The organism is Halomonas sp. ALS9 (assembly GCF_001651035.1).
GTDB lineage: Bacteria > Pseudomonadota > Gammaproteobacteria > Pseudomonadales > Halomonadaceae > Vreelandella.
On the sequence record NZ_LXRG01000110.1, the window covers coordinates 1 to 51071 of the forward strand.

Sequence of the window (51071 nt, forward strand, 5' to 3'; positions counted from 1 at the left end):
TCATCGTCAGGCACTTATTATGAAAAATCCCCCAGGGCTGATGCCTTGGGGGATTTTTTTTGCGTGAGCGGTAGGTGGTGAGGGGAAAATAGTGAGGAGTGAGGAGTAAACTTCAACACCTCACACCTCACACCTCACACCTCACACCTCACCCTTTACTAAAGAAGCGTCTCTAGCGCTTCAATCAAACTATCCATCTCATCATCGGTTCCGATGGTAATACGTAGGAAGTTGTTGAGGTCTGAGGTATTAAAATGACGCACCAGAATGCCCCGCTCGCGTAGGCCAGCAAAAAGCTGCGCGCCAGGGTAGTCAGGGTGTTGAGCAAGCACAAAGTTCGCCTTTGAAGGCAAAACTTCAAATCCTAGTGCTTCAAGGCGCTGACGGGTGCGCTCACGCGTGGTAATCACATGCTCGCGGCAAGCTTCAAAATGCTCGACATCTTTCAATGCGGCGATACCGACCAGACTTGCCAAGCTATCGACTGGATAAGAGTTAAACGAGTCTTTTACCCGCAGCAGGCCATCAATCAACTCCTGTGAGCCCACCGCATAGCCCAGCCGCAAACCTGCCAAGCTACGTGACTTAGAAAACGTACCGGTGACTAGCAGGTTAGGATAGCGATCAATTAGCGCTACAGCACTCTCTGCGCCGAAATCGACATAAGCCTCATCCACCAGTACCACGCGATCCGTGACGCGCTTAAGCAGCGCCTCAATAGCCTCCAGTGGGTGTGCATGGCCGGTCGGCGCATTCGGGTTGGCGAAGATAACGCCACTACGCTCAGTCTGGCTAGCAAGCGCCTCAATATCGACCTCCCACTGCTTATTGAGCGGATGCTTACGCAGCTCCACGCCATAAAGATTGGCGTAAACGGGATAGAAGCTATAGGTGATCGTGGGTACGTCGAGTGGCGCGTTATGGCGGAAAAATGCTTGGAAAGCAAACGCCAGCACCTCATCGGAACCATTACCCACAAATACTTGGCTACTTGCTACCTTAAATGACTCCGCTAACGCTTCACGCAGCGCTGCAGAGGTTGGGTCAGGATAGAGGCGCAGATGGTCTGTTGCGTAACCGCGAAGCGCCTCACCGACGCCTGGCGCAGGTGGGTAAGGGTTTTCATTGGTATTGAGCTTAACAAGCTGCTCGCGGGGTTGTTCGCCTGGCACGTAGGGCGTAAGTTCGCGAACGGCCGGACTCCAGTATTGGCTCATGTGGGTAACCTGATTATCCTAGCAAGGTACACCATGGTCGCTTGAAGGCTACCTAAGCGCAAGCATTCGCATCGCAGGGGGTGTGCGTCGCACCTTGTAGCGGTTATGCTGTCATAAGTGCGCGTAAATAAATGTGATGTCCAACACGAGATTAAGGAGACACTCTATGCAACTTAAGAGTTTGCTGGCCGGTTCGGCTATGTTGGCACTGCTGGCTGGTTGTGCAAGCAGCCCCATGGAACAGCAGCAAGAAGAGGCGGCTGCCGCACAGCAAAATTACCAAGGTTCACTGCCTTGCCGTAATTGCGATGGTATCGATCTGGATGTCACGATGGTGGGTGAAGAGATGAGCGCGGCTGAAGAACGCACCTTCACGCTGAACGCTTCTTACCGGAACCATCCTCAAACACCCCCGGATGAAAACTACGCGGGTAATTGGGAAGTGCTGACCGGTACGCCTTCTGATCCAGATGCTACGGTTTATGAGCTGACGCCGAATGGTGATGGTCAAATCTACTACTTTATGCGTATTGATGAGAGCACGCTGGAGTTGATTGACCCAGAGCGTCGCCGCTTTGAAAATGGTGAAATGCTGCAGCTAAAGCGTCAATAACGCGTTAGCCAGTAGTACAAAAGGCGGCCACTGGCCGCCTTTTGTGTTTGCTGGCTCTAACGATTGTAAAGTACGCGTTTGACGCAAACGATTAGTGACAGCAACCCTAGGAGTGTCATGGCAGTGGCCAAAGCCAAAAGCGCCTTTGTATGCACCGAGTGTGGCGCCGAATATCGAAAATGGCAGGGGCAGTGCAGCAGTTGCCAAGAGTGGAATACGCTCAGTGAAGTGCATTTGGCGAGCGCCCGCCCCGGTGGCGGAGCAGCTCCTGGTCGATCAGGCTATGCGGGGGATCTATCCCGGGAAGTGATCGACCTGGGTAATGTGGATCTCAGCGAAGTGCCGCGTATGAGTTCTACGTTCGCTGAGTTTGACCGTGTGCTGGGCGGCGGGCTTGTGCCTGGCTCGGCAGTGCTACTGGGGGGCAATCCTGGCGCAGGTAAATCGACGCTGTTGCTGCAAACAGCCTGCAAGCTGGCCCAGCAGCGGCGCATTCTCTATGTGACCGGAGAGGAGTCGCTCTCCCAGGTTGCCATGCGCGCTCATCGCCTACAATTGCCTACCAACGGTTTGAAGATGCTGGCCGAGACCAGCGTGGAAACTATTCTGGCGGTGGCTGAGCGGGAGAAACCAGAGATTCTGGTGATCGACTCTATTCAAACCATGCACCTGGAAGATATCGCCTCGGCGCCGGGTGGCGTTGCCCAGGTGCGCGAGTCGGCCGCCGCGCTGACGCGCTTCGCCAAGAAGACCAATACTGTCCTATTACTGGTGGGACACGTCACCAAAGACGGTTCACTGGCTGGCCCTAAAGTGCTTGAGCATATGATTGATGCCTCACTGTTACTGGAAGGCGGCGCAGACTCACGCTTTCGCACCCTACGTGGTCAGAAAAACCGCTTTGGCGCCGTTAACGAGCTAGGCGTTTTCGCTATGCTTGAACAGGGGCTTAAAGAGGTTAAAAATCCTAGCGCAATCTTTCTTTCCCGCCAAGAGGTGCAAGCGCCCGGCAGTCTTGTGATGGTGGTCTGGGAAGGCACGCGGCCGATTTTGGTCGAGGTGCAAGCGCTGGTGGATGAGTCTGCGCTGGGCAATCCACGTCGAGTCGCCGTCGGCGTGGATCAAAACCGTTTGGCCATGCTGCTGGCGGTACTTAATCGCCACGGCGGCCTATTTACCGGCGATCAGGATGTGTTTTTAAATGTCGTCGGCGGTGTCAAAGTGTTGGAAACCAGCGCCGATTTGGCAGTACTGTTGGCGGTGGTCTCTAGCCTGCAAAACCGGGCACTACCCAAAGAGCTAGTGGTATTTGGTGAGGTTGGGCTTTCCGGCGAAATACGTCCGGTACCCAGCGGCCAGGAGCGTATTGCCGAAGCCGCCAAACACGGTTTTCTACGTGCCATTGTACCGCGCGCTAATGCCCCGAAGCAGGCGCCCAAAGGCATGGAGGTGATTGCCGTGGATAAACTCAGTGACGCGTTGGACGCCCTTTAGTCTGCGCCATGCTGGGCTAAACTGATGATATTCCCCAAGTGCCAAGGAGAGACACGATGAGTTCGATTCGCTTGACTCAATATAGCCACGGTGCGGGCTGCGGCTGCAAAATCGCCCCGGATGTGCTGGATGGCATTCTTGCCAAGGCGGGGCCCGCGGCGGGCCATAAGCAGCTTATCGTCGGCAATCAAGGGCGCGAAGATGCCGCCGTTTACGATCTGGGCGATGGCCGCGGCATGATTGCCACCACGGACTTCTTTATGCCCATTGTAGATGACCCCTTCGATTTTGGGCGTATCGCGGCAACCAATGCCATCAGTGATGTTTTCGCCATGGGGGGGACGCCGGTGATGGCGTTAGGCATTCTGGGTTGGCCACTGGACAAGCTTAGCGCTGAAGTGGCGGGTGATGTCATGGCCGGTGCCCAGGCGGTATGTCGCGAATTAGGCGTTGCCCTAGCGGGCGGTCACTCTATCGATGCGCCTGAGCCAATTTTCGGGCTCGCTGTAAACGGCTTGATCGACCTGGACAAGCTGAAGCTAAACAGCACCGCCAAGCCCGGTGATCTACTGTTCTTAACCAAACCGTTAGGCGTCGGCATGCTCACCACGGCAGAGAAACGCGGTTTGCTGGAAATGGGTCACCATGGGCTTGCCCGTGAAACCATGCTTAAGCCCAATAGCATTGGTGTGAAGCTTGCCGATGTGAAAGGGGTGAACGCCATGACCGATGTCACCGGTTTTGGTTTGGCAGGCCACCTTGCGGAAATGTGCCAAGCCAGCAATGTGATGGCACAGATTGATTTTCGTAAGCTGCCACGTCTCGCTGAGGCGGAGTCCTATCGTCGCCAGGGCGCTGTGCCTGGCGGTACGCTGCGTAATCGCGATGCGCTAGGTGACAGCCTACCCATTATGGACGAAGCCCACTGGCAGTGGTTATGCGACCCACAAACTTCCGGCGGCCTGCTGCTCAGCGTCGACCCCGCCTGGGAAGACGACGTTGAGCGCATCGGCCGCGAATTCGGCCTGTCGTTACACGCATTTGGAGTAATGAAAGCGCGTCAAGGCAACGCCTCCATTGAGGTGGTCGGGTGACACTAGCCGCGATGTCAGCAACGACGCCAGTGGTTCTGAGTTTAATCAGAGAAGAGCGTCCGCTAATAGATGTGCGCGCCCCGGTGGAGTTTGCCCAGGGCGCGCTGCCCGGTGCCGTCAATCTGCCTTTAATGGTCGATGATGAGCGCCATCAGGTGGGCATTGCTTATAAAAAGCACGGCCAAGCCGCGGCGATTGAGTTAGGCGAACGCTTGGTCAGCGGCGAGGTCAAGCAGGCGCGGATCGCGGCGTGGCAGTCGTATTTAGCCGATTATCCCGACGCACTGATTTACTGCTTTCGCGGCGGGCTACGTTCAAAAATTGCTCAGCAGTGGCTAGAAGAAGCCGGTATCTCAAGGCCGCGCCTGGAGGGTGGTTGGAAAGCCATGCGTCAAGCGCTGTGTGAGCGCATCGAGACCGCCGCTCTTCAACCCATGCTGGTTGTCGCGGGGCTGACCGGATGTGCAAAAACAACGCTGATTAACCAGCTTGATAACGGCGTCGACCTGGAGGCTTACGCGCATCATAAAGGCTCCGCCTTTGGGCGCAGGCCCGAACAGCCTGCCACGCAAATCAACTTTGAGCATGCGCTGGCCAAGCGGCTAATTGGGCTGACGGAAGGGCTGGTTATTGAAGATGAGTCCCGCCAGATTGGTAATGCCAATATTCCGCTGAGCTTTTGGCGGGCACTGCAGCAAGCTCCACGGGTGCGTATCGAAATGCCATTGGACTGGCGCCTAGCTCAGATCCAGCAGGACTATATTATCGATCTGGAGCAGGCCTATGCCGCTCGCCATGGCGACTATCAAGGCTGGCAATTAATGCAGGCACAGTTAAGCAACGCGCTTATTCGTTTAGGCAAACGCTTAGGCAACGCGCGCCTGCAGCGCTTACAGCGGCTGCAGGCGCTGGCCTTTAAGGAGCATGCCCAAGGCAACCCCCAAGCCCACGAAGCCTGGCTTGCGCCGCTACTTACCGAATACTACGACCCACTCTACCGTTACCACTTAGAGAAGCAGCGCGACGCCGTTCCGCCAGAAATTCATGTGGGTGATTGGGATAGTTGCCTAGCGGCCGCCAGGCAGTGGAACCGCTGACGGCCATATTCTTGCTACGGTTACGCCGCTTTAAGCCACTGAGTCATGACGCGATCCAGTAGTGGCGCTAAATTAATAAAGCGGTTGGGGGCTTCAAGGATCTGCGTGTCATCCTGAACGTAGCGGGCGGCGGTGAGCGGTGCGCTGGGCCACTCGGCGCTGCCTAACAGCTGTTTTACGCTAGCCGCGGTGGCTTCTAGATGGCATAGCAAACCGACGACACGGCCTTTGTCCCAGGCAAACCCTTGCAGCGGTGCGGCTTCGCTACCGCCTAAGGGAAACGCATAGTCGGGGAGGCTGAAAACGTAGCGGTGCCACATGAAAGCGGTGAAGGTTTCGGGTAAATCCAGTGAGCTTTCCGGCGCAAGGGTGACCGTATGCCAGCCTGTTTCAGTATAAGTACCAGGCGCCACCACAGAGCCCAGCGCCTGGGCAATCCAGTGTGCGCCCAGGCCTATGCCCAACAGCGGTTTTTGGCCGTCCAGGTAGCGGTTGATCAGTTTGTCTTCTGCTTTAAACCACGCCGGGGGTTGGCTGAGTAGTGCCTCTGGGCCATCGAGGACAATCAGCGCATCAGATTCGTTTGGGCGGGGTGTCAGCTCGCCTGCGTAGAGATGAAAAACGGTGTAACTATGGCCCATACTGGTTAGCCAGTCGGTTAAACGGGCGGGGCCATGGTCAGGGCCGTGCTGTAGCAGATGAATATGCATGGTAATCTCCTCGCCGGCCGTACAATCATCGAAGCGCTGGGGGATCGCCCCAAGCGTATAGAGACGATAACGTACCCACTACTTTTCACCAATATCCCACGTCAAGCGATCCAGGAAATCAGTATGGTGTCGAAACCCCAGGGCTTTTACCAACGGCTGCAAGAACTCCCTCTCCCCGCCCAGCAAGCCTTTATGGCGGCGCTATGTGAGCGTTTGCTGCCTAACTATGTGCTCTATGAGCAAACTACTGGCCACGGCGATAGCCATACACTGCGTACCGTGCTGAGTTTGGTCTGGGAACGGCTTAATGTGCCTAACGCCAGTATCGACTTTGCTCGCCAGGCGGAAAAGCTCGCTGAGTGTGAGCCGCCGGAAGAGGATGACAGCTTTGGTGCTCGGCGAGCCCTGGATGCCGTGGTGTCGGTCTCGGCGCTTCTGGACACCCTACAAGGCGACTCTCCAGAAGCCGTGCTGGATGTGAGCCGCACATCGCGTGCGGGCGTGCGCGCCTTTATAGAGCTCACCGAAGGTGAAGTTGACGCGCAAGCGTTGGCACTGATGATTCGCGACCATCCGCTGATGGCCGATGAAAACGACTTTCAAGACGCTGTGCTCGACACCGTCAGCGAGCCGTTGGATAAAGCGGGGCTAAAAGACGTGCGCGAATTAGGCCGCAATGGGGGGATTAGTAACCTGGGTTTGTCGCTGGACGAAGTTGAGGAGTAGCGGCTAAAAACGCACCCCCGCGGTTACCATCATGCCAGCAGCGCCAAATACAATCAGGTCAGATTCAAATCGGCCCCACTGCACACCGATACTGGGGAGTGCTGCCGGGGCGATTTCCAAGTGATTGAGCGGAATTTTGTCGCGATACTCACCCTGGTAGCCGCGCAGGAGACCGGCGGTTAGTTTGGCGCGCACGTTTAAACCCTGATCGGTTTGCCACAGAGGAAATTCCCGCCCTGCATAGAAGTACCAAGAAGGTTGATCAAAGGAATTTTTGAACCAAGCCGCGCCCGCTAACCAGCGATTCGGATTATGCAGTTCGATGCTAATCAGGTCTTGCTGGTTGGTATGGTCTGGATCGGGGCTGAAGTGGCGGGTATAAAGGCTGGTTTGCACCAGAGTGTGATCCCACTCCAACGCCGGTGTCCAATCAGGTAGCGAGAATGCAGTAGCAGGCATGCTAATCAGCAGACCTGCTAGCCATCCCATCCATGGATGTAAGCGATACATTCGATGTTCCTGGTTGATAAAGGGCATTTTAAAGCCGCATTTCGATACCGCGTTCGGCCATATAACGTTTAGCTTCAGGAATGGTGTACTCGCCAAAGTGGAAGATACTCGCGGCCAACACCGCATCGGCGCCGCCCTTGAGCACGCCATCCACCAGGTGATCCAGGTTACCCACACCGCCTGAGGCAATGACTGGCACGCTCACTGCTTCGGAAATTGCATGGGTCACGCCCAGGTCAAAACCAATCTTGGTACCGTCGCGATCCATGCTGGTCAGCAGTAGTTCTCCCGCGCCGAATTCCACCATCTTCTTCGCCCACTCAACGGCATCCAGACCCGTTGGGCGACGGCCGCCATGGGTAAAAATTTCCCAGCGGGGTGTCTCACCCTCTTCAGAGACCCTTTTGGCGTCGATCGCCACCACAATGCACTGGCTGCCAAAGCGTTCGGCGGCTTCGCGCACAAACTCAGGATTGGTGACCGCCGCGGTGTTGATCGAGACTTTGTCTGCCCCGGCGTTCAACATGGTGCGAATGTCGTCACAGCTACGAATGCCGCCACCGACAGTCAACGGGATAAATACTTCCCCGGCGATGCGTTCGACCATTTCCACCGTAGTGTCGCGGTCTTCGTGGCTGGCGGTAATATCGAGAAAGGTGATCTCGTCGGCGCCTTGCTGGTTATAGCGCTGGGCAATCTCCACCGGATCACCGGCATCGCGAATGCCAACAAAATTGACACCTTTGACCACCCGTCCGGCGTCTACATCCAAGCAGGGGATAATGCGTTTGGTAAGGCTCATGAGCCGCCTCCCGTTAGTTGGTCGCTCAATCGCTGGGCCTCGGCGACGTCCAAGCTGCCTTCATAAATCGCCCGGCCAGTAATAGCGCCCAGGATGCCGCTATCAGCCACCTTGCAGAGGGCTTTGATGTCGTCCAGATTGGTCACACCACCCGAGGCAATCACCGGTAAACCGCCTTCTCGGGCCAGTTGCGCGGTGGCTTCCACGTTGACGCCCTGCATCATGCCGTCGCGGGCAATGTCGGTGTAGACGATGCTGGAAACGCCATCGTTGGCGAAACGCTTGGCCAATTCAGTAGCCTTAACCGTAGAGACTTCGGCCCAGCCGTCGGTGGCGACATAGCCATCTTTGGCATCGAGACCAACGATCACATGGCCGGGAAAGGCGCGGCACATCTCGCCCACAAATGCAGGCTCTTTTACCGCTTTGGTGCCGATAATGACGTAAGAGACACCGGCACTTAAATAATGCTCAATGGTTTCCGCACTGCGGATACCACCACCAATTTGAATCGGCAGGTTGGGGTAGGCGCGGGCAATCGCCGTGACAGCATCGCCATTCACCGGTTTGCCTTCAAAGGCGCCGTTCAAATCGACTAAGTGAAGGCGCCGGGCCCCTGCCTCTACCCAGCGGGCTGCCATCGCGACTGGATCATCGCCGTAAGAGGTCGCGTCTTCCATGCGGCCCTGCTTTAACCGGACACACTGGCCGTCTTTGAGATCAATAGCGGGAATTACCAACATACAAAATCCTCTCAGGGCGTCCAGGTAACAAAATTTTCAAGCAGGCGGAGGCCCGCGCGTGAGCTCTTTTCCGGATGAAACTGCACCGCGAAGGTCGAATCACGGGCAATGGCCACGTGGGCGCTTACCTTACCGTATTGGGTAGTGCCAAACACTTGGGCATCTTCCGCGGCATTAACGTAGTAGCTATGCACAAAGTAGAAGTGTTCGCGGTTATCAATACCGGCCCAGAGCGGGTGTTCATGGTGCTGTTCGACCACGTTCCAGCCCATATGCGGTACTTTCAAACGCTGCTCGTGGGCGTCGCGCATATCGCCAGGAAAGCGATCCACGCTGCCTTTAAAGAAGCCTAGGCACTCCACGCCGCCGTTCTCTTCGCTGCGCTCCAGCAGCATCTGCTGTCCCACGCAGATTCCCAATAGCGGCTTGGCTTGACGGGTTAAAATATCGTCCACCAGCCCACGTAACTCGGTGCGTTCAAGTTCGCCAACGCAGTCGCGAATGGCCCCTTGGCCGGGCAGAACCAAGCGCGTTGCGCCCAGAATGCGGCGCGGGTCTCGGGTAATGACGACATTCTCATGGGTCACATGCTCCAGCGCTTTGGCCACGGAATGTAGATTACCCATCCCATAGTCGATTACAGCAATGGTCATGAAGCGCTCCTTGGAGAAGTGGACAAAATAGGGCTAACGGCATAGCCCATGGCATCGCACAGGATACAGCGCAGCATCACAGACTTCCTTTGGTGGAGGGCATTTGGCCTGCCATGCGCGGGTCTTCTGCCACGGCCATGCGTAGCGCCCGACCGAAGGCCTTAAAAATCGTTTCCGCCTGATGGTGGGCGTTAAAACCTTTTATATTGTCGATATGCAGCGTGACGTGGGCATGGTTGACGAAGCCTTGGAAAAACTCCCAGAACAGCTGAGTGTCCATACTGCCGATGGTATCGCGAGTAAACTCAACGTTCATATGTAGCCCTGCCCGACCGGAAAAGTCGATCACCACGCGAGAAAGCGCTTCATCCAGGGGCACATAGGCGTGACCATAGCGGTAGATACCGCGTTTATCGCCAATCGCTGCAAAAAACGCTTGGCCTAGCGTAATACCCAGGTCTTCTACGGTATGGTGGTCGTCAATATGCAGGTCGCCAGTGGCGTTGATGTCGAGATCGATCATCCCGTGGCGGGCAACTTGATCAAGCATATGATCCAGAAACGGAACGCCGGTTTGGCAATTGAGACGGCCTTCACCGTCGAGATTGACGCTGACCTTGATCTGCGTTTCGTTGGTGTCACGGCTAACCGTGGCAATACGCGCTGACATGTTGCATCTCCTGCGCTAAGGCGCACTCTGAGGGATGGCCGATGGCTCTGCATCAACTTACCATTATTTGATCAGCCTAGGGCGAAGCGACCATTATAGTGAATCGGCGCCTTCATCCGCTACAATGCGCGAAATGTAGCCGCAATCAATTGCGGCAGAAATAGCAGCCAGGCTGCTTTGGCGAAGAGGATTTCACCATGCCGGTGACACTGCACCATGTCGACCAGGCCCGTTGGGAGACCGATGAGCAGATCCGCCTTGATCTGATGCGCATCTATCAGGATGCGCCCCAAGAGCGCATGCCCACTCCAACGGTTGAGCCATTTATTGAACAACATTTTGCAGGCCAGCACTTTTTTGCCTGCGCGCTTTTCAATGATCGGCTGCTGGGAGCCGTTGCCGTTCAAGAGGGCGAAGACCGAGCGTGGTGGCTTTCTGAGCTCTGCGTACGCAAAACCACTCGCCGCCGTGGCGTCGGTTCGCGCTTAATGGCCCTGCTCGGCGAGCAAGCCAAGCAGGAAGGCCGCGTGCTGCGCATTGAAACGTCTACCTTACCACTGGCTGACCGTGTGCTGCTCTCTAAGCTAGGCTATCGGCCAATGGCCAATCCAGAAACTCCGGCGGCGGGAGTGCCCGCCACCAGCGATTTTGTTGAGCTAGACCCACAAGGGAAAGGGTAATGAAACAGCTATTACGTATTGTACTGGCAGCCGTCGGTATTCTTGCCATCGTCGCGGTCGCCGCCGTGGTCTATGTGACCACCTTTCTGGATCCAGAAGACTTTAAGCCCCGTTTAACCGCCGTTGTTGAGGAACAAACCGGGCTCAACTTGGCGCTGGAAGGCCCCATTACCTGGTCATTCTACCCGCGAATCGGCGTTAGCGTAGAGAAAGCCCGCGCCTGGTTACCCGAGCAGGCTGAAGATAGCGCGGCTTTTGCGGCGATTGACCGCGCGGAAGTGAGCGTGGCATTCGGCCCGTTGCTGCGCGGGGAAATTGCCGTTGACGGCCTTACGCTAGACGGTATGCGCCTTAATCTGGAGCGCGATGAGCAAGGCGAAGGTAACTGGGAGCCCTTGTTGGAGCGCTTATCCGAACATAATGAGGGCGCGGCTGAAACGGTGCTGGCACCCGCCAGTGCAGGCCCCAATGCAGACGCCGGTAGCCTGGCGGTGGTATTAAGCATCGCCAGTGTCGAAGTGAAAAACGCCGATATTCGCTTCCGCGATGCGCAAACCCAAGCGCTGTGGCGCATGCAGCAACTGAATATCTCGGGTAGCAACGTTAACCCACTGCGCGCCTTCCCATTGAAGGCCATGTTTACCCTGACCAAACATAATCGGCTTGATGCCGAAGTGCTGGAACGCACCCCTGACCTTACCAGCGAGATTAATCTCGAAACGCGCGTGCGGCTTGGCTTGGCGGATAAGCTTTTTGCCCTGGAAAATATGGCGCTGACCACCCGCACGACTAAAGGCGCACAGGGTGAACCTCAGCAGCTTAGTTTGAAAGCCGCCGAACTCGTCGCCCGTATGGGCGAGCAGCAACTGACTATTAAAGAGGGGCTGCTTGAAACGGGCCTGCGTAATGCGGAAAACTGGCAGGGCAGCCTGGCGCTGGCTCTCGCCTTTGGCCTGGAGAGCGATTGGCAAGCACAAACGGCCCAGTTGAAAGAGCTGCAGCTCACCGGGCCTGATGGACTAAGGGTCAGTGGGCACCTTAACATTGAGCAGTTGCGCGATGCGCCGCGCTACCGTGGCCAGCTAACCGCTGCCCCGTTTACACTGCGACCCTGGCTTGCCCGTGCAGGCGTGACGCTCACTACCGCGGGCGAGTTGGCGCTCAGCGATGTGGCCATGACCAGCCCTATTGAAGGCGATGGCGAACAGTTCTCCCTGCCTAGCCTTTCATTGGTGGTCGACGACAGTACCTTTACCGGTGAGCTATCAGCTGCGCTGGATGGCTCAAGTTTGGCGTTCGATTTAGCCGGTGACCAATTAGATCTTGATCACTACCTTCCCGGTGAGGCGACAGCCAAACAGGCTAGCCGGGGCTTTTTGCGTAATGCCTTCGCCCAGGAAAGCAACACAATCGTGCCACAATCGTTTCTCAGCGGGCTGGCGCTAGAGGGCGATTTGAGTGTTGATACGCTTATGTTTGCGGGGCTTACCTTCAATAACACAAGCTTGCAGCTGCGTGGCGACGATGGCATTCACCGGCTAACGGCGTTTGAATCACGCTTCTACGAAGGTGAACTCAGCGCTACCGGCCAGCTTGATGCCACGGACTCGATTCTTGAGTGGGCGCTCTCGCCGACCATTAACAATGTTCAGGTTGCGCCACTGATTGAAGCCATTAGTAAAAAGGAAGAGGCGTCACCGCTGCGCGGCCGCTTTAATTTAGCTGGGGATGTCACCAGTCAGGGTAATACCCGCGGAGCACTCATTGGCAACCTCAATGGGGAGCTTAATGCGCGCTTAAACGATGGCGCTATTTTAAATACCAACATTTCCAAGCAAATGTGCGAGCTGGTGGCTCAGCTAGAGGGGCAGGGCACCTTGCGGGATTGGCACACCGATACACGCTTTGAGCGTTTTGATGCGACCTTCCAAATTAGCAACGGGTTAGTGGAAAGTGACGATCTGCTGATCACCCTGCCTGGCATCGATGTGCGTGGGGAAGGCGAGCTCAATCTCGCCAACTTGAATTTCGATACCCGTGCTAATGCCCGCTTGGTAGACACCGCCGACGCGGCCTGTGAGGTTAATCCGCGTTTGGAGCAACTGCCGTTACCCGTGCGCTGTGAAGGTAATTTCGGCGATGAGCGTACCGAGTGGTGCCGCTTTGACCGTGAGATGTTCCAAACCGCCGTGGTTGACCTGCTGCGTAACGAAGCCGGGGATCGGGTGGATGAAGAGCTGGAAGAGCGCTTGGGTGACTCGTTAGACAAACTAGATGAACGCCTTGGTGAAGGTGCTGCTCAAGAACTCCGCGACGGCCTGCGTAGTCTGTTTAACTGAGTATCTCGACATTCTGATCTAAACCAGTCAGTGCAGCGCCGGCCTAAACGCCGGCGCTTTTGTATAGCGACTATTTAACAACCTTACATTAGAAAGCTTGCTGTTTAAGGAACGCACATGACAGATATGCCCACGCCGCGGTTGGCGGCAAGCGAATTCCAGCAGCGTCTACTGGCCTGGTTTGATTGCTATGGTCGCCACGATTTGCCGTGGCAGTCGCCGCGCAGCGCCTACCGGGTGTGGGTGTCGGAAATCATGCTGCAGCAAACCCAAGTGACTACTGTGATTGCCTACTTTGAGCGTTTTATGGTGCGCTTTCCTACCCTGGAAAGCCTCGCCAAGGCGCCGCAGGATGAGGTGCTGCACCTCTGGACAGGCCTTGGTTACTACGCCCGCGCGCGCAACTTACATAAAGCTGCTCAGGTTGCGTTGGCGGAGCACGATGGTGAACTGCCAACGGAGAGTATCGACGCTTTAGTGGCGCTGCCCGGCATTGGCCGCTCCACCGCTGGCGCTATTATTGCGCAAAGCACTGGGCAGCGGGCAGCTATTCTAGACGGCAATGTGAAGCGTACGCTCACTCGCCTGCATGCGCTGTCAGGTTGGCCGGGCAAGCCTGGGGTGGAACGAAAGCTGTGGGCGCTGGCGGAGTACTACACTCCCACAGAGCGGCTGGCTGATTACACCCAGGCGATGATGGATTTTGGTGCCACGCTATGTAAACGCAGCACGCCCGACTGCTTGAGCTGCCCGTTTGACGATGTCTGCTTGGCCTACGCCGAAGGTGCCCCAAAGCGCTACCCAGAATCCAAACCGAAAAAGGCGCTGCCTACGCGGCAAACGATTATGCTGATGCTGCGTGACCCAGAAGGCCGGGTATGGCTGGAACAGCGCCCGCCTAGCGGCCTATGGGGCGGGTTATGGAGCTTGCCGCAGTTTGAGACGCACAGTGAACTCAACGACTGGCTTGAAACCAACGCCGTCAACCCAAAGCGGGAGACTACATCGCCCAGTTTCTACCATACCTTTAGCCATTTTCGCTTACAGATTACCCCGCAGCCGGTCAGCTGCGATAGGCTGGGCGGTGTTCGCGAAAGCGGCGTATGGTACGACGTTAATCATCCGCCCGCGCTGGGCCTTGCAGCCCCGGTTAAAGCGCTGCTCAGCCAGCTAACACCCTTTAGCCTCAATCCAACACCGGGCCACGCGTAAGCGTTTTAAGCTGGTTGGATGAGATCACGGAATTAAATTGCAGAACCAGGAGCACGTTATGAGCAATACCGTTTTTTGCCGCAAGTACCAAAAAGAGCTAGAGGCGCTGCCTTTCCCGCCCTTGCCGGGAAAGCAGGGCCAGGAAATCCAGTCCACCGTTTCAAAGCCCGCCTGGGAGGCCTGGCAGGCGCTACAGACCCGCCTGATCAATGAGAAGCACCTTAATATGCTCGACCCTGAAGCCCGTGCCTACCTTATGGAGCAGATGCAGCGTTTCCTGGATAACCAGGAGACCGATCAAGCCGAAGGCTATGTACCGCCCTCGCAGGCATGAATAGCAGGGCATGAAGAGCGCGGTTGCTCGTTCTATGGGTAGGGTAGTTTGTTCGAGCCACTGACTTGCAATCAGTGGCTCTAGGTATAGGTTTTAGGTACAGGTGTATAGAAGCCCGAGTCATAGCTGGCGCAGGTAAAAAGCCCCTAAGCATCGGTATCGCAAGAAAGTTTCACAAAGGTGTTGACGAAAAGCGGAGATTTTAGTTTAATACGCACCGTTGGCAGCGGCCAGATAGCTCAGTTGGTAGAGCAGGGGATTGAAAATCCCCGTGTCGGCGGTTCGATTCCGTCTCTGGCCACCAAACGTTGGGGTATCGCCAAGTGGTAAGGCACCGCTTTTTGGTAGCGGCATTCCCAGGTTCGAATCCTGGTACCCCAGCCATTGCCAACAAGATTTCTTGTTGATTGTGAAGCCTAACAGCAAAGCAATCATTTTCTCAAGAAAACGTGAAGCGCCGACATAGCTCAGTTGGTAGAGCAACTGACTTGTAATCAGTAGGTCCCGGGTTCGACTCCTGGTGTCGGCACCACTGAAAAGTGGTTAAAATCAGAGCGTTAGAGAATTAGATTAAGCCGTCCTTAGGGGCGGCTTTTTCGTTTCCGTAGTTCTCTACATAGATCTAACAATTTTCCTGCTTGTTTTTTTAGCCATGCCCCCCATCTTTCTGTTTCAGCCCAGCGATGAAGCTGGGGCTATGGGGTGACTTATTTAATTGGGAGAGAAGAAATGATGTTAGGTCTTGAAGGAAGCATGACTCTTAAGCTGGGCGGAGAGCAACTTACCTGTGAAGGTAAGTATTTCTCTTGGGAATCAGGCGGTCAAAACGACGAAGCCTACCTCTTTGTTTACGATGAGGAAGGTGAACGAGTTGAAATGACCCTAGATATTAAAAATGAAATAATAACTGAAATTATTAGAGTCACATGGAACTGGGAGGTGCCTACGATAGAGGATGTAGACCTTGAGGTAACGTATAACTGATGAATCACGTCTTCTAAGGCTCTTGATTTTAATTAAATCATGGGATTAGCTTCCAGATCACCGGTTAGTCGAATCATTCATCACTCCCGGGCCACCGTACAATAGGAACGCTTAAATCATAAGTGTCCATCATTGATGCCGAGCGGTGGCCGCTGGCTTCCTGTTTTTCATGGCGATTGCCTTTTGTGTCGGTGATGCCGCGACGTTTTAGGTCATGCAGTCCGAAACGCTCTTCTTTTGTGATTATCCCTTCCTCAATGGCCAATTTCATTAGCCGCTGCCAAGCCGTGTCTAGGCCTGACTTGCGAAGCAAACCGCCATCCGTTGCGACTATCAACGGGCGGCTTTCGGGGTGCATGGGTATTGGTGTTCCTCTTGCTTTCCATATCGCCGCGCGCCGTTCAACGGCGGCATTCCAGGCGGCCGTTAGGCGTGGGTACCAGCGAACGACATTATCCCGGGAGCCCTTTCTGCGGTTTGTCATCACACCATCGGCTGTGCTGTTGGCATCGCTGAGGGTTACCACTTCAATACCTCGTAAACGGCAGATATAGGCCAGCTCCATGACTATCCAAAGGTGAGTCGCGCAAGCTCCTTTCTGGCTGCGGGTCATTTGGCCGCGCTCGCGGGCAAACTCGGTTAAGCGTGCAATCGTGGTTAGTTCGGGTAGGCGTCGCTGTTTGCGCTCTTTTGCGGATTCTACGCCCTGGGCTGGATTGCTATCGCAGTAACCGCGGTTAATTCCCCAACGAAAAAGCCGACCTAAGTATCTCAATAGGTGATTGGCTTTTGAGGGTGTGCCTTCGGCTGCGATCTTGTCGACTAATCGCTGAACCAGTGCCGGGGAGAATTGCGCGGTGGGCAGATCTCCCAGCGGCTTACCCAACTTGGTAGGTATTTCCAGCACGATAGAACGGCAGTATTCATAGTCTTTCTGTGTTTTGCTGGCCAGCTCTTTGAGTTGTGCTGATTCATGGAACTGCTTGGCCAAGTAACGCAGTGTGCGTCGGTCGATGCCGCTACGTTGCTCCATGATTCGATGCAACTCTGACAGAGTCGCATCTGCCCCGGCGATTCTCTCGCTTTTCAGTTTGCCCGCTTCATCGCGATACTGAACATACCACCGGCCACGGCCGCGCTTGTCGTAATACACCCCGTTGGGGAGCTTTGACTGGTTGATGTGCGCGGGTATGTCGGGGCTGTATTTTCGCGGGCGTGTCTTCATAGTATGTCGCTAGGGCTTAGCTCTTTTCCTGGGGCGGTTTCAATGCCGCCCGCCTTGTTGATTAAGTCGATGGTAGTCCATGGGCCACGTCGACCATTAAACACGGTTACCCCTTGCTCACGCAGGCAGCGAGCCGCGTCGGCGGGCCGCTGGTAACCCGTGATGGCTTTCAGCTCATCGGAGTTTATTACGTTTTGTAGGCTCATGGCTTGTTCCTTGCCCGCCAGCGGTTGAAGCGGTTGCGGATCATGCGAAACGTTTGGCTCGCGGCTGGGTTGCTATCCAGCTCGGCGCGGCTGTTGATTTTGCAGACAGCACACAGCCATTCGCGGGCATCATCGGCATTGTGGGTGCCGTCGGGTAATTGGCTTTCTGTTAGCTGGTGTTTGTACCGGCGGCGGCGATCTAGGTAGAGCTGGAACGCTTTATCTTGGCAAAGCATCGCTGCTTGACGGGCGTAGGCGCCGCCTTTTGGGGTGTTTTTCATCACTCTGCGCCCTCTGCTTTGCTTTCTCTTTTTTTATCATCTGCAACTCTAGCCGCCTGCTTTGCGCAGCTATCGCAGATGGCCACGTTACCCCTGTCACCCGGTCGCTCTGCTGCAATCATGGCTTCCGCTTGATGCGCACTTTTGCCACAAAAATCACAGCAAATCATCACGCACTCCCTTCGGCTTGGCGGCGGAACTTATCGCCTTCGTTCCAGCACTGGTTAGCAGCGATTGGCTGATCGTAGGCTTCGAGCTTTTCTGACATGTCGAAGAGTGCTTCGGCCTTAATGAGAGCAGCTCGCTTGATAATATCGATGGTTTCTATATCGGCTTCCATGTTCACAAAAAACGCGCAACCTGCAGTGCGCTTTCTAAATTCTGGCTTCAATTTGCGCACCAACTCTTGGTCTATATCGCCGCGGATCTTCACAATCACATAGCGGTTTTCCAGGTCAGCGGGCAGCGCTTCTAGTTTCGCGCTCATGAGAGCACCTAATAACCCTTTCTGGTCGGCGTTCTGCTTATTCAGAAATTCAACGCGCTCCTGATTTTTCTGCTGCTGCGCTCTTCTTTCTTCGCTGGCCTTTTTCCTTAAAACCATTTGCGTCAGTTCGCCGTGGCGGTACTGGTCGCGCTCCTGGATGAGTAGGTCGATTTGCCTTGCTGCCTCTTCGGGGTTTTCGCGAACCCAATTTGGATCAATGGCCATGCTTCCCCCTAGAATTCGAAACGTTGTGCAATGCCCTTGGCGCTGGGCTTTACTTCAGTGCGGATCTCGATGACCTCTACCCGCGGCTTAATGTGGCTCGCGGCGCTTATGCCTAGCTGGAAAGCGCTGCCCACGCAAAAGGCCAGAACCGTAAACTTGATGACGTAGCGCCAATCTTGGGGTGTTGGGTTATGCATCGTCGCCACGATCCTCTTCAACGTGCTCGATGGCTTTATCGGTATCGGCTTTCAGCCAATCGGGCCAACTGCGCTTAATATTCTTTTCAATCTTTTGATGAACAGCGCCCGCCACTTGATAAGGGTTATTGCCTGCTCGCCACGCACCATCCAGCGCCAGTAACACAACATCGACCCACTCTTCTAGCTCGCCGCCGGATTGCTCTACCTCGATCAGCTCTTTGCGTATGTGGTCAATAATCCCTTTGAGACGAGTACCAGGACCAAATCTCTCACTAGAAAACTCCATTTGACGTTTAACTAAATTCGCTAGGTTCACGTTTTTACCGCCAAACTCTTCACCGGCATTCATCCACTCGAAGCACTTTTCGGCTTTCCAGTTATCGGGAAAAACTGCGTACTTACCGTTTGGTGCACGACTTCTATCCATACCGCCTATTTGCTCTTGCTCGTGCTCTGAAACCTGTAGGCAGATAGGTTCTAAGCTGCTTTCGTGCCATTGGTCGCCAATTTTTACGCGCATGATTTACTCCTTTATCAACAAAGCTCGGGCGGGAAGAACTCTTCTTCCTCGCTCAACGTGGATGGGGCCGGGGCGAAGAGTTCTCGGGCGGCTTTTCGGGCTGCGATAGCGTCTTGGTACTCCGCTTCGCGGTCGGCCTTATAAAAATCGGAGCTCTGCCACGCTTTGAAGCGTTCGAGCTGGGCTTTTAGCTCCGCTGGTGAAGGCTCGCGGGGCTGGATATCTGGCCCTTGCGTACAGTTAGTGACACGAGTCCAAGGGGACGCGGCTTCGCCGCCTCCCGAACACCCCTGCTCTTGATAACGTGCGGAGCTTGCGCGGCTGCGTACTTCCCACTTGTAAAAGCGGGTCAGGTATTCGTGTTCGTTGCCCCGGCCGTCGGAAACGACGATGCCGAAGGTGCCTAGCTTGCTTTCGCCGTGGCGGCCTTTGGCCTCTATGCCTTCGCGCACCTCGCCGGTGGCGTGGCTGAACTCGGGGCGTTCTAAATCCACGCGGGGCATCGTCCAGGGTTTAACCGGGCGCTGTTTGCGGGGCAGGTTGGGGCCGCCCATCAAGCGCAAGAACTGATCCCACTGGCCCGCGTTGGCCACTTTGCGAATTGCCGCCAGGCGGCCGGCGATGCGCTGGTCTGGCCGGGTGGCTTGCTCCCAGCTTTCCAGCTCATCGATGTGCTTTTCGTTCAGGCGGCGCACTTCGCGCCAAACGGTGACGCTGGGCAGGCCGACGAACTGAAACTGACGAATGCCCCACACCGCCGCCCAGGATTCAATGCGCGGGGCCACGCTGTTGAGGTCGTGGCCATAGCGGTCTTTGTGGTCATCCTTCACGGCATCGCGGGTGAACTGCTCGCCGTTGATGTTTTTCGAGATGTACTTGGCCACGTAGCCCGCTGCAGTACCGCGCTGGTAGTCGATCTTTTTCACCTTGAAGCGGGCAGTGGTTTTGCGGCCGTATCGGTCGAACAGCTCTTCGGGGGTGTCCGCTTCGGCGTGGCTGCGTAGGATTTCGTTAATGCGCTTGGCGTCTTCGCGCTTCATCCAAATCAACAGGTGCCAGTGGGGCGTGCCGTCGTGGTGGGGCTCGACCACGCGGATACCGTAAATGCCCAGGTTCTCGCGGGCTAATGCAGCGCGGGCACGTGCCCACACTTGCTGCAGGTGGGCCTGGGCTTCACGGGGCGTGGTGCCGTTGTACTTCGGGTTGCGCACGCTGTTTTCAGAGATCACCGGGTGGAAACGGCTGGGCGCGGTGATGGTGTAGAACATGCCCACGTGGCCCAGTCGGCGGGACTCCGCTTCGGTGTCGCTAATGCGCAGCATCAATTCAGCGCGGCGGTGGTCGGGGTTCGATAGGCCCAACTCGGCCAGCTCGGCCAGGGTGTAAACCTGACCTTCCTGGTTGATAGCTTCCAACGCTTCCAGCAGCGCTCGGTTGCGGTTCTTCTGGGAGCGGCGGCGTTCCAGTGTGACGTTGCTGCAGTAGATACCCGCGCGCTTGTGTACGCGGTGGGCTTCACGCTGCACCTGTTCCAACCGGCGGCCGCCCAGGCGGCGCAGCTGCCGACGCCACCAAACGGGGTCGGTGAGCTTGGCCAGCTGCACACCGCTTTTCAGCTTGAGGCTGGGCGGGTTGATGCCGTGCAGACGCGCCCGGTGGCGGGCGACTTCGAGCGCCATTTCATTGACGACGGATAGGCTCATGACCGGCGCGCGGTGCCAGTTGAACACTGCCATCAATGGAATGACGCCCAGGGGCGGGCTTAACGGATTGCGGGAGTCGGCAATTTGCAGGGCGACTTCCCGCGCCTGGCCGGAAAGGGTGCGGGCCTTGGGCGTTTTCAGGTTGAGCGGGGGCGGCAACAGCCCCAGGCGTAGGCGGCGGTTATGCTGGGCGATGCCGCCGATCAGCTTGCTGCGTTCGCGCTCAATGGCCGTGGCCTGGGCGTCGGCGTGGTTGATGACTGCTTCATCGTCGTGGGTGACGTTCAGACCATGCAGCACCAGGTTCTTTTCCACGCTGGCCAACCACTGGCAGCCCTGCTGCAAGCCTTCGATGGTAGTGGGGGCGCGTTTAACCAGCCCGTTAAAGCCGCGCTCCAGATCCTGGGCGATGGCAGGAAATCGGCGGTAAACGCTGGCCGGGTCGATCAGCTCGCGGGTGTTGCGGGCTAGCCAGCGGTTACCCGCCGCGTTGCCGTGGCGCGTAGCGACGTGAACGAAGCCCGCTGCTAACTGTTCGGCCAAGCTGGGGAGCTTATCGAAGAAGCCCTGGCGCCACTCTGCGCAGCCCGGTTTGGTGCGTGTGCCCGGTGCGCCAAATGCCCGCGACTGTTCAACCGCCGACATCACAGGGCCACCGCTGGCGTTTTGCGGAGTGTGGAAATAGCCACCTGGTGGTTTTTCAGCACGCGCTCCAGATCCATAAACTGCTGGCTCATTTTCTCCAGCTGGTGGCGTAGCTCTGCCGCGCCCAACTCGTGGCCAGCGGCTTCCAGGTCATTGGCCAGTTGTTCAAAGCGCAGCTTGGTGAGGAAGAGGCTGTCCACGGTGTTGGTGATTTTCATGCCACCCCCTTTTCGATCAGGCTTAGCCAGTGCAGTGCGGCCTTGGTGTTGCCTTCCGCCAGGGCTTGGCGGGCGTGGCTGGCCAGTTCACGGCTGGGGTGCTGGGCGCGGTTGCGCAGCTGGTCTTTCAGGCCGCTGGCGTAGTCGCTCATGCGGTGGATGGCGGCGCGGATCGCCTCGCGCTCCGGCTTGGCGAAGTGGTTAATCTGCTGGGTGGCATCGGCGGTTAGCCCGGCGCTTTTCAGCACTAGGCGGCGCTCCGGAAAGGGGAGATCTGCCCAGACGCTGATTAAGTCTTGATCCGCCGCACGGCTGTGCAGCTCGGCGCGGAGTTCGCCAAAGCCCGCCCGGTCGGTATGAACGCGGGGCGGTGCTTTGCGTGTGGGCAGTGGGGTCACGTTAGCCATGGTGGGCTCTCTCAGTAGTTCAGCTCAGTAATTCAGTTCAGTGCTCGAGGACGACGGGGCGGCGGGTATCGGCATCAACCACCTGGGCCAAGCCTGCGTCGCGGGCCTGCTGGATCATGCGGTCGAGGTCGCGGGCGGTGAACACCACCGGGCAGCCGTTGCGGGTGCGCAGTACCACTACATGGGCGGTGCTGGCGGTGAGGTCGATGGTTGCATCCAGGTTGACGCTATCCAGATCCGCAAAGGCTTGGATGGCGGCCACTTCGGCGGTGGTTTCACTGATGCCGTAGTCGTTCACCAGGGTGCCGATGGTGATGCGCAGCGCTTCGGCGCGGTTATCCCAGCGGTTTTGCCACAGCACTTCGGTGGCGATATCGAAGGGGGTTTTTGCGGTGTTAATGGGTGCGACGTTCATGGCGATTTCCTTTTGGTTTGGTGATCTCTTCTATGCCCAGACGCATCTGGCCTTCGGCTTCCAGGCGTATCTGCCGCTTCAACCAAGCCCCAAACTTGATGTTCACGTTGGGGTTCGGCTGGTAGCTGGGCACAAGCGTTTCGATAATTCCCAGGCTGGCCTTACAGCGAAACCCGCAGGCAAACTCATTGGTGCAGTGCAGATAGAGCTCGCGGTAGTCAGGTAGATGCGTCTTCGAAGTCCGCACCTTCATGTGGCTACCGCAGTGAGGGCAGTCGACGCGGAGTCGGCTAACCTCATGCATGGCTATCTCTGTGTTCTCAGTCACTGCGTCCTCCGTTGACGGCGTAGAGCGCACGCCCTCGCCCGATCATTTTCTGGCCCCCGCCGCGAATGCCTCGGGAGACCAGATATTCCATTGCCGCTTCGTGTGAGTTGAGCCCTTCCTGTTCACACACGCGTTCGAGTACCTCCTCTAGCGCTGGATCTATGTCGATGTCTGTCTTGCGGTCACGTCGCATCACTCACCTTTTGCAGGGGTGGAAGAAGGGGTGAAAGAGGGGGCAGTTTTACCCCGCACGTTGCCCCACACTTGGCATATCGCCGATGCCGACCAGTTCGCGGGCCTGGGTCATCATCATTTCGCGCATTAACGCGGCTTTGCTGATGCCGTACAGGTTGGCTAGGGCGGTTATCACCGCGTCTTCGTACTCATCCAGGTAAACGCTTTTCTTGGAGCGGAGGCGCTTAGTGTCCTGATACATGAGGGGTTTCCTTATGCAGTGTGAGAAGCAACGGTTAATCGGCGGAAAGGGTTTCCTGGTCGTATTGGGCGATGCCGCGCAGCATGAGCATGCGAGCGGTGGCCGACATCGAACGCATTTCCAGCTGGGTGATGCGTTCCAGGTGGGTACGCTCGGCTTCGGTGAGGTAGGTCATGATTGGCGAGTTACACCCTTTGGGCGCATAAATCGGCTTTGGGGCAATGGTGTTAGCGGTGGCCATGGGTTAGGCTTCCTTAATGGAGTAAAAGACTTTCAAAGGGTCGGGTTTAGCGCAGCGGCAAGCCGCTGTTGACCTGGGCGGTAATAGCTTTGTGAGTAGCAGGTGTGGCCATGGCAGTGGCTCCCTTGCGGTGTGTTGTGAAGTAAAAGACATGACTAGAATGGTTCATAAAAATGAACCTGTCAATAAGGATGGTTCATTAAAATGTTCATTGGCGAGCGCTTAAAAGAAGAACGCGAACGACTTGGACTGAGTCAAACGGCTCTGGCCCTGATTGGTGGTGTCGGAAAAACGACTCAGATCAAATATGAGAAAGGCGCTAGTAGCCCTGATTCTTCTTACCTGTCGGCGGTTTCTGATGAAGGCGTTGATATCTTTTATGTGCTCAAAGGCCAACGTTCAGGAACAGCAACTGCCCAACCACTTGGGGTTCCGTTAAATGAACCAGGCCCAGATCTCTCTCCGGTGAAGATGTACGACATTGAAGCGGCTGCGGGCGCTGGCCGCAGCTTTGAAGGCGAGCCGATTAAAACCACGCTGTACTTTTCGACTGCTGAGCTTTCCGAGCAGGGACTAGATCCTGCGCAAGTGGTGGGCATTAAAGTGCGCGGCGATTCGATGGACGGCACTCTGGCCGATGGGGACTGGGTGCTGGTGGATCGCAGCAACCGCGACCCGAAACAGGAAGGGGTGTTTTTGCTGCTGGTGAGTGGCGAGCGCAGGATTAAACGGGTGCAGCGACTGGCGGGCGGGGCGTTGTACTTGATTAGCGATAACGACCATTACCAGCCGGAGATGATCAAGCCGCAGGATATGCATGATGTGGAGATTCTTGGTCGCTGTGAAATTCGTATTGGGCGGGTCGTTTAACTGCAAAACCATGAATACATAAAAGCAGCTTTAAGACTGCCAAAATTAAAACAGGGAGTTAGGGAATGAAAAAAATTAGCATTATTGCAATGGCAGCCACCTTTGCCAGTGTGTTTTCGCTAACCGCCTTGGCGGAAGAAACACCCGAAGAGCTTATGGATGAAGCCCGAGGGCTCGTTTCTATTGGCTTTGATATGTCGGAATACAGCTCTTCTTCCAGTAACAGCGATGTGGCTCAATGCATGGATATGATGCAAGAGCATCAACCTCAGGCTGAAGAGTTACGCTCACGCATTGCTTCACTGCCTTACAGTGTTTCTAAATCAAACTTGGATATGGCTGCAATTGATTTACACCGCTGCTTATCCTGTGTGCCTGATGCTGTTTCCAGCTGCGAAGATGCTGAAACTTTGGTTGATACTGCTGGGCAATATTTGAATTAATTCTGTTGGGGTAGCGATAACGACCACACCAGCCGGAAATTTTTAAGCCGAAGGATATTCATGATGTGGAGGATTTTGGCGGTGTGAGATAGGGGCTGGGCGGGGTGTTTGATTTAAAGATCAATTTGACGCGTTTAATTTATAAATAAATTTTCTAACTTTTGGTGGATATTGTTATGGCAAGAAAAATTGATGATGAGCCTATTTCGCCAGAAAAATTGGCTGCCGCTGAAAGCCAAATAGAGGAATTCTATAGGAGATATGATTATGATATTAGAGAGTTTCCTATAGAAGTTATTTTTAATAAGTGTACCGACTTTATTGAAGAAGACGTCACTGAATGGTTTGTGCCAAGTTATCAGAGAAAGCATGTATGGCCTGATAAATTGCAGAGCCAGTTTATTGAGTCTTTGCTTTTGAATCTTCCTATACCATATCTATATGTAAGCGATACGGGCGAAGAAAGCCTTATTGAGATTGTTGATGGCAGTCAGCGTGTTAGAACAATAATTCGATTTATAAAAAATGATTTGAAATTGTCTGATATGAAAACTCTTACTAATTTAGAGGGTTTTACTTTTGGTGATTTTTCAAAACCTTCTCAGCGACGTTTTTTGAGAAAAACATTGCGCACTATCGAGCTTTTGTCGATGGACGAAGATTCTAGACGTGATTTGTTTAACCGTTTAAATACCGGTGGGGTAAAACTGTCAGATTCAGAGAAACGTTATGGTATACGTGACGGACGTTTCTTTGAGCTTGTAAAGAGGCTAGCTAATGATCCACTATTTCATCAACTGTGTCCGCTTAGTAAAAGTAAGTCTGTACGGCGTGAGTATGATGAATTAGTGCTTAGATTTTTTGCTTACGCTAATGATAGGGAAAAGTTCGTTCACAATGTTGAGAAATTTTTAGATGAATATCTCGATGAAATGAATAGTTCTGAATTTAATTATGCAGAATATGAAGAGCAGTTCATGAAGGTTATGAGATTTGTTGATGAGAATTTTGATCATGGGTTTAGAAAAAATGAACGTAATACCTCAGTTCCGCGGATTAGGTTTGAAGCTTTAGCTGTGGGTGTTTTAGATGCGCTTAATGAAAAGCCTGATCTAAAGCTTTCATCAGCTGAGTGGGTATATGATTCTAAAGACCATTTTGTTGAATTAACTACTTCTGATGCTAGTAACTCGCGCCCTAAGCTTTATGCGCGGATTGAGTATGTCAAAAATAATTTGCTACGAGCTTGATTTTATGACACCAGATATTGATGCTATTATTTCAAGCTTATATAAAGATTTTAGGGATCGTTCGCAAGAAGTTAAACGCTATACACAGTTTATACAAGTTATTGCTGATAAAAAAGCTATTGGATTGTCTCACTTGAGTGAGGGTGAATTGGCCCCTGTTGATGGTTTTACATTAGATAGGGACTTGGTTAAAACTATAAGGGCAAGTGGATATCTGCTTTTATACAACCTTGTAGAGTCTACGTTATCAAATGCAATTGATTCTATACATCAAGCAATTGATGTGCATGGTGTTGAATTTAATCAATTAAATAAAAATATGAAAGAAGTGACTTTAAGTCATTTTAAGAAAGCTATTTCTGGTAAAAAAAGTGACTTTTCCTCTCCCCACCCTATACAGGTTGCAATGTTGAAAATGGGCTATGCAAAAGAGAGCCTTTTCTCAGGTAATATTGATTGTAAGGAAATTAGAGAAATAGCTAAAAAATATGGATTTTTAGTACCAGATCCGAAATTGAATGGTAGGAATGTTGGTGATTATGTTTTGGAAGTTAAGTCTAAACGTAATGATCTTGCTCACGGTTCTATTTCATTTGAAAGGTGCGGCAGAGAGACGGCTCCAGAGCACCTTATTTTAGTAGCAGATCAAACTATATTATATCTAAGAGCTGTTTTAAGATCAGTTTCTTACTTTATTCGTTATAAGCAATTCTCAGAAATTGAATGATTAATTATAAATTAGTGATGTGTTTTTTGAAGCTCTCACCAATGATTTTGGCTAGTCTTACGGGCACGGCGTTGCCAATCATTATACCAACAGGCTTTAACAAAATTTGCTCTCCATCAGAGGCAAATTTATAATCCTTAGGGAATGATTGGAGTAAGGCGGCTTCCCTTAAAGTTATCGCTCGATCTTGCTCTGGGTGACCGAAACGTCCGTTGCCATAACCAAAACACAACGTTGTCATTGTTGGGCTTGGCTTATCCCATTCCATTCGCCCGTAGACTGCAGGATATGACTTCCCACTTTGTTTTACATGACAAGCAGCTCTGAGCTCTTCAGGCCAATCTCTCCAAGTACCACCCGGTTGGGAATGACGTATTCTTTCCATATTTATTTTTGATAATTTTGATGTTTTATGCAGAGGGTCATTCGGGCTGACATATCCCGCAAAAATCGGCTCTAAATCACCTATAGTTTCTCTCACAGTAACTAGTTTTGCGTGAGTGGGTGGCATCAACTCGATGGAGCCTAATTTTGAAGCGAGGAGTACATGCCGACGACGGTTTTGAGGTAATCCATACTCAACACATTTCACTGTATCAGCCCAAACATAGTAGCCTTCACTTTTAAGAGAGCTCACAAAGTCGTGATAGATTTTATGCTTGGTTACAGTCGGAACATTTTCCATGGTGACCAGTTCTGGCTTTGCTTCTTTAATTAAGCGTGCAAAAGAACCTAGTAGAGGCCATTTTTTATCTTTTGTGACATCCTTTCCTTGGTTGTATGTCGAAAATGGTTGGCATGGCGCACAACCAGCTAATAGGCGGATCGTATCAGGATCTTGATACCAGCTATTGATATGATCACCCGTGAGTTCTCCTACATCCTGCCTAATAAATTTCGCATGGTTGTTGTGTTCGTATGCAAATCGACAGCTCTCTTCGATATCGTAACCAGCACGTACAGTAACCCCTGCCTGACGTAAGCCAGCCGTGAGCCCTCCCGCACCACAGAACAAATCAACCGCTTCAATCATCCAGCACTCCTCTTAGCGTGCCGCTATTCTATATGTTTTTTTGCCCGTCATCGAGGAGCAATATTGGAGCTTTTCAACTGTCAGCTATTGCTGCTGTTCATTGCGTGCCGTTATTTAGCATGAGCCACCATCAACTCATCCCAGTTAGTCGTATAGCGCGGGCTTCGGTTCGCGCAGCGTAGGTGCCAGGGGGCGTTCTTTTCCGGAAGGCCCAGGCGTACCGTTCCTTTGCCCATCTTTTCGTTCAGCGCGTCCATAGTGGCCATGAGCTTTTGGCTGCGTTGGCGTTGCTCTTCCGTTTGCGGTGTGTCCATCAGGCTGAGCTGTTGGCGGTTTTGGTCGGTCAGGTCGATCAGCATCACGCCCGCTTTCTTGTAGCCGTACTTTGGCCGGTAGACCTTGCGCAGCGCTTCCTGGGCGGCGTGGAGGATGTCGCGGGTGTCTTGGCTGGGGCGTTCCATTTCTACCGCCAGGCTGGGGGAGTACTGGGGCAGGTCGGGCCGGAAACGATCGGTTTTGAGGAAGACCAGCACGGCGCGGGCGAGGCTTTTTTGCTCGCGTAGCTTTTCAGCGCCCCGTTGGGCGTGTTGGCGAATGGCGCCCTGTAGGTCGTAGAGCTGTGAAGTGGGTCGGCCAAACGATCGGCTGGTCATGATGCGCTGGCGTGGCTCGTGAACGTCGTTCATCTCCAAGCAACTGATGCCGCGCAATTCCAGCACCGTGCGCTCTATGTTCACCGAGAATTTACGACGTAGGCGCTTGGCGTCCGCTTCGCGGAGATCCCAGGCGGTGTTGATGCCAAGGATTTGTAGGCGTTCGTTTAGCCTGCGGCCTACGCCCCACACGTCGCCTACCTCGATCTGCTTTAGCAGGTGCTTGGCTTCGTCACTTTCTGCGTGAAGGATGCACACGCCGGGGTAGCCTGGGTGCTTTTTGGCGATGCGGTTGGCCAGCTTTGCCAGGGTGTGGGTAGCGGCAACACCGACACAGACAGGAATGCCGGTATAGCGTCGGATCTTCCAATGCAGTGACTTGGCGTGTGCCAGCAGCGCTTCTGGCTCGAAACCATCCATGCGCACGAACATTTCATCAATGGAGTAAGGCTCTACCCCGGCCGTCTCCTCTTCCAGAATGCCTTGCACCCGGTGAGACATATCACCGTAAAGCTCGTAGTTGGAGGAGTGGAGAAAAATCTCGCCGCGTTCGACCAGGTGACGCACCTGGTGGGCAGGGGTGCCCATCTCGATACCCAGCGTTTTCAGCTCTTCCGAACGGGCGATAATGCAGCCGTCATTGTTGGACATAATGCCCACCGGGCGCCCAACCAGCTTGGCATTAAAGACCCGTTCGCAGCTCACGTAGAAGTTATTGCAGTCCACCAGGCCAATCATATTGAGATCCACTACTTGTGTAAGACTGTTAATTTATACAGTATTATCCACCAGGGAAGCGACAGGCAAACGCTAATATACGTCGCTTAATGTGGAGCAATCACAGGGCAACAGCATGCGAGTGAATTACTTAGGGCCAGCAGTGGTGGGCGTGGAGCACCCAGCCGTGGCAGAGATGGACAGGCGTAAATTTCCGCCTAGCTGCTTTCTGGTGGAGATCAGCGAGGATGCACGCCCAGGCGGGCTTTGGATGGAAGGCGATGTGCTGGTGGTGGATGAGGCGCGTTCGTTTGGCCATGCCGATTTGGTGGTGGCAGAAGTGGAAGGCGAGTACCGGTTATTTAAAGCGCACCGCGTGGGTAGCCGCTGCCGGTTGCTGCCTACCAGTGGTGGTCAGGGGTGTTTTATCACCGCCAAGCAGTATCGAGGGGTGGTGGTTAGGCAAGCCAGGTGTTGGGCGGTGTAGGTTATTTCTTACAAACAGATGGCAAAATGCTTACATGCATTGCTCAGTTAATTTGGCATAGTAGTGTGGTCGCCTAATAGCGCGCGTGGCGGAAACGCTTCGCCAGAAGATTGCGACAACGGAATACCCCCGGCCATGTGGAGTGGTCGGGGGTTTTGTTTTTAAAAAGAGGGCATAGTGAAGATGAAGAAAATAGCATTAGGCGCCACATTGGTTTGTTTGTTGTGTACGTCTTTATTGGCGTTTGCGGATGAGTGGTACGAGGGCGGTACCTTAGAAAATGCCAATGGCAATGAATGGCGTGAAGCCAGTGAAGAAAACAAGGTAGCGTCGGCGGGTGGTCTGCTAAAGGAGATGTATGAGCAAGGGTACCTTGACCCTAGAGTATTTCCAGATGTGAACAGTGTTGATGATCTTCGACCACATGCGGAGAGCCTCTCTATGTATACAGATGAAGTGATAAATCATGTCGTTGAGGGTGCTGAAAGCCCTGCCCAAGCAGAGAGACTGTTACGTTATATGTTGGGGCCATTGACTTATGGTGCGGCAAGGATGGGTGAGGCCGCGAGTGAAAAATAAGTGCTGATACTCACCGCGTCTCCATCCGAATACTGCAGGTATACCCCCGCTCCGTGAAGTTGTGGGTGACTTCATCAATGATCCAAGGCGTGGCGTCGATCTCTGGCTTGTAGCCCTGGGCAGTGACCGGGGTTTCGGGGTAGATGTCGGCGCGGCCTTCGGCTAGATCCAGCGTTAATTCTGAATGTTTCCTCTGCAGGCGCTTGAGTTCGGCGCTTGCCTCTTCAATGGCGTGGGCCTCGGTAGCATAGGTGTGGCGTAGCCGTTTGGTGTTGTCGCTGCTGCCCACCAGTACCTCTTTGCGTTCCGCTTCATCCAGGTCGCTCCAGTAGGCGAGCACGCCGGTGAACTCTTCACGGTCGGCGATGAGATAGCGGTGGGTGTCGCCTACGCCACGCTTGAGGGTGAGCATGGGGATGGGCGTACCGCCTGCGGTCACGCCGCCGTTCATGGGCATAAACAGCAGGTTGCCGTTTTTGGCCATGCATAGGGCGTCATAGCGTTCTGCCAGGCGGTAGAGAAAATGTAAATCTGATTCGTCGGTTTGGTCGATGTGGTCGATAAAAATGCCTGCCAACGCTGGGGCAATGTTGGGGGCGAGGCCCAGGCGACCGGCGGCGGTGGCGACGATGTCTTGCAGGGTTTTCTCGTGGTAGCTTTCACAGCGTTTGGCGGGGTTCTCTTTGCGTAGATCCGCGCTGCGGGCGCGAATGGTGAGCACGTCCGGCGCGCCTGAATGTTCGACTTCATCCACGGTGAAGCTACCGCGATCCACCAGGGCTTCACCTTCCCAGCCCAGGGCTACGGTCAGGATCTTACCGCGCGGGGGGATGGCGAGGCGGCCGTCGTGGTCTTCAAGGGTTAGGGTAAGTTCGTCGGTGGTGGTACCGCGCCGGTCGGTGATGGTGAGGCTTTGTAGGCGGCCGGTGGCGGCCATGCCACCTATGGCGTAGGCGGGGCGTCGGGCGGGAATCATGCTTACACCAACCTTGGCACGGCGCGAAGGGCCATGCCTGCCAGCGGGCCGAGCATGGCCAGCAGGTTGCCGTTGTCGTCTTCTACCCGGTGCATCACCATATCAAAATCAATCTGCTGGGCGGCGCCGTCGCGCATTAGTGCGACCTTGCGCTCCTTTAGGCTTTCCATGACAAAAAAGCCGTAGTTTTTGCCGGTGCCTTCGATCAATGGCCAGGCGTGGCCTTGGCTGGCCATGTCGCGCAGCTGATCCAGGTGGGGCTGGCCACCGGTGAACTGGGGGTGAAGGGTGCCGGTGAGCGTGAAGGTGTCTTCCCCTGGGCCAAGAAACTGCCGGGCGGGCAGCAGGCCGACCCGGCCTTGGGCTTCCTGCCGCCAGTTGGTTTGGCGCTGTAGTTCTTGATAGGCGGCGGTGTCGAGTGAGAACACGAACATGCCGTAAATCATCATCATGGTGATAGTCCTCAGTGCTCTTTAATCAATGTCGTGGAAGGCGCTGCGGTGCCTTGCCTGGGCGCGGCGTTCGGCATCGCGCAGGGCGCGCTGTACTTCGGCGTTTACCAGCCTTGCGAGGGCTTGTTCATCCATACCCGGGGCGGCGTGAATCTCGATGTTGATGCCGCCGTAAATCACCAGCCCGCCTTCATTGGGTTGGCTGGCGTGGCTTTGCAGCGGTGGCCGGGCGTCGATGTGTACGCCGCTGGTGTCGACCTGCAGCGGGTCGAATTGCGGCAGTTCTGGCCACTCGAATGCCAGCGCATCCAGTGTGGGCATTTCCGGCAACGTGGGCCGATGGATCTCTAACGCGCCTAGCTCGGGCAACGCGGGCAGTGTTGGCCGCTCGATGTGTAGGGCATCAAGCGTGGGCGTTTCGGGCTTGGGTACGTGGGGCGTGGCCACCTCGCTATAGAGCGTGGGCATTGCTGGCAACGTGGGGCGCTGGATCTCTAAGGCGCCCAGTTCGGGGAGCGCGGGCAGTTCGGGTAACGAAGGCAGTTCGGGCCGCTCGATGTGCAGCGCATCCAGCGTGGGTGTTTCGGGCTTGGGTACGTTAGGCGTGGCCACCTCGCTCACCAGCGTGGGTAGTGGCGGCAGGGTGGGCGTTTGAAACTCTAACGCGAGGGCGGGCGAGGCGACCCCTGCGCCCAGCATTAGCCCGGCGGCGGCGCTTCGTAAGCGATCCGTCAGGCTGCGCACTTGCTTAACGGGGCCATCGGCGTCGGCTTCAATGCCGTTGGCCAAGCCTTGGGAGACGTAGCCACCGATGGTGGCAAACACGCGGCTGGGGGAGTGGATATCCAGCCAGCCACGCACGGTGCTGGTGACGTCGTTGGCGAGGTTGGCGGCGCTTTCCGTGGCGCGGTTGGCACCGTCGCGAATGCCTTGGCCCAGGCCATAGGCGGTATCCCTGCCAAGCTGGATTGCACGGTTGGCACCGTTGCTGAGTGACTCCAGTGCGCTACCCATGGCGTCTTGCACCCAGCCTGCGATATTGCCCGCCATGCCCATTACCTGGTCACGAAGCGCGCCGATCATGCTGCCGATGCCGTTGATCATGCCTTCGACGATATTGACGCCGAAGCCTTCAAACACGCGGCTGGGGGAGTTGATACCCAGCACCCCTTTGAACCAGTCGGCTACGCTGGTGGCGATGCTGGTAATGCGTTCGCGCAGGGCGGAGAGTTTTTCGGTTAGCCCGCCGAGCAGGCCGTCAATCACAAAGCCGCCCAGGCTGCGGAAACCTTCGGGCACTGAAATGCCCAGCCTATCCAGCGTGGAGACAAACGCGCTGTGCAGCAGCCCAAGCGGTGACCAATCAATCAGCAGCTTGGAAACGCCACCAATGCCATTGCCAAAGGCGTCGTTGACCGTTGCCCACACGCTATTTGCTGATTGGCGCACCCAGCCCATGGCGCTGCTCATACCGCTGGATAGGCCGCCGATCATCTTGCTACCCAGCTCGCTAAGTGAGCCGGGCAGCTCAATGCCCAGCAGGCCTAACGCGGATGAGATGCCGCTATAGAGCAAGCCAAGCGGTGACCAGTTGACCAGCAGGCGGGTAACGCCGCCGATGCCGTCGCCAAAGGCGTCTTTTACCTGCTGCCATAGGCCGAGGAAAAAGCCTTTGATGGGTTCCCAGTATTTGTAAATCACCAGGGCGGTGGCGGCGATAGCCAGGATGGCCCAGCCGATGGGGTTGGTGGCCAGGAATACCGCCGTTGCTTTGAGTGCGCCCAACAGGCCCACCGTTAGCGCTTTGCCCACCGCGAACAGGGCGGCACCGGCGGTTTTTAATACTGGGCCGAGTACGCCTGCCTGAATGCCCAGGGTGGACATGGCGAAGCGGGCGAACAGCAGCGGGGAGAGGATGCTGGCGAAGGTCATGGTGACGGCACCGCCGATGGTGGCCAGGGCGATCATGGCCGCCGCGACCTTGGCGATGGTGCCTGCGAGCTCGGGGTTGGCTTTTATCCAGTCGCCGACCGCGCGGGTAATCGTGGTGATGGTTTGCACCAGGTCCCGCAGGGGGCCGTCGTTGGTGTCGGTGATACTGATGCCGACTTCTTCCCAGGCGCTGCGCAGGTTTTTTAAATCGCCGCCAATGTTGTCGGCCATCACTTCGGCCATACGGGCGTTTTCGCCCATGTTGTCGCCCAGGGCGTTGATGATCTCATCCAGTCGGCCACCGCCCATGGCGTCGACCAGTTCCGCCATGCCGGAGCCCGCTTCCACGCCGAAGATATCCTGCATGATGGCTTTGCGTTCGACGTTGCCCAGGTCAGCCGTGGCTTGGCTGATATCACGCAGAATATCGGGCATGGCGCGCATATTGCCGTTGGCGTCTGACACCTGCAGGCCGATGTTTTCAATCGCGGCCGCGCCCTTGGCTGCTGGGTTGGTGAGCCGGTTCATCATGGCGCGCATGGTGGTACCGGCCTGGCTGCCCTGGATGCCGATGTTGCCGAGAATGCCCGACATCGCCGCGGCTTGTTCCATGGTCAGCTTGAGGTCTTCGGCGCCGCCCAGGTACTTCATGGTTTCGCCGAGCATTTCCAGGTTAACGTTGGCCCGGCTGGCAGTACCGGAGAGGATATCCCCGACCCGTGCCATGGCGCCTTCCGCCTCCATGTCGACCTTAAACGCACCGGCAATATTGGAGGCAATATCCGCCGCGCGGGCTAGTTCGGTATTGTTGGCCAGTGATAACGCGAGCACGTCTTTCATTGAGGCTTGAATGGCCTCGCTGCTCATCCCGGCGCGCAATAGAAACTCTTGACCTGCCCCGACTTCGGTAGCGCTGAAGGCGGTGGTTGACCCTAAGTCACGGGATTGCTGGCGTAGCCCTTGGAAGCGCTCATCGTCAGCGTCGAAGCGGCCCACGGCCTGCAGGGTGCTCATCTGTTCCGCCCAGGCAACGCCTGGCGTTAGCAGCCTGGCGGCGGCGTAACCTTGGGCCATGCCGGTGCCGAGCATGCCCATGCCCACGCCTTGGGCGCGGGCGACGTTGGCCATGCCGTTTTGGTAGCGGTCGCGGGCCTGGGTTAAGCGCCGCTGGCGGTCGGCGACTTCGGCTAGGTGACGCTTTTGTTCCTGCAGGGTGGTGTTTAGGCGCTCTTCCCGGGTGCGTAGCTCTCTTGCGCTTCGCCCCATGTTATCGGTGCTGATGCCCGCTTCATCCAGCCGTGTTTTTAAGCCCCGGATGCGCTCGGTTTGGGTGGCGTGGTTCTGGGTGAGCCGCTTTACTTCCTCGCCTGCGTTGCGGGTGCGGTTGCGGTATTCCCGCATCGCGCGGGCGGAGCGGTCAAACTCGGTTTGCTGGCCGTGGAGGCGCACGCGGGCGCGCTCCAGCGAGGCGGTCAGCTGGTCGGTGGGCTGTTTGGTGTTGAGCAGTTCTTTTGCTAAGCGGTCGTATTCCCGCCGGGCGACGGTAAGGCCGGATTTGATGCCGGTGTGCGCTTCGCGCTGGCGTTCCAGTGCCTGGGTGTATTCACGGTTGCGCGTGCGTGCGTCGCGCATTGCGCGGGTGTTGGTGCGAATAGCGGCATTGGCTTTGCGGTAGCTGGTGAGGTCGCTTTGCTGACGCTGCAGGTCTTTGAGCTGGTCGCGGGTTTCGCGCATGGCCTGGCCGGTTTGACCGGCGCTTTGGCGCATCCGCTTTAGGGGGCCGGTGACGCGATCTACCGCGTTCAACATGACTTGCAGGCGTAGATTACGCGACATCGGCTTTTTTCCTATTTGCTGCGTTTACCGTTTGGCTTGCTGCCTTCGTGGCGTTTGCGGGCGCGCTCGCGCCATTGCATGAGTTCTTCCAGCTCCATGCCGTCCATCGCGCTGGGTTCCCAGTGGAAGACCATGGCTAGATCGGCCATGGCGTCTTCCACAAACTCGGCTAACGCTAGGCTTCGATGTCCTTGAATTTCTTTGGAGTTAAAAAACCGTTCAGCGCCGTGCCGAGTTGCACCAGGTCAACGATATCCATGGTTTTGAGTTCGGCTTCTGTCAGCGCGGGGGTGGTAATGCGGGGCATGACTTTGGTAAGGGCGGCCACGTCCAGGTTCATGATGTCGACCAGGGAGACGCCGCGCATACCGCCGCTCATGGGTTTGCGCACGGTGATTTCATTCACCAATGTTTTGCCACGCTGTAGCGGGGTTTCCAGCTCGACCACTTCGGTGGGTACGCCTGGGGCGGTGACTGTCTGGGTGTCGGTGGTTTCTGCTGTTTGGCTTTCAGTCTTGTCGATCATGATATGTTCCTAAGTGTTGGGTGTGGCCACCGGGGTGGCCGTGGCCACCGGGGTGGCCGTGGGTGGGAAGTTGCCGGGCTGATTACACCCCAAGGGCGGCGCGGCGCTCTGCCAAGCGATCCTTACCGCGTACCTTGAAGATGAAGCCGGGCACGTCGCGTTCGATGACCTCTTCGCCATCGACCATTAACTTGAAGTAGCTCAGGGTGGTGGTAACGCTGATCTGGTTGTTATCGCCTTTGCTGGCGTCGCCCATGGCGATGGTTTTGTGGCGGCCGCGCATGACGATCTCGACAGGGATGATGTTGCCGTCTTCGTCGGATTCGTAAGAGCCGGTCATGCGCAGCATGGCGGCGTCGTGGATGGGGCTGCCGTAGCTTTCGTAGATATCGACAATCATGCCGCCCGCGACCCATTCGAAGGTTTGCAGTTCGTTGCCTTGATCGACTTCAATCGGGCCTTCCATGCCGCCGCCTTCGTACTCGACCATGCGGCGGGCCAGCTCAGGCAGGGTGAGTTCGGGAATCTGGCCCTGCCAGTTGTTGCCGTCGCCGAACAAATTAAAGTCTTTGAGGATGTGGGGTAACATTTTTGCTTGCTCCTGTTAGGCGTTGATGCGGTCGGCAAAATCGACCAGATAGCGGTCGGTAATGCGCTGCTGCAGCATGAGATTTTCCAGCGGCGGCACCGGGGTGTAGTCGTAGTCGATGTAGAGCTTGCCGCTTTTCAGCACTTCCTTACTGTTCAGCTCTGGATCGAACCACGCTTCCCCGCCGAGGATGTAGCCCTTGCGCGTCAGCTCGCGGAACTTGGCATTGATGCCTTCGATAATGTCGCGCACCAGGCTGGGGTGCATGGGCTTGTCCACCGCCCATAGGTGGGCTTCGGCGATGGTGTCGGCGAGCACCTGGGCGGTGCGGGTGTAGGACTCAAAGGCGAACAGCGGGTCGATGGTGCAGGTGCGCGAGCCCCAGAAGCGGAAGCCTGATTTGTTGATGAGCGTGGTGACTTCGGCGGCGTTGAGGTAACCGGCATCGGTGGCGGGATCTTGGAGATCCCAGAACACATCGTGGGTAATGCCGGTGACGCTGTTCACGGGCATGTTGGAAAGGGTTTTGTGCCAGCCGATGTCGTTATCCAAGCGGGCGCGGTGGCCAAGGGCTTTGGCGACGGCGGAGAGCGGGCGGCTTTCCTGGGCGTTAACGTCGAAGTTTTGGAAGTTGGGCCAGATCACCATGGCTTCCCGCTCGCCGAAGTTCTCCCGGTACATCACCGCTTCTTCTTTGGTTTCGCAGCCGTAAGCAGATACGTAGGCGAAGGCGCGTAGCTTGATGGCGATGCTGACCAGGGCACTGGCGACGTTTTCGTTATCCAGCTCCGGCACGCCGAGAATGCGCGGTTTCACACCAAAGCGCTGTTCGGCGGCGAGCAGCGCTTGAATGCCGGTTTTCTGACCGGTGGCGGTCACGCTGCCGATGATATTGGCGGTGGTTTCGGCTTCGTCCTCGCCTTCGGCCACGCGCACCACCACGCACAGGGCGCGGGTTTCTTCGACAATGGCGCGCAGCGAGCGGGCCAGGGTGCCGGTGGTGCCTGCCGCGCCAATGGCGCTGTAGATGTCGGTGACCAGCACCGGCGTATCGAGGGGAAAGCGTTCGGCGTCCGCCTCCGGGCCAGTAGCCACCAAGCCGATAACGGCGGTGGCCACGGTGCGGATGGGGCGAGTGCCTTCGTTGATTTCGACGACGCGGACGCCGTGATGGTAATCCTGGGCCATGCTTGTCTCCTGCGCAGGTTCAAGCGGGGTTCTGTTGAGGTGTGCTGCTATGGTGGGCAGGCTTCGCGCGGGAGGGTAGTGGCGGGCGTTGTGCGGGAGGTGGGGGACAGTGCAGAATGGCTCACTTAATGAAAATTAATCAGGGAGTTCCCGGTTTGAGTCAATCAAAAAAAGGCGCACAAGAGGCTCAAGGCGCTACACCAAAAAAAAGAGATAATACCAACAAGTGTTTGATAGTCGGGGTCGTTGTAGTTTCTATAGTGGCAATCTGTTTTTATATGGGCTGGGTTGGAATAAGTGAACCATCCCCTAAGCCAGAGGACTGGGCTAACTTTGCAACCTATCTCTCGGGCACGGTCGGAGTGGCGGCGGTAGTGGCTACGTTGTTTGCCTTTGTAAAGACACTGGGACAGCAGAAGGACTTGTTAGATAGTCAAGAAAAGCAAATATTATTGCTTAGCTATCAGGTTGAAGATAGTAAAGTGAATCTGTCTCAATTGAGAGCGGTAAATATTTTTCCAGAGATAATTAAAAACAATAACAGTAAGTCTCATTTGCTTTTAAGAAGTATAGAAGGTGTGTATGCATCAAATTTCAAAATAAAGGATTCAGACATTAAAGAGGAAGTGTCTTTTGATTCTTTAAAGATTGGGGCTTTGTTTTATGATCTTGAGAGTGTGAAAGTAATTGATAATCTTTATGATGTGCATGATAGAGCAATCAATGAAATTATTAATTATGTAATGAAAGGGCCTAAAGATGTGGTTGATTTTTGTTCGGATATGATCTCACAAGATAAATATCTTTATTATTACTTTGACTCTGAAATAATAAGAAATAAGCGTTTTATTGATTGCTATCATGCATATATGATGGGGTGTAAAATGAGCGATGAAGAAAGAGAAAAGTTTGCTTTGATTAAATCCGATGAAATTTTTGTTTCAAGTATGATTAGTACAAAAGAGGATGGTATTTTATCGAGGTGGTATGATATAGGTGAAAAATCTAGAGTAAAGGTTTGATAACATTGTATCGAATGAAAAACATCAAGCCCACTCCAGTGGGCTTGATGTTACAGGTGCTAATACTCAAGGTACAGAAGGCTTGTAGTTATTGAGTAGTTTAAGTGCCTACTGAGCCGCTTCATTAGCCTCCTCCAACGTTTCCGCCCGCTGCACCGCCGCTTTTCCGCCTAGCGCGATGCTGAGTATTAAGGTAATGTTTTGCTCGGCGAGACGGCATCAGTAGCCGTAAGCCTTCCAATACCGTTTAACACAGTTGTTAAAGGAAACAGTCATGTTAAAAAGCACGAGCAAGTTCGAAGTGGTTGAATTGATTTATAAAAAAGAGAATTCTGAAGGTGGCTTTGCGATCGCGACTGGTTACTGGGAAGGGAACCGAGAGAAGCTGGCGACTGCTTGCCGTTGGTATGAAGATGACGGTATCGGCTACCCTCAAACCTTTGGAAAACCTCAGTGGATGTTGCTACCTGCAGACGCATTTCATGTAGATGATCTTCTCAAGCTCCCCGAGAAACGTACTGCCGAGATCCTATTTTCTCAGCAATGATCCCAATATAAGTTACATATTGAACAGTAAGAAGCCCGCCAATTGGCGGGCTTCATTCGTTCTGGCTATGCGTTTATACCTCCGGCGGCCGGTAGCGGTTGAGCTGCTCGATGGCTTGCTGGGCGGCCTCTTCTTTGGCTTCGATGGTGTCAGCGCGTTGCACGGCGGCTTTGCCGCCCAGACGCAGGTTGCGGATATCGCGCAGGGCGGTTTCCCACGCTTCAGCGGTGGCGACGATCTCCTGGGCGGCGGCTTCGGCGCTGACCCCAAACATATCGATGTGATCCTGCACGCTGGAAGGAATTGCCGCTTCATCCTTGCCGCTTGCCAACCACTCGCTGGCTTCCTGCTTGGCCAGCAGGTATTCCTGGTCGATGTAGCTGCCGGGGCTGACGAAGGCGGCGCGGGCGTTGCCTGCGGCGGTGTCGATTTTGCGGCCTAGTTGGGCTTGAGCCGCATCAACAACCACGCCAAGAGGAACACCGGCAGCCTTCAATTCAGCATCGCTAGTGGATACGAATATCTTTCCATCATGCTTAACTGAGCTAATCAGCATTGTTATTTACCTCTTGGTTAGATAGTTGTGTTTGAAACGTAGTTAGGAGCAACGCTATCTAGATCCTTAAAAAGATCAGAAAAGCTATTAACGCCCGTAACCGTTGTGGCAGTTCTAGAAATATTATAAGTGCTGGCATTAAAGACGAAGCCTGCTAGGGCAGCGACATCAACTTGTGAGTTAGCTAGGGCTACGCTCAAGAAACCGCTACTAGAAACAAGAGGATGATCCTTTACCTCTGCTTTGGAACGATACAGTGATATCAGGAGCTCTCTGCCGTCACCGCTAAAGTGGTTGTGCGCTAAAATGCCATTAGGGGAAGGCCGGTAATATGTGGTACCAGCTTCCAGGGATGGCGTGACCACATTTACATTAAATAGCGATAGTCGGCACGAATGAGAGCAGCGCAGCCCAAGAACCTCTGATCCGCCGTCTGAGCTAATAAATGTTTTGAAATACACGGTCGCTTTCGCATCGTTCAGCATGTCAGGCGTTCTCAAAGTAATATTCTTTACTCCAAAAAACTGACGCTCATCACCAAACTCATGAATAGCACCCGGCTTAAGGTGTATGGAGCACGAGCCCGACTCTGGTGTTCTGGCTACCGCTTCTCCAACTGTTAAGAGTGGGCTTTCAAAGGTTCCCGCGTTCCCGTCACTGCCATCTGGGGAAACGTAAAAATCTTTCGATAAATTAGGAATAGCCTTAACTGCTGCTAATACTGCGGCGTCAATCCCTTTAACCTTATTAGCGACTTCACTGGTGAGATTGTTCGCGGCGTTAACCAGCGCGGTGATTTGGCTTTCTAGGCTCATGTGGCCTCCTGGTCTGTGGTGGTGCTGTTTTGGATGGTGGCGGCGCCTTGGGTGAAGGCGTCGGTTAAGGCGGTGAGGGCTTCGCCGAACTGGGTTTCGATGTCGCCCACCTGGGCCTTGGTGGCCTTCTTGGCCAGCTCTTCGGTGATGGTGGTGGCGAAGTTGGGGTTGTTGCCCAGGGCTTCGGCCAGCTCGGCGAGGGTGTCCAGGGTTTCCGGGGCGCTGCCGATCAGCGTTTGTATGCGCTGGTCGATTTGCGCCGTGGTGGGCACGTCGGCTTTATTGGCCTTGTTGCGCAGCTTGCCGTCGATTACCCCTAACGTATGGGTCACCGCTTGGCGTAGGGCGATCAGGTTTTCATCAAAGCTCATGGGGTGGCGTCCTCCTGGGCGGCGATCATGCCGCCGTGGTGGCTAATGGCGTCGGTGAGCGCGGCCATCATGCTGCCGAGCTGCTGGGTGGCGTGGCGGGCTTCCTCCACTTGGGCGAGGATCTCCGGCGAGAGCGTGCCGGGCGGGCCTTGGGTGCCGTGGCTGATAACCTGAAAGCGCGGCGGTGCGGGTAGGTGCACGGTTACCGAGCGCGCGGGCATTTGGACGGTTAAGCGAGTGGCATTACTCATGAAGTACCCCCGGCGTTAGCTGGAAGTGGCCGCGCAGCAGGCTGAATACGTCGCCGTTTGGGAAGGTGACGCGCAGTTCATAGCGGGCACCTGACCACTCAGGTGATACGGCGCCCGCCGTTTGCGCGGGGCGGATATGCACATTGATGCCGCCTTGCTCGGGGGCCAGCTCAATGCCGTTACCGGTTTCACAGCTGAGCAGCGGGGCGCCCTGGGTGGTGGCCACCACGAAACTCGCTTCGCAGCCGGTGAGATCTACCGGCGCGGCGTTGGGGGCGTCGCTGGCCCAGGTCGCGCTAAAGCGGTAGGTGGTACCGGCGACCAGGGAAAGCGTGGGGGCCTGGGTGTTCATGGGCGTTTCTCTAACTCATTCACGCGGAACAGCAGATCCACCTGGCGTGCCATGTTGTCGACGATGGCCGCCGCGTTGGCGGTGTACTGTTCGCCCCAAGCGGCCAGCGACAGGTTCGCGCCGGTGCCTTCCACGGTGACGGATTCAGCGGGCAGGGCGTCCAGGCGTAAATCGAATGCCAGCAGCAGCGGTACCGCGTTGGAGATGTAGGCCAGCGGCTGGGTGTCAGACCAGACCGCGAGCAGGGTGCCGTCTTCCAGAAAGAAGCCCACTTCATGCACCCAGAACTCGGGGCCATCGCCATCGACCACGCCGGTGAGGTGGATTTGGTGGGCGCTGACGCGTTGGCCATCGGCGATGCTGACCCGCCTGCGTTCGTTGACCAGCTTGAATTCGTTCTTGCTGGGGTTGCGGGCGTTGTCGCCGATGGCGATATGCGTAATACGTGCGGCCAGGCCATCGCTTTCGGCATTGAATACGGCGGCGAGGCCCGCCGTGGTAATCACGGGTACCAGCGCTGTCATGTGGTGCTCTCCATGGTGTGATGAGTAACGGCAAATCCGCGACAGGCACCGGCGACGAGCAACGATGCTGCCGGGAGGTTGGCCTGGGCCACAGAATCGGGCAGGACGGTATCGGGTGCGTTGGCCATAAGCCGACGAGTGACGGCAAGCCCGCGATAGGCACCGGCGACTAACAGCGATGCCGCCGGTAGGTTGGCTTGGGCCACAGAATCAGGCAGGTCGGTATCGGGTGCGTTGGCCATGAGCCGACGAGTGACGGCAAGCCCGCGGTAGGCGCTGATAATGGCGAGCCATGCTGGTGAAAGCGTGGCGTCAGCCGTTGCCTGTGCCGCGCGGCGAGTCAATCCACCGGCCTGATGAATTGACGTCACGGCCACGTCGGCGGCGATCTCAAGTGGCGGTTGGGTTGGGCGGGCATCGTTGCGGGCTAAACCGGCGGCACGCTGGGCGCTGGCCACGCCAACACGGCCAGGGCCGAAGTCAGCGGAAAGATCGAACATATAGTGGCTGCGCAGGTTCTTGGCGCTTTGAATGGCGTGGTGAATCTGCTGGTAAAAGCTGCCGCTGAGCTGGTCGGCGATCTCGCGGTTATCGTTCAGGTGCAGCCGGGCGCGGAAGGTGCCGGGCCGGGTGGTGGGCTGTTGTTCAAACCATTCGGTTAGGGTGACTTTAATGCCCATGGCGGCCAGGGCTTTTTCCACCGCTAAGCGGGTGCCCTTGATGCGGTGTACGGCAAAGCTTTCGGCGATCACGGCGCGCTTGGTGGCTTCTGGCCAGTCGGCTTCCCAGACATCCACCGAAAACGCCCAGGCCAGAAACGGCAGCAGCTCCGCCGGGCAGGTGGCCGGGTTCCATAGCGTGCGCAGCGGTACCGACAGGGCCAGCGGGTGCGAGGCGGCAACGCGGGCTTCCAGCGGGCTACGGTTGGGCGGTAACAGGTGGATCATGGCAGCCGCTCCGTGGTGATGTGAATCGCGGTGCAGCGGGGCGCTTGGTGTGGTTGGCTGCGTAGATCCTGCCAGTTGCGCAGGGTGACGTTTTCCACCCCTTGCACGGTAAGTGCGGCGCTAATGCCGGAACGGGTCACCCAGGTGCCCAGCTTGTAGCGGGCGTCGGTGTAGGTGTTGAGTTCTCGGCGCGCTTCCTCGATCACCAGTTCGGCATCGGGGCCGGGGCGCAGGGTCAGCGTGGCGTTGATGGTGTAGTCGACCCGGTCGGCGGGCTGCAGGGTGAGCCGGTCGGTCAGCGGCCGGAAGGGTTCCAGGTAGTCGCGCACGGTGTTGAGCAGTTCAGGTGTGGCGATGCCGTCGTTTTGGCGCGATAGCACGGTCAGCACCACATCCACCGGTTCGGGACTTTCCACCGCCACATCGCGCACATCGGGGTGGGCGGCCGCGGCGTGGAATTGGTAAGCGCCTACCGGCCCGGCAACGGATAGCCCTTCGAAGGCGAGCTGGATACGGGCGCGAAAGTCGCGGTCGTGCTCAAACGTGGGCGGTACCGGCGGCACGGCGTTGGGGTCGCCGGGGTCGAGCATCAAGCGGGTGACTTGGAAATTAGCGCCCATTTGGTCAAGGTCGCCCCCGGCAGCGTAGGCCAGCATCACGGCGCGCGCGGCGTCGTTGATGCGTTCGCGCAGCAGCAGTTCACGGTAGGCGTTTTCCTGCAGCAGCTTGGTGAGCGGTTCGCTTTCAAGGGCGAGGGTGTTGGCTAATTCTTCCCGTTCGTCGCTGGGGGTGAGTTCCAACAGGCGCGCTTTGCGCTCGCTAAGCAGCGCTTCAAAATCCAGCGGCTCAATCACATCCGGCGGGGTGATCTGGGAGAGGTCGATGGGGGTGCTCATGTGAACGGTACCTCCACATGGAAGCGCTGTCCGTCGTGGGTTTGGGCGTCAATTTCCAGCCAGGCGCGGCCGTGCTGGCTGGCATCTAACTGGCGGTTAACGCGCAGCACCCGCACCCGGGGCTCCCAGCGGGTAATGGCCATCACGCTGGCGGCGTAGGCTTGCAGCAAGGTGGTGTCGTTAAGCGGCTGATCGATCAGTTCCGGCAGCAAGGAGCCGTACTCCCGGCGCATCACGCGGGTGCCAATGGGCGTGGTGAGAATGTCGCGGATGCTTTGCTGGATATGGGCCAGCCCGCTGACCAAGTGGCCGTTTGAGGTGCGCATGCCTGCCATGGTTAGCCCCCTACAAACACATTGGGCGAGCCGGTGGCCACCAGCGAACCGCAAGCGACTGGGTCGCTCACGCGGCCCTTGGGGCGGCCGTTGACGAATACCGTTTTGGAGCCCGCTGCCAAGACCGATTCATGGGAGCAGTGACGCGCCCAGGCATCGGCCACCCGGTGGCTGGGGATGCGGTTCACAAACACATTGGGCGAGCCTGATACCGACGGCCGTGGTGAGCACGAGCCGTGGCCGGTACATATATCGCCTTGGCGGGTAGCCGCGGGCATGGGCGTTCTCCTAGGGCATCGGCGTGGGGTTAGTCATTTCCACGCGGACGTTGTCGAGCTGTTCCGATTGCTTGAGCGCGTTAAGCATGGCGGCGCGGCTTAGGCCGCCATCGCCTGGGGGCTTGGGCCTTGTATGAATACCGAGCTGATCATTGGTGGCGTGCTCAAACAGCTGCTGGGCCACCTGCTTCAACTGGAACTGCTGTTCAACGAGCAGGCCAAGGCTTGGCTTTTCGCCTTCCGGCTCAACGCCGCTTTCTTTGGGCGCTTGGGTGTAAAACGCTTCACGAATCAGCGTTAGCTCTTCATGTATCTGTTTGCCGACGGCAATCATCTGGTCAAAGTGGCTGCTGTAGTCGATAGCGCCTTCGCTGCTCGTGCTGGATTCCATGCATCCCCCTGGTTGTTATTAACTCAGTTTTCGTAGATGTTGCGGCCTTTAAGGTGCATATCGCCGCTGGCGGTAATGCGTATCTCACCGGTGGCGTTGATGGTGATATCGCCGGGGATATTGACCTTCAAATGATGCTCAACGTGGTGGTAGTCGATGACCGCGCCGTCGGGCATCACGGCGTGGAAGTGGTCGCCGTTGTCGCTGGGGGCGGGGTGTAGGCCACGAAACAGGCCGGTAAGTACCACGCCTGCATTGAGATCCCCACCGGGAGAAATAACGATGGCCTGCTCATCGACAGTGGGTGGGCACCAGGTGCGTGTGGTACCCGCGCGGCTTTCGATCCAGTGCAGCCAGCCGGTGGTGATCTCGCCAATATCGACCCGCACGCGGGGCGGTACCGGCGGCACGGCATCGGGATTGCCATAATCCACCTCGGCGATGGTGCCGATGCGAATCAGGTTGGCGATAAGGCGTTTAAGTTCGGCGACGTTGTTCATGCCGCCAATGGTGGAAGCGTTACGCGCGGATGGGTAGCGGCGGGCGTTGTGCGGGGTGGCTAGGACAAGTGACGGTGTTTAGGTGGGCGGCGTGAGGTGGTTGAGCACGCTGTCGGCGATGCGTTCGCTGTCGGCCGGGGTAATACCCACTAGCTCCCGGCGGGCGTATTGGTGTTGTGGGCCGCCTTTCTCGACGCGGTCGCGCAGGCCGTAGTGGTGTACGCGGGCGATGCGGTTGATGTGGCCTATAAACCCCACGGAGGCTTCGTCGGCGTTGGTTTTGATCTTGAGGTATTTAGCGGTGCGCAGTTTGGTGAACATCGCTTTGCGGCGGATGGCTCCGCTGCGGCCGCGTAGTTGGGTGCGCGGTTCATAGGGCGTACCGTCGGGGTTGGTTTGCGCTTTGATGCGGTTGCGGTTGGCGATACGCAGATCCCGCGCGACTTCCCTTGCCAGTACGCGGCGCTCTTTGGGGCTGAGCTTATTGATCAGCGGCGTTAGCCAGCTTTCCAGCTGTTGGAGGTCGTCGCTCATTCGCCGCCGCCTGGGCTTTGCCATTGGCTTTTGAGCTGGTGTTCTGCATCGCTTGGGCCTTTGACGTACAGCTGCCAGCTTTTCGCCGGGCAGGCGTCAATGGGGTATTCCGGCATGCGGTGTTCTGAGTCTATGCGGCCGGTTTCACAATTCACCTTGGCAACGACGCGCTCGGTTAGGCGCACGGTGATGGCCAAATCCCAACTGGTGTTATTGAGGATCTCGGCTTCCAGCTGGACGGCTTCGTCGGGATCGAGATCTGGTTGGTAGCTGTTGAGCCACTGGAGCAACGGCACCATCACGGTATCGAGTGAGCCACTGTAGTCGGTGATGATGATGTGGGCGTCGACGGTGTATTGGTGGCTCAGGTTCTGGCCCCTGGCGAACTTGATCTTGCCGTCGTTCACGAAGGTGTGAAGCTGTTCGGGGTTACGTGCCAATTTAGGGACACTAGCGATTAAATGCGCCCTTAGGTGCTGTAATTTGATCATTGTGAGCCTTCCTGGTGGCAAATGATGATGGCATCCACTTCGGCGGCGCACTGTGCCCAGGCGGCTTCGGTGCGCTCCAGCTGCAGGTGCAGTTCGCCGTTGGTGTGCGGGTTACTCGCGGGCAGGCTGCAGGGGCTGGGTGTCGCGCACTGATTGATCGTAATCACGGGCACCGGTGACGGCGGGGCGCTTGCGCAGCCGGATAACAGCGCTAGGCAGACGAGTGTTGGCCCAATTGCGTAGCGTGGCATTTTCACGGTGGAGTTCCTCAATGGTGGCCAGGCGGTTGGCGGCGGTGTGGCTAAGTACGGCCTGCTGTTCTGCCAGGGCGCGGCGCTGGGCTTCCAGGCGGCGGGCGTTCTCCCAAAGCGCGTCGATAATCACCAGGCTTTTCTGTTCCCGGTAGTGAGATTCAGCCAGCTGCTGTTCGGCCAATTCGGCGCGGGCATCCGCAGCGGTGCTGCGTTGCCACAGCGCCCAGGTGACCAGCACCACCAGCAGCAGAATGGCCAGGGCGGCGAGCAGGCGGTTCATGGGGTGGCTTCCTCTTTGATGCCTTCCAGGCACAATTCACGTTCCGTGGCGCGGCGTTTGATCAGACCGTTTAGCTGCCTGCCCCCGGCGTATACCCAGCGGCTTAGCTCGTGGCAGGCGCCGCGTAGGTCGCCAGCGTTGAGTTTGCGCAGCAGGGTGGAGCGGGCGAAGGCGCCTTCCCCTACGTTGTAAACAAACGAAGCCAGCGCGGCCCGTGTGGGCGGCGGCAATTCGACCTGGGCGCGGCGATCCACGGCGGCAAAGGCAGTGCCTAGATCCGCCTGTAGCAGTTGGGTGCATTGCGCCTGACTAAGCGTTTGTCCCATGCGCGCCGTGGCGGTGTGGCCATAGCAGATAGTGGCGATGCCGACCGGGTCGCGGTAGGCGGTGGGTTCATACCCTTCGTAGTAGGAGACCACGGCGGTGGCAATGCTGAGCGTCCCGGCGGTGGCTCCAATGGCCATGCGGCGTTTAAGACTCACGGCGACGCCTCCAGTAGGCCCGTAGGCGGGTTAGGTAGCGCGGCAGCAGCAAGCCGATTTGCAGCGCCAAGTAGAGCAGCGTTAGCACCGTGACCCAGTCGGCGGGTGTCATGCCGCCCATGTGCAGCAGCGAGACGACGGCCGGCGGGGCGACTTTGACGCCCTCAGTGGTGATTTCATACGGGTGGCTCATGAGCTCCTCAGTTCCAAAGTTGGAGTGGCGGTTGGGTTGCGCGGGCGTCGGGCGGTGGCGGTAACGTGACCGGAGTGCCTTCGCGCAGGACTGGCCCCTGATTCACCAGGTGTGGGTTTAGCTGCAGCGCCTGCTCGGTGATATCGGCGGTTTTGCCGTAGACGCGGTAGAGCAGGGCGTCGAGGGTTTCGCCCTGGTGGGCGTGGGCCACGCGCTTCATATCAGCTCGACCGTGGTGTGTTGGCGGCCGACTAATTCAGCGATGGCCCAGCGGGCATCGGCGCGATAGTCGTCGGCGGCCAGGTCTTTGGCTTCACCGCGTTCGTCGCCTTTGCCGGTGGCGGAGGCGTCGCGGTAGCGCTCCAAAAGATCCGCTTGGGCTTGGGCATACACGGCACGCGTGTAAAGCAACTGGATATCACCGGGCGATTGCCAGGGTTCCGGCGGTATGGCATCGCAGGCCATGCGGCCCGCCTGCTGGTGGGCGTGCTGGTAGTTGGCCAACTGGCGGTTAACATCGGCCACGGCGGCGCGCAGTGATTGCCGGATGCGCGGCGGCGTGACGTTGTGCACGCGCTCCTCTTCGCGGAAGTCGTTGGGGTCGATATCCGGCCAGAAGCCGTTGTTGATGATGGTTTCCAGCGTGGGGCTGGGGGAATTGGTGCCGTATCCGATCATGGTGGCTGCCGTATTTAAGAAGGGGGTGGACTGCTTTGCGCGAGGCTAAAAGCCCTTGCTCAGCAGTGCCCCCTTGCCGTCGGGGTGCGACTCGGTTGGCGATCAGGCGGTGGCCTGGTCGCCCTGTTTTTTGATCAGGCGTTCCAGTTGCTGGATGTCTTGCTTCACGCCAATGCGTTCATCCAGGGCTAACGCTTCTTTGAGCTGGGCCAGCGCGCTTTGGGGATCTTCGGCGGCGCGCAGGGCGTAGCCATAGGCCTTGTGTAGCTTGGCTTTGATCTCATCGTGCATATCGTGGCCATCGACAATGGCGGCGGCGCGGGCCATGACGTTGGCCAGGGCGTCGGCATCGGCACCTTCCTTGGCCAGGGCGCTTTTGACGCCTTCAGCGATCTCTTCGGCGAGGATGCTGACGGTGTCCCGGGCGTAGCGGTCGGGGGTGTCGATGTTGTGTTTCACGGCATAGGCGCCAATCGCTAGGGCTTTTTCAAAATCCCCCACGTCGATGCACCAGACCATCATGGTCATCAGCACATCGTCTTTGGCGCCGTTGCCTTCGCTTAGTACGCCGTCGATGTAGGGCAGAAATTCCGGCAGCAGCTCGCGCTTTTTCTCGATTTTGGCCTGGATCGATTTAATGCTTTTCAGCGTGCGGGTGGCTTCATAGAGCGCGCGGGCGTGGAGCTCGTACTGCTCGCCTGCCTGCTGTTGGCCGGGGGTGGCAGCGCCCGCCGCTTTCGCGGCGGACACTTGCTCAAAATGCTTTCGGGCTGGGCTTTTCATCGGTTCCCCTTATTCTGCAAATTCGATGTTTTCGACCAGGCAGCCGAAGCCGTAATCCTCAACCACATAGGCGTCGTTGCTGGATTCGTAGTTTTCGATGCGGTTGCGCTTGGGGTTGTCGATGACATGACGGCGGCGGCTGCCCAACTGCCAGTACAGGGAAAGGTTGTCCAGAGAGGTCACTAGCAGGGAGCCGTCGGGCACGAAGGGGGCGCGCACGGCTTGCAGGCCACCGACGCGCTTTTGGCTGACCATCATGTCCAGGTCGCGGGCTTCGCTGGGCGTTTCGGCGAACTCTTGGATCATGGGGAAGTATTTGTCGGCCAGCATTTTGCGGCCCATGATGGCCACCAGGGCGGTGTCTTCCCGGTACCAGGGGTCGATCATTTCGTTGATCACATCTGTTACTAAGGCATCCAGATTCGCATAGTCGCCCTTTATACCAATGACCTTGCCATCGCCGTCTTCAAGCTTTCTCTTGTCGATAACAATTTTTCCCGCTGTCTTACCTTCTTTTAGTACGCGGGCGGGGGCGTGTTCGCGATACTTCTGCAGCCAGCCCTTGTTGACGTCTTGAAGCAGCGGATTAGCAACGGGGTCGGTTTCCACGGCGGCACTGGTGCCGTTAAAGCCGACCATGATGCGATCCAACGCCTGGCGTTTGATGATGGCGTTGCGGATACGTGCCTGAAAATCCGGGAAGCGTGACCAGGCGTCCAGCTGTGCCCAGCGAATGTGAGTATCGAATTCGGTGCTGACACATTCGTAAGTGGTATCGCTAAGCTCGGTCACGTCGCGGGTGCTGCGGTCTTTTTCGTCGACGTTGGTGCGCCCGGCGATGGGGCCGGAGACGCCCAGGCCGACTTTCTGGCCTTTGATCTCATCCACGCCAATAACGTTGATTTGACCCAGGAAGGCGCTGGTTTCCTGCATCTTGCTTTCCAGCGTTTGCTGGACGCTTGGCTCGACGTTGAACTGCTCGCCAGTGTTGTCGACGCCGTTTAGCTGGGCTAAGCGAGTTTTGAAGGCGTTAAAGGCTTTACGGGTATCGTTGCGCATTGGGGTTCCTTGAAGTGGTGGCGGTGGCCCTGGTTTCTACTGGCTGGCCCGCGCTTAGCAGTCGGTTAGCTGAGCATCGCCGCCGGTGGCGGGGGCTCGGCGTGAGGTGTCCGGCGTGTTGTCGAGCTGGGTGTATAGCTCTTCAAAACGCTTTTTCAGGTCGTCGTGGGCGGTTTGCAGCTGGCTGAACTGGTCGGCGGTGGGGCGAGCTTCCAGTTCATCGGCCAGGGCGTTGTAGTGTTCGGCGACCACTTCCAAGGTGCCTTCCAGTTCGGTGCGGAAGGTTTCAAAGCCTTTGGCGGTTTTGGTGTCCTGGCGGCTGAACAGGGCGGCGATCTTGGCTTTCAATCCTTCGGCGGCCGGTGGCTTCTCTTCGCTGAAGTCGAGCTCGATCTCTACCGCTTCGCTGAACAGGTTGTCGGCGTGTTGCTTGCGGCTGGCCAGCGGTGAGGCATTACCCGCTTCGCGGCTGAACTTGATCATCTCGGTACCCAGCGAGGCGGGGGAGTCGGTGACCGCCAGGCCTTCCAGGTAGGCTTGGCCGGTATCGCCGAACTTGGGGTTGACCTCAATGGAGCTGTAAACCTTTTGGCGCTTTTTGTTGATGGCTTTGAGTTCGTCGGTGGGGTCGATCTCGGCGAACAGGGCCAGCTTGCCGTCTTCGACTTCGCGGGCTTCCACTGACAGCACATCGCCCAGGGCGTTAAACACGCTGTCGGCCGTCATGCCACGAATGTGTTCCATCCAGACGCGGGCGCCGTATTTTTTGGGGTCGTAGTTGGCGGCCATCTGTTCGATCCATTCGCGTTGGATCTCGCGGCCGTCGGTAGTTGCGCCTTCGGTGGCGACACGAAAGAAC

Annotated in this window: 73 protein-coding genes and 3 tRNA genes (1 of these 76 running past the window's edge); 21 read left to right on the top strand and 55 right to left on the bottom strand. The window is 56.5% G+C overall.

The window, feature by feature from the left end; genetic code table 11:
* Positions 1–158: 158 nt before the first annotated feature.
* Positions 159–1217, bottom strand: coding sequence for a histidinol-phosphate transaminase (gene hisC / locus A6R74_RS08080; RefSeq protein WP_082906628.1), 1059 nt, complete (start codon positions 1215–1217; stop codon positions 159–161).
* A gap of 166 nt (positions 1218–1383) precedes the next feature.
* On the opposite strand from hisC, the gene A6R74_RS08085 reads away from it, so the two are divergent.
* The 4 genes from A6R74_RS08085 to mnmH all read left to right on the top strand — a co-directional run bounded on the left by A6R74_RS08085 (position 1384) and on the right by mnmH (position 5515).
* Complete coding sequence (locus tag A6R74_RS08085) at positions 1384–1830, top strand: copper resistance protein NlpE N-terminal domain-containing protein (RefSeq protein ID WP_064234023.1); 447 nt, start codon at positions 1384–1386, stop codon at positions 1828–1830.
* Between the two features lie 123 nt (positions 1831–1953).
* On the top strand, positions 1954–3324 hold the full coding sequence (gene radA, locus A6R74_RS08090) for a DNA repair protein RadA (protein WP_064234425.1): 1371 nt from the start codon (positions 1954–1956) through the stop codon (positions 3322–3324).
* 56 nt (positions 3325–3380) lie between these two features.
* The gene (gene selD, locus A6R74_RS08095; RefSeq protein ID WP_064234024.1) at positions 3381–4418 is read left to right on the top strand and encodes a selenide, water dikinase SelD; all 1038 of its coding nucleotides are present in this window, start codon (positions 3381–3383) and stop codon (positions 4416–4418) included.
* A gap of 11 nt (positions 4419–4429) precedes the next feature.
* The gene (gene mnmH, locus A6R74_RS08100; protein WP_205634170.1) at positions 4430–5515 is read left to right on the top strand and encodes a tRNA 2-selenouridine(34) synthase MnmH; all 1086 of its coding nucleotides are present in this window, start codon (positions 4430–4432) and stop codon (positions 5513–5515) included.
* A gap of 20 nt (positions 5516–5535) precedes the next feature.
* Here the strand turns inward: mnmH and A6R74_RS08105 are convergent, their stop codons facing one another.
* On the bottom strand, positions 5536–6225 hold the full coding sequence (locus A6R74_RS08105) for a type 1 glutamine amidotransferase (RefSeq protein WP_064234026.1): 690 nt from the start codon (positions 6223–6225) through the stop codon (positions 5536–5538).
* Positions 6226–6348: 123 nt separating this feature from the next.
* Here A6R74_RS08105 and A6R74_RS08110 point away from each other — a divergent pair, with 123 nt between their 5' ends.
* Complete coding sequence (locus tag A6R74_RS08110) at positions 6349–6951, top strand: YjaG family protein (RefSeq protein WP_064234426.1); 603 nt, start codon at positions 6349–6351, stop codon at positions 6949–6951.
* 3 nt (positions 6952–6954) lie between these two features.
* On the opposite strand, the gene A6R74_RS08115 is transcribed toward A6R74_RS08110, so the two are convergent.
* The 5 genes from A6R74_RS08115 to hisB form a co-directional block, all read right to left on the bottom strand.
* Positions 6955–7461 carry a hypothetical protein gene (locus A6R74_RS08115; RefSeq protein ID WP_082906629.1) on the bottom strand — a complete coding sequence of 169 codons (507 nt, stop codon included), beginning with the start codon at positions 7459–7461 and terminating at the stop codon, positions 6955–6957.
* A 28-nt stretch (positions 7462–7489) separates the two neighbouring features.
* On the bottom strand, positions 7490–8263 hold the full coding sequence (gene hisF, locus A6R74_RS08120; RefSeq protein WP_064234027.1) for an imidazole glycerol phosphate synthase subunit HisF: 774 nt from the start codon (positions 8261–8263) through the stop codon (positions 7490–7492).
* Positions 8260–9006 (bottom strand): 1-(5-phosphoribosyl)-5-[(5-phosphoribosylamino)methylideneamino]imidazole-4-carboxamide isomerase, encoded by a 747-nt coding sequence (hisA, locus tag A6R74_RS08125; RefSeq protein ID WP_064234028.1) that lies wholly within the window; start codon positions 9004–9006, stop codon positions 8260–8262. Before hisA ends, hisF begins: the two co-directional genes overlap by 4 nt.
* An 11-nt stretch (positions 9007–9017) precedes the next feature.
* Positions 9018–9659: an imidazole glycerol phosphate synthase subunit HisH gene (gene hisH, locus A6R74_RS08130; protein ID WP_064234029.1), complete on the bottom strand. Its 642-nt coding sequence runs from the start codon at positions 9657–9659 to the stop codon at positions 9018–9020.
* Between the two features lie 76 nt (positions 9660–9735).
* Positions 9736–10329, bottom strand: coding sequence for an imidazoleglycerol-phosphate dehydratase HisB (gene hisB, locus A6R74_RS08135; RefSeq protein WP_064234030.1), 594 nt, complete (start codon positions 10327–10329; stop codon positions 9736–9738).
* A 197-nt stretch (positions 10330–10526) separates the two neighbouring features.
* Between hisB and A6R74_RS08140 the strand changes: the two genes are divergently transcribed.
* The 8 genes from A6R74_RS08140 to A6R74_RS08175 all read left to right on the top strand — a co-directional run bounded on the left by A6R74_RS08140 (position 10527) and on the right by A6R74_RS08175 (position 15878).
* Positions 10527–11009, top strand: a complete 483-nt coding sequence (locus A6R74_RS08140; RefSeq protein WP_064234031.1) for a GNAT family N-acetyltransferase — start codon at positions 10527–10529, stop codon at positions 11007–11009.
* Positions 11009–13348, top strand: a complete 2340-nt coding sequence (locus A6R74_RS08145) for an AsmA family protein (protein ID WP_064234032.1) — start codon at positions 11009–11011, stop codon at positions 13346–13348. Before A6R74_RS08140 ends, A6R74_RS08145 begins: the two co-directional genes overlap by 1 nt.
* A 117-nt stretch (positions 13349–13465) precedes the next feature.
* Positions 13466–14560, top strand: a complete 1095-nt coding sequence (gene mutY, locus A6R74_RS08150; RefSeq protein ID WP_064234033.1) for an A/G-specific adenine glycosylase — start codon at positions 13466–13468, stop codon at positions 14558–14560.
* A gap of 58 nt (positions 14561–14618) precedes the next feature.
* Complete coding sequence (locus A6R74_RS08155) at positions 14619–14894, top strand: oxidative damage protection protein (RefSeq protein WP_064234034.1); 276 nt, start codon at positions 14619–14621, stop codon at positions 14892–14894.
* Positions 14895–15122: 228 nt separating this feature from the next.
* Positions 15123–15198 (top strand) — tRNA-Phe (locus tag A6R74_RS08160).
* A 5-nt stretch (positions 15199–15203) separates the two neighbouring features.
* Positions 15204–15278 (top strand) — tRNA-Gln (locus A6R74_RS08165).
* Positions 15279–15350: 72 nt separating this feature from the next.
* Positions 15351–15426 (top strand) — tRNA-Thr (locus tag A6R74_RS08170).
* Between the two features lie 197 nt (positions 15427–15623).
* The gene (locus A6R74_RS08175) at positions 15624–15878 is read left to right on the top strand and encodes a hypothetical protein (RefSeq protein ID WP_064234035.1); all 255 of its coding nucleotides are present in this window, start codon (positions 15624–15626) and stop codon (positions 15876–15878) included.
* A gap of 73 nt (positions 15879–15951) precedes the next feature.
* Here the strand turns inward: A6R74_RS08175 and A6R74_RS23075 are convergent, their stop codons facing one another.
* From A6R74_RS23075 to A6R74_RS23210, 16 genes are read right to left on the bottom strand one after another with little or no spacing between them, the layout of a single operon-like run.
* Positions 15952–17103, bottom strand: coding sequence for a site-specific integrase (locus tag A6R74_RS23075; protein ID WP_064234036.1), 1152 nt, complete (start codon positions 17101–17103; stop codon positions 15952–15954).
* Positions 17100–17309, bottom strand: a complete 210-nt coding sequence (locus A6R74_RS08185; RefSeq protein ID WP_064234037.1) for a hypothetical protein — start codon at positions 17307–17309, stop codon at positions 17100–17102. Before A6R74_RS08185 ends, A6R74_RS23075 begins: the two co-directional genes overlap by 4 nt.
* Entirely contained in the window at positions 17306–17590 is a 285-nt protein-coding gene (locus tag A6R74_RS08190) for a hypothetical protein (protein ID WP_064234038.1), read from the bottom strand. The genes A6R74_RS08185 and A6R74_RS08190 overlap by 4 nt, the downstream gene beginning before the upstream one ends.
* Complete coding sequence (locus A6R74_RS23580) at positions 17590–17760, bottom strand: ClpX C4-type zinc finger protein (RefSeq protein WP_082906630.1); 171 nt, start codon at positions 17758–17760, stop codon at positions 17590–17592. The genes A6R74_RS08190 and A6R74_RS23580 overlap by 1 nt, the downstream gene beginning before the upstream one ends.
* Positions 17760–18302, bottom strand: a complete 543-nt coding sequence (locus A6R74_RS08195; protein WP_064234039.1) for a hypothetical protein — start codon at positions 18300–18302, stop codon at positions 17760–17762. The genes A6R74_RS23580 and A6R74_RS08195 overlap by 1 nt, the downstream gene beginning before the upstream one ends.
* A gap of 8 nt (positions 18303–18310) precedes the next feature.
* Entirely contained in the window at positions 18311–18499 is a 189-nt protein-coding gene (locus A6R74_RS08200; RefSeq protein WP_064234040.1) for a hypothetical protein, read from the bottom strand.
* Positions 18492–19022, bottom strand: a complete 531-nt coding sequence (locus A6R74_RS08205; protein ID WP_205634166.1) for a dATP/dGTP pyrophosphohydrolase domain-containing protein — start codon at positions 19020–19022, stop codon at positions 18492–18494. The genes A6R74_RS08200 and A6R74_RS08205 overlap by 8 nt, the downstream gene beginning before the upstream one ends.
* 14 nt (positions 19023–19036) lie before the next feature.
* On the bottom strand, positions 19037–21370 hold the full coding sequence (locus tag A6R74_RS08210) for a replication endonuclease (RefSeq protein ID WP_064234041.1): 2334 nt from the start codon (positions 21368–21370) through the stop codon (positions 19037–19039).
* A complete protein-coding gene (locus A6R74_RS08215) occupies positions 21370–21588 on the bottom strand; it encodes a hypothetical protein (protein WP_064234042.1) in 219 nt (72 codons plus the stop codon). The genes A6R74_RS08210 and A6R74_RS08215 overlap by 1 nt, the downstream gene beginning before the upstream one ends.
* A complete protein-coding gene (locus A6R74_RS08220; protein WP_064234043.1) occupies positions 21585–21995 on the bottom strand; it encodes a hypothetical protein in 411 nt (136 codons plus the stop codon). The genes A6R74_RS08215 and A6R74_RS08220 overlap by 4 nt, the downstream gene beginning before the upstream one ends.
* A gap of 37 nt (positions 21996–22032) precedes the next feature.
* Entirely contained in the window at positions 22033–22410 is a 378-nt protein-coding gene (locus A6R74_RS08225; RefSeq protein ID WP_064234044.1) for a hypothetical protein, read from the bottom strand.
* On the bottom strand, positions 22391–22738 hold the full coding sequence (locus tag A6R74_RS08230; protein ID WP_125410291.1) for an ogr/Delta-like zinc finger family protein: 348 nt from the start codon (positions 22736–22738) through the stop codon (positions 22391–22393). Before A6R74_RS08230 ends, A6R74_RS08225 begins: the two co-directional genes overlap by 20 nt.
* A complete protein-coding gene (locus A6R74_RS08235; RefSeq protein ID WP_064234046.1) occupies positions 22731–22931 on the bottom strand; it encodes a hypothetical protein in 201 nt (66 codons plus the stop codon). The genes A6R74_RS08230 and A6R74_RS08235 overlap by 8 nt, the downstream gene beginning before the upstream one ends.
* 48 nt (positions 22932–22979) lie before the next feature.
* Complete coding sequence (locus tag A6R74_RS08240; protein WP_064234047.1) at positions 22980–23174, bottom strand: hypothetical protein; 195 nt, start codon at positions 23172–23174, stop codon at positions 22980–22982.
* A 34-nt stretch (positions 23175–23208) separates the two neighbouring features.
* Complete coding sequence (locus A6R74_RS08245; protein WP_064234048.1) at positions 23209–23415, bottom strand: hypothetical protein; 207 nt, start codon at positions 23413–23415, stop codon at positions 23209–23211.
* 46 nt (positions 23416–23461) lie between these two features.
* A complete protein-coding gene (locus A6R74_RS23210; RefSeq protein ID WP_276204778.1) occupies positions 23462–23584 on the bottom strand; it encodes a hypothetical protein in 123 nt (40 codons plus the stop codon).
* Positions 23585–23619: 35 nt separating this feature from the next.
* Here A6R74_RS23210 and A6R74_RS08250 point away from each other — a divergent pair, with 35 nt between their 5' ends.
* The 4 genes from A6R74_RS08250 to A6R74_RS08265 all read left to right on the top strand — a co-directional run bounded on the left by A6R74_RS08250 (position 23620) and on the right by A6R74_RS08265 (position 26705).
* A complete protein-coding gene (locus A6R74_RS08250) occupies positions 23620–24285 on the top strand; it encodes an XRE family transcriptional regulator (protein WP_064234049.1) in 666 nt (221 codons plus the stop codon).
* A gap of 65 nt (positions 24286–24350) precedes the next feature.
* Positions 24351–24728 carry a hypothetical protein gene (locus A6R74_RS08255; RefSeq protein WP_064234050.1) on the top strand — a complete coding sequence of 126 codons (378 nt, stop codon included), beginning with the start codon at positions 24351–24353 and terminating at the stop codon, positions 24726–24728.
* Between the two features lie 176 nt (positions 24729–24904).
* Positions 24905–25978 carry a DUF262 domain-containing protein gene (locus A6R74_RS08260; RefSeq protein ID WP_064234051.1) on the top strand — a complete coding sequence of 358 codons (1074 nt, stop codon included), beginning with the start codon at positions 24905–24907 and terminating at the stop codon, positions 25976–25978.
* 4 nt (positions 25979–25982) lie between these two features.
* A complete protein-coding gene (locus A6R74_RS08265; protein ID WP_064234052.1) occupies positions 25983–26705 on the top strand; it encodes an MAE_28990/MAE_18760 family HEPN-like nuclease in 723 nt (240 codons plus the stop codon).
* A 4-nt stretch (positions 26706–26709) separates the two neighbouring features.
* On the opposite strand, the gene A6R74_RS08270 is transcribed toward A6R74_RS08265, so the two are convergent.
* Positions 26710–27738 (bottom strand): DNA cytosine methyltransferase, encoded by a 1029-nt coding sequence (locus A6R74_RS08270; protein ID WP_064234053.1) that lies wholly within the window; start codon positions 27736–27738, stop codon positions 26710–26712.
* A gap of 110 nt (positions 27739–27848) precedes the next feature.
* On the bottom strand, positions 27849–29129 hold the full coding sequence (locus A6R74_RS08275) for a Y-family DNA polymerase (protein WP_064234054.1): 1281 nt from the start codon (positions 29127–29129) through the stop codon (positions 27849–27851).
* Between the two features lie 115 nt (positions 29130–29244).
* Between A6R74_RS08275 and A6R74_RS08280 the strand changes: the two genes are divergently transcribed.
* Together A6R74_RS08280 and A6R74_RS08285 are read left to right on the top strand one after the other, a co-directional pair.
* The gene (locus tag A6R74_RS08280) at positions 29245–29595 is read left to right on the top strand and encodes a hypothetical protein (RefSeq protein WP_064234055.1); all 351 of its coding nucleotides are present in this window, start codon (positions 29245–29247) and stop codon (positions 29593–29595) included.
* Between the two features lie 177 nt (positions 29596–29772).
* On the top strand, positions 29773–30174 hold the full coding sequence (locus A6R74_RS08285) for a hypothetical protein (RefSeq protein ID WP_064234056.1): 402 nt from the start codon (positions 29773–29775) through the stop codon (positions 30172–30174).
* A 10-nt stretch (positions 30175–30184) separates the two neighbouring features.
* On the opposite strand, the gene A6R74_RS08290 is transcribed toward A6R74_RS08285, so the two are convergent.
* The 7 genes from A6R74_RS08290 to A6R74_RS08320 form a co-directional block, all read right to left on the bottom strand.
* Positions 30185–31150 (bottom strand): contractile injection system protein, VgrG/Pvc8 family, encoded by a 966-nt coding sequence (locus tag A6R74_RS08290; RefSeq protein ID WP_082906631.1) that lies wholly within the window; start codon positions 31148–31150, stop codon positions 30185–30187.
* Positions 31151–31152: 2 nt separating this feature from the next.
* The gene (locus A6R74_RS08295) at positions 31153–31602 is read right to left on the bottom strand and encodes a phage tail protein (RefSeq protein ID WP_064234057.1); all 450 of its coding nucleotides are present in this window, start codon (positions 31600–31602) and stop codon (positions 31153–31155) included.
* 21 nt (positions 31603–31623) lie between these two features.
* Positions 31624–35370, bottom strand: a complete 3747-nt coding sequence (locus A6R74_RS08300) for a phage tail tape measure protein (protein WP_064234058.1) — start codon at positions 35368–35370, stop codon at positions 31624–31626.
* Positions 35371–35381: 11 nt separating this feature from the next.
* Positions 35382–35519, bottom strand: a complete 138-nt coding sequence (locus A6R74_RS08305) for a GpE family phage tail protein (protein ID WP_064234059.1) — start codon at positions 35517–35519, stop codon at positions 35382–35384.
* Positions 35520–35545: 26 nt separating this feature from the next.
* On the bottom strand, positions 35546–35896 hold the full coding sequence (locus A6R74_RS08310; protein WP_082906632.1) for a phage tail assembly protein: 351 nt from the start codon (positions 35894–35896) through the stop codon (positions 35546–35548).
* A gap of 82 nt (positions 35897–35978) precedes the next feature.
* Entirely contained in the window at positions 35979–36485 is a 507-nt protein-coding gene (locus A6R74_RS08315; protein WP_064234060.1) for a phage major tail tube protein, read from the bottom strand.
* A gap of 15 nt (positions 36486–36500) precedes the next feature.
* A complete protein-coding gene (locus A6R74_RS08320; RefSeq protein ID WP_064234061.1) occupies positions 36501–37673 on the bottom strand; it encodes a phage tail sheath protein in 1173 nt (390 codons plus the stop codon).
* A 128-nt stretch (positions 37674–37801) separates the two neighbouring features.
* Here A6R74_RS08320 and A6R74_RS08325 point away from each other — a divergent pair, with 128 nt between their 5' ends.
* Together A6R74_RS08325 and A6R74_RS08330 are read left to right on the top strand one after the other, a co-directional pair.
* Positions 37802–38695 (top strand): hypothetical protein, encoded by an 894-nt coding sequence (locus tag A6R74_RS08325; RefSeq protein ID WP_125410292.1) that lies wholly within the window; start codon positions 37802–37804, stop codon positions 38693–38695.
* Positions 38696–38969: 274 nt separating this feature from the next.
* Positions 38970–39242, top strand: coding sequence for a hypothetical protein (locus A6R74_RS08330; protein WP_064234063.1), 273 nt, complete (start codon positions 38970–38972; stop codon positions 39240–39242).
* A 73-nt stretch (positions 39243–39315) separates the two neighbouring features.
* Here the strand turns inward: A6R74_RS08330 and A6R74_RS08335 are convergent, their stop codons facing one another.
* The 23 genes from A6R74_RS08335 to A6R74_RS08440 form a co-directional block, all read right to left on the bottom strand.
* A complete protein-coding gene (locus A6R74_RS08335; protein WP_064234064.1) occupies positions 39316–39798 on the bottom strand; it encodes a hypothetical protein in 483 nt (160 codons plus the stop codon).
* 17 nt (positions 39799–39815) lie between these two features.
* Complete coding sequence (locus A6R74_RS08340) at positions 39816–40613, bottom strand: hypothetical protein (protein WP_064234065.1); 798 nt, start codon at positions 40611–40613, stop codon at positions 39816–39818.
* On the bottom strand, positions 40610–40984 hold the full coding sequence (locus A6R74_RS08345; protein ID WP_064234066.1) for a hypothetical protein: 375 nt from the start codon (positions 40982–40984) through the stop codon (positions 40610–40612). The genes A6R74_RS08340 and A6R74_RS08345 overlap by 4 nt, the downstream gene beginning before the upstream one ends.
* Positions 40981–41235, bottom strand: coding sequence for a hypothetical protein (locus A6R74_RS08350; protein WP_064234067.1), 255 nt, complete (start codon positions 41233–41235; stop codon positions 40981–40983). The genes A6R74_RS08345 and A6R74_RS08350 overlap by 4 nt, the downstream gene beginning before the upstream one ends.
* Positions 41228–41587, bottom strand: a complete 360-nt coding sequence (locus A6R74_RS08355; RefSeq protein ID WP_064234068.1) for a hypothetical protein — start codon at positions 41585–41587, stop codon at positions 41228–41230. The genes A6R74_RS08350 and A6R74_RS08355 overlap by 8 nt, the downstream gene beginning before the upstream one ends.
* Positions 41584–42111, bottom strand: coding sequence for a phage tail-collar fiber domain-containing protein (locus A6R74_RS08360; protein WP_064234069.1), 528 nt, complete (start codon positions 42109–42111; stop codon positions 41584–41586). Before A6R74_RS08360 ends, A6R74_RS08355 begins: the two co-directional genes overlap by 4 nt.
* Positions 42108–43058 carry a phage tail protein I gene (locus A6R74_RS08365; protein ID WP_064234070.1) on the bottom strand — a complete coding sequence of 317 codons (951 nt, stop codon included), beginning with the start codon at positions 43056–43058 and terminating at the stop codon, positions 42108–42110. Before A6R74_RS08365 ends, A6R74_RS08360 begins: the two co-directional genes overlap by 4 nt.
* Positions 43055–43954: a baseplate assembly protein gene (locus A6R74_RS08370; protein ID WP_064234071.1), complete on the bottom strand. Its 900-nt coding sequence runs from the start codon at positions 43952–43954 to the stop codon at positions 43055–43057. The genes A6R74_RS08365 and A6R74_RS08370 overlap by 4 nt, the downstream gene beginning before the upstream one ends.
* Positions 43951–44289, bottom strand: coding sequence for a GPW/gp25 family protein (locus tag A6R74_RS08375; protein ID WP_064234072.1), 339 nt, complete (start codon positions 44287–44289; stop codon positions 43951–43953). Before A6R74_RS08375 ends, A6R74_RS08370 begins: the two co-directional genes overlap by 4 nt.
* Positions 44290–44291: 2 nt before the next feature.
* Complete coding sequence (locus tag A6R74_RS08380; protein WP_064234073.1) at positions 44292–44567, bottom strand: PAAR domain-containing protein; 276 nt, start codon at positions 44565–44567, stop codon at positions 44292–44294.
* A 10-nt stretch (positions 44568–44577) separates the two neighbouring features.
* A complete protein-coding gene (locus tag A6R74_RS08385; protein WP_064234074.1) occupies positions 44578–44958 on the bottom strand; it encodes a hypothetical protein in 381 nt (126 codons plus the stop codon).
* A 23-nt stretch (positions 44959–44981) separates the two neighbouring features.
* Positions 44982–45458: a phage baseplate assembly protein V gene (locus A6R74_RS08390; RefSeq protein WP_064234075.1), complete on the bottom strand. Its 477-nt coding sequence runs from the start codon at positions 45456–45458 to the stop codon at positions 44982–44984.
* A gap of 78 nt (positions 45459–45536) precedes the next feature.
* Positions 45537–45992, bottom strand: a complete 456-nt coding sequence (locus tag A6R74_RS08395; protein ID WP_064234076.1) for a phage virion morphogenesis protein — start codon at positions 45990–45992, stop codon at positions 45537–45539.
* Positions 45989–46483, bottom strand: a complete 495-nt coding sequence (locus A6R74_RS08400; protein ID WP_064234077.1) for a phage tail protein — start codon at positions 46481–46483, stop codon at positions 45989–45991. The genes A6R74_RS08395 and A6R74_RS08400 overlap by 4 nt, the downstream gene beginning before the upstream one ends.
* Entirely contained in the window at positions 46480–46692 is a 213-nt protein-coding gene (gene lysC, locus A6R74_RS23585; protein ID WP_353047668.1) for an Rz1-like lysis system protein LysC, read from the bottom strand. Before lysC ends, A6R74_RS08400 begins: the two co-directional genes overlap by 4 nt.
* Positions 46595–47017 (bottom strand): Rz-like lysis system protein LysB, encoded by a 423-nt coding sequence (gene lysB, locus A6R74_RS08405; RefSeq protein WP_064234078.1) that lies wholly within the window; start codon positions 47015–47017, stop codon positions 46595–46597. The genes lysC and lysB overlap by 98 nt, the downstream gene beginning before the upstream one ends.
* On the bottom strand, positions 47014–47499 hold the full coding sequence (locus tag A6R74_RS08410) for a lysozyme (protein ID WP_082906633.1): 486 nt from the start codon (positions 47497–47499) through the stop codon (positions 47014–47016). Before A6R74_RS08410 ends, lysB begins: the two co-directional genes overlap by 4 nt.
* Positions 47489–47692 (bottom strand): hypothetical protein, encoded by a 204-nt coding sequence (locus A6R74_RS08415; RefSeq protein WP_064234080.1) that lies wholly within the window; start codon positions 47690–47692, stop codon positions 47489–47491. Before A6R74_RS08415 ends, A6R74_RS08410 begins: the two co-directional genes overlap by 11 nt.
* A 7-nt stretch (positions 47693–47699) precedes the next feature.
* Positions 47700–47912, bottom strand: a complete 213-nt coding sequence (locus tag A6R74_RS08420) for a tail protein X (protein WP_064234081.1) — start codon at positions 47910–47912, stop codon at positions 47700–47702.
* Positions 47909–48370 (bottom strand): head completion/stabilization protein, encoded by a 462-nt coding sequence (locus tag A6R74_RS08425; protein WP_064234082.1) that lies wholly within the window; start codon positions 48368–48370, stop codon positions 47909–47911. Before A6R74_RS08425 ends, A6R74_RS08420 begins: the two co-directional genes overlap by 4 nt.
* Before the next feature lie 102 nt (positions 48371–48472).
* Positions 48473–49153, bottom strand: coding sequence for a phage terminase small subunit (gene gpM / locus A6R74_RS08430; protein WP_064234083.1), 681 nt, complete (start codon positions 49151–49153; stop codon positions 48473–48475).
* 9 nt (positions 49154–49162) lie between these two features.
* Positions 49163–50212 carry a phage major capsid protein, P2 family gene (locus A6R74_RS08435; protein ID WP_064234084.1) on the bottom strand — a complete coding sequence of 350 codons (1050 nt, stop codon included), beginning with the start codon at positions 50210–50212 and terminating at the stop codon, positions 49163–49165.
* 54 nt (positions 50213–50266) lie between these two features.
* Positions 50267–51071: the 3' portion of a GPO family capsid scaffolding protein gene (locus tag A6R74_RS08440; RefSeq protein WP_064234085.1), read on the bottom strand. The gene runs 8 nt beyond the window's last position; 805 of the gene's 813 nt are visible here — the last part of the coding sequence; its start codon lies off the right edge, out of view; its stop codon occupies positions 50267–50269.

Bases quoted from the DNA above. Each gene is read 5' to 3' on its own strand.
- hisC (WP_082906628.1), bottom strand. From the start codon at position 1,217: ATGAGCCAATACTGGAGTCCGGCCGTTCGCGAACTTACGCCCTACGTG.
- A6R74_RS08085 (WP_064234023.1), top strand. From the start codon at position 1,384: ATGCAACTTAAGAGTTTGCTGGCCGGTTCGGCTATGTTGGCACTGCTG.
- selD (WP_064234024.1), top strand. From the start codon at position 3,381: ATGAGTTCGATTCGCTTGACTCAATATAGCCACGGTGCGGGCTGCGGC.
- mnmH (WP_205634170.1), top strand. From the start codon at position 4,430: ATGTCAGCAACGACGCCAGTGGTTCTGAGTTTAATCAGAGAAGAGCGT.
- A6R74_RS08105 (WP_064234026.1), bottom strand. From the start codon at position 6,225: ATGCATATTCATCTGCTACAGCACGGCCCTGACCATGGCCCCGCCCGT.
- A6R74_RS08110 (WP_064234426.1), top strand. From the start codon at position 6,349: ATGGTGTCGAAACCCCAGGGCTTTTACCAACGGCTGCAAGAACTCCCT.
- A6R74_RS08115 (WP_082906629.1), bottom strand. From the start codon at position 7,461: ATGTATCGCTTACATCCATGGATGGGATGGCTAGCAGGTCTGCTGATT.
- hisF (WP_064234027.1), bottom strand. From the start codon at position 8,263: ATGAGCCTTACCAAACGCATTATCCCCTGCTTGGATGTAGACGCCGGA.
- hisA (WP_064234028.1), bottom strand. From the start codon at position 9,006: ATGTTGGTAATTCCCGCTATTGATCTCAAAGACGGCCAGTGTGTCCGG.
- hisH (WP_064234029.1), bottom strand. From the start codon at position 9,659: ATGACCATTGCTGTAATCGACTATGGGATGGGTAATCTACATTCCGTG.
- hisB (WP_064234030.1), bottom strand. From the start codon at position 10,329: ATGTCAGCGCGTATTGCCACGGTTAGCCGTGACACCAACGAAACGCAG.
- A6R74_RS08140 (WP_064234031.1), top strand. From the start codon at position 10,527: ATGCCGGTGACACTGCACCATGTCGACCAGGCCCGTTGGGAGACCGAT.
- A6R74_RS08145 (WP_064234032.1), top strand. From the start codon at position 11,009: ATGAAACAGCTATTACGTATTGTACTGGCAGCCGTCGGTATTCTTGCC.
- mutY (WP_064234033.1), top strand. From the start codon at position 13,466: ATGACAGATATGCCCACGCCGCGGTTGGCGGCAAGCGAATTCCAGCAG.
- A6R74_RS08155 (WP_064234034.1), top strand. From the start codon at position 14,619: ATGAGCAATACCGTTTTTTGCCGCAAGTACCAAAAAGAGCTAGAGGCG.
- A6R74_RS08175 (WP_064234035.1), top strand. From the start codon at position 15,624: ATGATGTTAGGTCTTGAAGGAAGCATGACTCTTAAGCTGGGCGGAGAG.
- A6R74_RS23075 (WP_064234036.1), bottom strand. From the start codon at position 17,103: ATGAAGACACGCCCGCGAAAATACAGCCCCGACATACCCGCGCACATC.
- A6R74_RS08185 (WP_064234037.1), bottom strand. From the start codon at position 17,309: ATGAGCCTACAAAACGTAATAAACTCCGATGAGCTGAAAGCCATCACG.
- A6R74_RS08190 (WP_064234038.1), bottom strand. From the start codon at position 17,590: ATGAAAAACACCCCAAAAGGCGGCGCCTACGCCCGTCAAGCAGCGATG.
- A6R74_RS23580 (WP_082906630.1), bottom strand. From the start codon at position 17,760: ATGATTTGCTGTGATTTTTGTGGCAAAAGTGCGCATCAAGCGGAAGCC.
- A6R74_RS08195 (WP_064234039.1), bottom strand. From the start codon at position 18,302: ATGGCCATTGATCCAAATTGGGTTCGCGAAAACCCCGAAGAGGCAGCA.
- A6R74_RS08200 (WP_064234040.1), bottom strand. From the start codon at position 18,499: ATGCATAACCCAACACCCCAAGATTGGCGCTACGTCATCAAGTTTACG.
- A6R74_RS08205 (WP_205634166.1), bottom strand. From the start codon at position 19,022: ATGCGCGTAAAAATTGGCGACCAATGGCACGAAAGCAGCTTAGAACCT.
- A6R74_RS08210 (WP_064234041.1), bottom strand. From the start codon at position 21,370: ATGTCGGCGGTTGAACAGTCGCGGGCATTTGGCGCACCGGGCACACGC.
- A6R74_RS08215 (WP_064234042.1), bottom strand. From the start codon at position 21,588: ATGAAAATCACCAACACCGTGGACAGCCTCTTCCTCACCAAGCTGCGC.
- A6R74_RS08220 (WP_064234043.1), bottom strand. From the start codon at position 21,995: ATGGCTAACGTGACCCCACTGCCCACACGCAAAGCACCGCCCCGCGTT.
- A6R74_RS08225 (WP_064234044.1), bottom strand. From the start codon at position 22,410: ATGAACGTCGCACCCATTAACACCGCAAAAACCCCCTTCGATATCGCC.
- A6R74_RS08235 (WP_064234046.1), bottom strand. From the start codon at position 22,931: ATGCGACGTGACCGCAAGACAGACATCGACATAGATCCAGCGCTAGAG.
- A6R74_RS08240 (WP_064234047.1), bottom strand. From the start codon at position 23,174: ATGTATCAGGACACTAAGCGCCTCCGCTCCAAGAAAAGCGTTTACCTG.
- A6R74_RS08245 (WP_064234048.1), bottom strand. From the start codon at position 23,415: ATGGCCACCGCTAACACCATTGCCCCAAAGCCGATTTATGCGCCCAAA.
- A6R74_RS23210 (WP_276204778.1), bottom strand. From the start codon at position 23,584: ATGAACCATTCTAGTCATGTCTTTTACTTCACAACACACCGCAAGGGA.
- A6R74_RS08250 (WP_064234049.1), top strand. From the start codon at position 23,620: ATGTTCATTGGCGAGCGCTTAAAAGAAGAACGCGAACGACTTGGACTG.
- A6R74_RS08255 (WP_064234050.1), top strand. From the start codon at position 24,351: ATGAAAAAAATTAGCATTATTGCAATGGCAGCCACCTTTGCCAGTGTG.
- A6R74_RS08260 (WP_064234051.1), top strand. From the start codon at position 24,905: ATGGCAAGAAAAATTGATGATGAGCCTATTTCGCCAGAAAAATTGGCT.
- A6R74_RS08265 (WP_064234052.1), top strand. From the start codon at position 25,983: ATGACACCAGATATTGATGCTATTATTTCAAGCTTATATAAAGATTTT.
- A6R74_RS08270 (WP_064234053.1), bottom strand. From the start codon at position 27,738: ATGATTGAAGCGGTTGATTTGTTCTGTGGTGCGGGAGGGCTCACGGCT.
- A6R74_RS08275 (WP_064234054.1), bottom strand. From the start codon at position 29,129: ATGATTGGCCTGGTGGACTGCAATAACTTCTACGTGAGCTGCGAACGG.
- A6R74_RS08280 (WP_064234055.1), top strand. From the start codon at position 29,245: ATGCGAGTGAATTACTTAGGGCCAGCAGTGGTGGGCGTGGAGCACCCA.
- A6R74_RS08290 (WP_082906631.1), bottom strand. From the start codon at position 31,150: ATGATTCCCGCCCGACGCCCCGCCTACGCCATAGGTGGCATGGCCGCC.
- A6R74_RS08295 (WP_064234057.1), bottom strand. From the start codon at position 31,602: ATGATGATGATTTACGGCATGTTCGTGTTCTCACTCGACACCGCCGCC.
- A6R74_RS08300 (WP_064234058.1), bottom strand. From the start codon at position 35,370: ATGTCGCGTAATCTACGCCTGCAAGTCATGTTGAACGCGGTAGATCGC.
- A6R74_RS08305 (WP_064234059.1), bottom strand. From the start codon at position 35,519: ATGGCCGATCTAGCCATGGTCTTCCACTGGGAACCCAGCGCGATGGAC.
- A6R74_RS08310 (WP_082906632.1), bottom strand. From the start codon at position 35,896: ATGATCGACAAGACTGAAAGCCAAACAGCAGAAACCACCGACACCCAG.
- A6R74_RS08315 (WP_064234060.1), bottom strand. From the start codon at position 36,485: ATGTTACCCCACATCCTCAAAGACTTTAATTTGTTCGGCGACGGCAAC.
- A6R74_RS08320 (WP_064234061.1), bottom strand. From the start codon at position 37,673: ATGGCCCAGGATTACCATCACGGCGTCCGCGTCGTCGAAATCAACGAA.
- A6R74_RS08325 (WP_125410292.1), top strand. From the start codon at position 37,802: ATGAAAATTAATCAGGGAGTTCCCGGTTTGAGTCAATCAAAAAAAGGC.
- A6R74_RS08330 (WP_064234063.1), top strand. From the start codon at position 38,970: ATGTTAAAAAGCACGAGCAAGTTCGAAGTGGTTGAATTGATTTATAAA.
- A6R74_RS08335 (WP_064234064.1), bottom strand. From the start codon at position 39,798: ATGCTGATTAGCTCAGTTAAGCATGATGGAAAGATATTCGTATCCACT.
- A6R74_RS08340 (WP_064234065.1), bottom strand. From the start codon at position 40,613: ATGAGCCTAGAAAGCCAAATCACCGCGCTGGTTAACGCCGCGAACAAT.
- A6R74_RS08345 (WP_064234066.1), bottom strand. From the start codon at position 40,984: ATGAGCTTTGATGAAAACCTGATCGCCCTACGCCAAGCGGTGACCCAT.
- A6R74_RS08350 (WP_064234067.1), bottom strand. From the start codon at position 41,235: ATGAGTAATGCCACTCGCTTAACCGTCCAAATGCCCGCGCGCTCGGTA.
- A6R74_RS08355 (WP_064234068.1), bottom strand. From the start codon at position 41,587: ATGAACACCCAGGCCCCCACGCTTTCCCTGGTCGCCGGTACCACCTAC.
- A6R74_RS08360 (WP_064234069.1), bottom strand. From the start codon at position 42,111: ATGACAGCGCTGGTACCCGTGATTACCACGGCGGGCCTCGCCGCCGTA.
- A6R74_RS08365 (WP_064234070.1), bottom strand. From the start codon at position 43,058: ATGATCCACCTGTTACCGCCCAACCGTAGCCCGCTGGAAGCCCGCGTT.
- A6R74_RS08370 (WP_064234071.1), bottom strand. From the start codon at position 43,954: ATGAGCACCCCCATCGACCTCTCCCAGATCACCCCGCCGGATGTGATT.
- A6R74_RS08375 (WP_064234072.1), bottom strand. From the start codon at position 44,289: ATGGCAGGCATGCGCACCTCAAACGGCCACTTGGTCAGCGGGCTGGCC.
- A6R74_RS08380 (WP_064234073.1), bottom strand. From the start codon at position 44,567: ATGCCCGCGGCTACCCGCCAAGGCGATATATGTACCGGCCACGGCTCG.
- A6R74_RS08385 (WP_064234074.1), bottom strand. From the start codon at position 44,958: ATGGAATCCAGCACGAGCAGCGAAGGCGCTATCGACTACAGCAGCCAC.
- A6R74_RS08390 (WP_064234075.1), bottom strand. From the start codon at position 45,458: ATGAACAACGTCGCCGAACTTAAACGCCTTATCGCCAACCTGATTCGC.
- A6R74_RS08395 (WP_064234076.1), bottom strand. From the start codon at position 45,992: ATGAGCGACGACCTCCAACAGCTGGAAAGCTGGCTAACGCCGCTGATC.
- A6R74_RS08400 (WP_064234077.1), bottom strand. From the start codon at position 46,483: ATGATCAAATTACAGCACCTAAGGGCGCATTTAATCGCTAGTGTCCCT.
- lysB (WP_064234078.1), bottom strand. From the start codon at position 47,017: ATGAACCGCCTGCTCGCCGCCCTGGCCATTCTGCTGCTGGTGGTGCTG.
- A6R74_RS08415 (WP_064234080.1), bottom strand. From the start codon at position 47,692: ATGAGCCACCCGTATGAAATCACCACTGAGGGCGTCAAAGTCGCCCCG.
- A6R74_RS08420 (WP_064234081.1), bottom strand. From the start codon at position 47,912: ATGAAGCGCGTGGCCCACGCCCACCAGGGCGAAACCCTCGACGCCCTG.
- A6R74_RS08425 (WP_064234082.1), bottom strand. From the start codon at position 48,370: ATGATCGGATACGGCACCAATTCCCCCAGCCCCACGCTGGAAACCATC.
- gpM (WP_064234083.1), bottom strand. From the start codon at position 49,153: ATGAAAAGCCCAGCCCGAAAGCATTTTGAGCAAGTGTCCGCCGCGAAA.
- A6R74_RS08435 (WP_064234084.1), bottom strand. From the start codon at position 50,212: ATGCGCAACGATACCCGTAAAGCCTTTAACGCCTTCAAAACTCGCTTA.